Source organism: Streptomyces sp. NPDC030165, assembly GCF_055573595.1.
Genome location: NZ_JBVIBD010000006.1, coordinates 208,693 through 264,661, shown reverse-complemented (window position 1 = coordinate 264,661; position 55,969 = coordinate 208,693). Strand labels below are relative to the sequence as shown.

Genomic DNA, 55,969 nt, shown 5'->3' with positions numbered 1-55,969 from the left:
CAGGCGCGTGCACGGACCCGGCCGGGGGCTGGGGCCAGGGACCGACAGGAAGTTCACACTGAAGTTCACTGTAGGACTACAGTGCGACGCCGCCTAGGGGGAGTTGGGTGACGGGACGGCTCGTCCGGCCGTTTTCGGTCGGGCGTTGCCGGGCGGTGCGGGGCGTAACAGGTTGTCCACAGGCCGGCCTGCGGCTGAGGGGCATGTGCCAGGATGGATCGGACCGGTCTTGTCCCGTGCTCCGAGGGGGGAGTGGATGTACGGCAGTGTTCGGGGATCCGGGGGCGGTCCCCCGGGCGAGCGCCGCGCCGCGCGCCGGCGCGGTGTGTTCGGCACGGCTTCGGCGTTGGGGACGCTGCTGCTGGTGTCGGGGTGCTTCTCGTCGTCCGGCGACGGCGAGGGTGACGGCAAGGCCGGGGCCAAGCCCGGGCAGCAGCCGAAGTCCACGGTGCCGTACTGGGTCAACCCGGAAGGCAAGGCGGCGCAGCAGGCCGCCACGTACGCCAAGAGCGACAAGTCCGACGACGCCCGGCTGATCGACAAGATAGCCACGCGGCCGGTGGCCGAATGGATCGGTGTCGAGGACCCCGAGGGGGAGGCCCGCGGCTTCACGGAGGCGGCGGCCAAGGCCGGCCGCGAGGCGCTGCTCGTCCTGTACAACATCCCGCACCGCGACTGCGGCAGCTATTCCAAGGGCGGCGCCGCGGACGGAAACGCCTACCGCGCCTGGCTGGACGGCGTCATCAAGGGCATCGGCGACCGCGCGACGACGGTCGTGCTGGAGCCCGACGCGCTGCCGCACATCGAGGACAAGTGCACCCCCGAGCAGTTCCACGAGGAGCGTTACGCCCTGCTGACGGAGGCCGTCGGCAAGCTCAAGGCGCTGCCGCACACCAAGGTCTACCTGGACGCCGGCAACCCGCACTGGATCAAGGACCCCGGCCGCATGGTGGAGCCCCTGAAGCGGGCCGGCATCGACCGGGCCGACGGCTTCGCGCTGAACATCTCCAACTTCCAGACCACGGAGGAGAACAAGAAGTACGGCAAGAAGCTCTCCTCGATGGTCGGCGGCAAGCCTTTCGTCATCGACACCAGCCGCAACGGCAACGGCCCAGCGCCCGGTGGCGACGACCCGGAGAACTGGTGCAATCCGCGCGGCCGCGCCCTCGGCGCGGCGCCGACGACCCGGACCGGCGACCCGCTCGTGGACGCCTACCTGTGGATAAAGCGGCCCGGCGAGTCCGACGGGACGTGCAAGGGCGGTCCCAAGGCGGGCGAGTGGTGGCCGGAGTACGCGCTGGAGCTGGCCCGCAACACGAAGTAGCCGCGGCGCACGCACGTGCGGGGCGCCCCGGAAACTCCGGAGCACCCCGCACGCCGTCACCGGCTCAGTTCAGGCCCAGCCCCTTCAGCTCGGCCTTCGACGCCGTCGGCACCTTCACCCAGACCGCCTTCGACGGCGTGCCCTGGTCGTCGACGGCGTTGAGCATGTACCAGCCGGGCGGTACCAGCGTCGGGTCCTTCGGCAGGGTCACCGTGACCCCGTCCTTGGACGCCTTGAAGTCCAGCGCGACGGACCGCTGTTCGATGTTGGTGACGTGCGTGAACGAACCCGGCCGGATCAGCCGCATCTTCTTGACGGCCGAGGCGTGCTTGGTCCCGTACGTGGCCGTGCCGCCCAGCTTCACCGTCTTCGGCCCGGGATCCTTCAACTCGGGCCGCGAGTCCCGGTAGAGATACGGCGGCGTCCAGATGTCGATCTGCTGCTGGAAGACGCCGGGCTTGGTGTTGTCCTTGTCGGCGAAGAGCGAGTCGGAGCCGAACGTCATCACCCGGCCGTCCGGCAGCAGCAGCGCCCCCGAGTGGTAGTTGCGCCCCACCAGCGGATCGGCCACCGCCCGCGAGGTGTTGGCCTTCGGGTCGTACAGCTCGGCGCTGAGGATGTTGCTGTCGCTGCGGCCCCGGTAGTCACCGGAGCCGTTGGTGGTGAGCACCGTGTCGTCGGGCAGGATCACGCTGCTCGGGTAGCGCGCCTTCGCGTACAGCGGCGGACCGTCCTTGAACCGCGGCCGGTCGGCGTGCAGATCCACCAGCCGGGTCTTGTCGGTCGCCTTGGGGTCCTCGCCGACCCCGCCGCCGCCCAGCACCATGTACCGCTGGTCCTGCGCGGGCGGCAGCAGGACGGACATCGAGGTCTCCAGGATGTCCGGGTCGCTCATCCCGGGGATGACCTGGAACTTGTTGGTCTTCAGGTCCCAGATGCCAGGGGTGCGACCGATGTTGTCGGGCCCGTAGCCGGCGTTGGAGCCGGTGTAGAGCAGGCGTCCCTTGTCGGTGAGGAAGAGGGCGGGGTAGGTCGGGAAGAAGCGCTGTTTGGGCAGGTAGGTCCACTTCTTCGTCTTCGGGTCGTAGATCTCCTGCTTGCCCGGGACGACCTGGCCGATCTCGTCCAGCCCCGAGGTGGACAGCACCTTGCCGTCCTCCAGGCTGGTCAGCGTCGGGTACCAGCGGGCCTCGTTCATCGGGTCGACCGGTATGTAGCGTTCGGCCACCGGGTCGAACTCGAACGAGTCCTTGATCCCCTGGAAGTCCTTCTTGTCGAAGGACAGTTTCTGCGCGATGCCGTAGAGGTTGCGGGCGTCGGCGCCGGTCAGGCCGTGGATGCGGTAGTTGTCCTGGGCGCCGGTGGAGTGCTCGCGGCCCTCCTTGAGCGCCTCCACGTAGACCCGGGCCTCGCTGTGGGTGACCGTGACCTTGCCGGTCTTCGGGTCCGCCTTCTTCTTGGCGCGCGGGACCACGACCGGGTCCTTGGAGGTGAAGGTCTTGCCGTTCTGCTTGCCGGTGAACAGCGTCCCGGCCGGGAACGTCTTCGGCGCGTCCGGGTTCTCGTTGTAGACGATCATCAGCCCGCCGGCCTTCTTCACGTCGCCGCCCAGCTTCTCGTAGCGCTGGGTGCCGCCGGCCACCAGCAGCTTGCCGTCCGGCAGCTGGGTGTGGCCCGCGCAGAAGAGGTCCTTCGGGGTGGGGATGTTCTTGAAGGTGTTCTTCACCGGGTCCCACAGGACCGTACGGAAGGACTTGGCCGCGAAGTTCTTGGCGTTGTTCCCGGACCCGGCGACCAGCAGCACCTTGCCGGTGTGCAGCAGCGCGGCGTGAATTGTGTTGATCTTGTACTCGGGCGGTACGTCCACCACGTCCCAGTGGCCGTTCGCCGCCTTGTACTCGGGCTGGTTGATCTTGTACTGGTGGTACTGCTCCGAGACGAATCCGAACAGGGCCGGGCCGTTCATCCCCGCCAGTGCGAGCACCACCGCCGCGCCTATCGCGACTCTGCGGGTGCGCCGGCTCGGACGGTACTTCATGTGTGACGTCCCCCAAGGGCGATCTGCGCGGTCCGGTCGGCGGTGGCGGTACGGTGCCCGGGCTCACCGGGGGCGTCGCGACCGGCGGACGCCGCCCAGCTGGGCCGGCGCTGCGGGTGCGGTGCCTGCTGCGGCCCGCCGCCGGACGACGGCGTGTCCCCCCGCGCCTTCTTGCGCCGGTCCTGCCGGATGCCCCAGCGCCAGGCGAAGACCGGCGCGGCCGTGATCAGCAGCGCCAGCGTGGCCCAGGTGATCATCGCCGGGTGGCTGTGGCCGAAGTAGAACGAGGCGCCCAGCGAGCCCCCGAAGACCAGGATGAAGAACAGGTGCACCCTGAACGTGCCGAACAGGGTGTCCGGGCTGGAGGAGTCGCCCTTCGGCGTCACCACGAACGTGCTCTTGCGGCGCAGCGCCGCGTCGAACAGCGACCGTGCGTAGATCGGCGCGGAGAGCGCGGACATCACCATGCCGGCCACACCGCCGGAGCCCTCAGGCTCGTGCGGCGAAACGTTGTGCCGGCGGTTCCACACGTACAGCCCGATCTGGAGCGCCGAGGCGTTGCCGTACAGCATCATCCACACCGACGGGTCGATCTGCACGCCCGATGCGCCCAGGCCCAGGAACAGAGCGCAACTGAGCGCCGCCAGAATCCAGTTCATGGCGGACATCGGGTAGAAGATCACCATCATCGTGTAGTTGAAGAACGTGCCCGGCGGCAGGGTGAACGGGGCCTTCCAGAACTGCTTGAGGATGGTCTCGTACGTCCCGCGTGACCAGCGCAGCTGCTGGGTGAAGAAGTCCGTCCAGGCGGTGGGGCCTTCGCCGACCGCGAGCACGTCGGGGGTGTAGACCGAGCGCCACTTCCGGCCGGTTTCCGGGTTGCGGTGGCGGTGCATCTCGAAGCCGGTCGCCATGTCCTCGGTGATCGAGTCGTACAGGCCGCCGATCTGTTTCAGGGCCCTGATGCGTACGGCGTTGGAGGTGCCGACGAACATGGGCGCGCCGTAGCGGTTGCCGGCCCGCTGGATCAGCGCGTGGAAGAGGAACTGCTGGGACTCGGCCGCCTTGGTGACGAACGTGTCGTAATTGCCGTACACCTGGGGTCCGATGACGAAGCCGACGTCCGGGTCGCGGAAGAAACCGAGCATCCGCTCCAGGTAGTTGGGCAGCGGCACGTGGTCGGTGTCGACGGAGGCGAAGTAGTCGTAGGCGTCACCGTGCGCCTGGAGCCAGGCGTTGTAGTTGCCGTGCTTGGTCTTGGCGCGGTGCGGTCCCTTTGCCTGGTTCCACTGCGGGATGCCCTTGCGGGTGAAGTGGTGGACGCCCAGGCGCTCGCAGACCGCTTTGACGTCCGGGTCGTCGCCCTCGTCGAGGAGCCAGACGTGCAGCAGGCCGCGGTGGCGGATCCTGACGGCCGCCTCCAGCGTCTTGGTGACCATCTCCAGCGGCTCCTTGCCGGGCACGAAGGAGGTCAGGAAGGCGACGCGGGTGCCGTGTTCGGGGACGACCGGGATGGGGTCGCGGGCCACGAGGGTGGCGTGGGCGTTGGACAGCACGTTCATGCACCGGAAGAACTCGATCAGTCCGATCGAGACCAGCATGACGATGTCCAGCACCGGCAGGAAGTCGTGGGCGGGGTGGTCGCGTTCGGTCCAGTGGGCCGGCTGCATCAGCCAGGCGAGCAGGCCGAGCGAGAGCAGGGGAGCGGCGCCGAGCAGTAACGCCGCGCGTATTCGGTGCGGTTCGTCCGCCAGCAGGCTGCGGTAGCGCACTGTGTAGGGCTTGTCGGGATCCGGCTGGGTGAGCGGCCCGGCGAGGCGGCTGTAGTGCTCGTAGTCGTAGCGCGGCAGCGGTTTGCGCTGCGGCCGGCGCGGCCGGTGGTGGTGCGGCACGCGCAGGCGCGTCGTAGCGGACGGGTCGTACTGGTTCTCCTGCCGGGCGCCGGTAGGCGGCGACGTCATGAGTCCATCCCCCCGGCACGCATGCTGGCTGCGTGCCCGTCTTCTCCTGGCCCGAGCTTCGGCCCCCCTCGACCGACCCGGGCGCAAATGGTGTCGGCCGCCTACGTCGTAGACGTAGGACGGCCGTCTTCCGGTTGCATGATTCCCGCTCCGACTCGCGTCCCGTGCAGCGGGGTCCCCGCTCCCACACTCACCGCAACCGGCATGTCCCCCAACTTGAGCGTGCACAGGCTCACTTGGGCTCCAGTGTCCCGTCAGGGTCTCGAAGCTCATATCTTGATCGCAAGGGTGAAACGAGGAGTTTACCGGACATGCGAGTGCATTGATGGACGGGTCAGGTCGGAGGGGGCATTATTTTGGACCTGAACTGCGCAGCCGTTGGCGGATGTTGTCGAAATGGCTGCGTACGGCCTGCTCGGCCCGCCGCGCGTCACCGTCGCGTACCGCCGCGAGGATCTCCGCGTGCTGGCGGTGGGTGATCCGCGGGTCGGCCCCCAGACCGGCCAGGTCCGTCCGTACGCGGTGGAACGCCTCCCAGAACGCGTCCAGCACCTCGCTCAGCAGAGGGTTGTCCAGTCCCCGGTAGAGCGCGGCATGAAAGGCCCGGTCGGTGTCGGCCCGCACCGCGCCCTCCGCCGCCTCCGCCGCCATCCGCTCCACCAGCTCGGCCGGCTCCGCGAGCGCGGCCTCCGGTACCTGGCCCGCCAGCCGGGCGATCAGCCCGGTCTCCACCGCCTCGCGCAGCTCCAGCAGCTGGAGCAGGCTGTCCTCGCCCCGGTAGTGGCCGGCCACCGTACGGAAGGCCAGCCCCTCGGTGATCGGGGCCATCGACATCGGGCCGACGTACGTGCCGAAGCCGTGCCGGATCTCCACGATGCCCATCGCCTGCAACGCCTTGAGCGCCTCGCGGACGGAGTTCCGGCTGACCCCGAGCAGCTCCATCAGTTCCGTCTCGGTGGGCAGCGGCGCCCCGGGGGCCAGCCGCCGGTCGATGATGAGCTTCTTGATCCGCTCCTGGTTGTCGCGCGCCATTGTGCGACTGTGCACCCCGATCACCGTTTTGACCAGCGATGCACCGGCCCGGCGGCGGATAGCGACGGGCGGCGGCCCGGGAGGTGGCGGGGAGGGGCCGGGCGGGGTGCGGAAAGCACCGAGGCCTCTCGCAGCTGCGAGAGGCCTCGGTGTGACGTGCGCCGCCAGGGACTCGAACCCCGGACCCGCTGATTAAGAGTCAGCTGCTCTAACCAACTGAGCTAGCGGCGCGCGCTGACGTGGAAAACTTTACACGAACTCCAGGGGTGCTCCTGACCACCTGCCCGGCCGTCCGCGCCCGCCGAATGTGTGACCTGCGTCACCCGGTTATGCGTCCGTCCGGGGAGTGTTGGCGCCGTGCCGGATTCCGCGGGCCGGCGGGGCGAAAGTCCCGTGATCTCGGGACCTTCGTCGAGCCGGATGACCGATTTGGTCTGTGAGTATGCTTTCGTAATGGATGATCATCAGTTGCCCCGTCAACATGCGATATCGCCTACCAGTTGAGAAGCTGTCGCACGTGCGAAGCCGAACGGGAACGGACCGAGCCTGGAGGGGAACGGGAATGGCAGTGCCGGGATTCGTGGAATTCGACCCCGCGGACGGCTGCCCCTGCGGCGGCTGCGCCCAGGAGCGGCGCACCCTCCAGCACGCGCTCGCGGTCCGGGACGGCGGCCACCCCGCCGCGCACGGCGCCCGCCGCGCTCTGGTCCTCGTGGCGACCGCCGGAACGGTCCTGAGCAGCGGCGTTTCCGGATCCGGGGCGGCCGCGGCGCTCGGCGCCGGGACCGGTACGGGCACGGCGGCCGGCCGCGAGCGGGCCCTGCTCACCCCCGCCGTGGCCCTCGGCCCCGGCCGCTCGCGGACCACCGGGCCGGACACCCCGGCCCTCTCCCTGACCTCGGGCGCGACCCCACAGGGGCAGGTCAGCGGGCTGTACGGCGGAACGGGCAGCGGGCGTGGCCGCGCCGTGGCCGCCGCCGCGCCCCGGCCCCTCACCCGCAACGAGATCATCGCGCGGGCCCAGCGCTGGGTCAGCGCCCAGGTCCCGTACCACATGAATCGCTACTGGTCGGACGGTTACCGCCAGGACTGCTCCGGATTCATCTCGATGGCCTGGAATCTCGGCCGCAACCAGTGGACCGGGAGCCTGGCCCAGTACGGCACCCGTATAACGAAGAGCGAACTGCGGCCCGGCGACATGCTGCTCTTCCACAATCCCGGAAATCCGGGCGCCGGCTCCCACGCCACCATTTTCGGCGGCTGGGCCGACTCCTCCCGTACGCGTTACATCGCCTACGAGCAGACCCGGCCGCACACGGTGAAACGGTCCACGCCGTACGCCTATTGGAGCAATTCCACGCGGTACCTCGCCTATCGATACCGGGGCCTGGCCGAAGGCGGCGATCCGGGCGGCGATCCGGGCAGCGGTACGTCGGTGTTTCCCGGCGCCGGGAAATTCGGGCCGGGCGCGGACAACGCGTACGTCACCCGGCTGGGCCGGATGCTGGTGGAACGCGGCGGCGGCCGGTTCTACACGACAGGGCCGGGCCCGCGCTGGAGCGAGGCGGACCGCCGGGCCACCGAGGCGTTCCAGCGGGCCCAGGGCTGGACCGGTGCGGAGGCGGACGGCATCCCGGGCCCGGAGACCTGGTCGTACCTGGTCAACGGCGCGGGCCGGGACATCGGCAGCTCCGCCGGAGGTGGCACCACGGCGTTCCCCGGCCGGGGCTGGTTCCGGCCGGGACAGACCAACGGATATGTCACCAGCCTCGGAAAACAGCTGGTGAGCAAGGGTTTCGGCAAGTACTACAGCTCCGGCCCCGGACCCCGGTGGACGGAGGCGGACCGCCGCAACGTCGAGGCGTTCCAGCGGGCCCAGGGCTGGACCGGCCGGGACGCCGACGGCTACCCCGGCCCCGAGACATGGCGGCGACTCTTTTGATGACGGAGCGCACGATGGCGACGAAGACCGAGACAGCGGACACCGGGAAAGCGGACACCGGGACAGCGGACACCGAGAACGGGACGACGCCCGCGGGCGCGACACCGGGGACGGCCGCGGCGGGGGAGGAGGCGGCGGCACGTGAAGCGGTAACTGCTGCTGATGCCCCCTCAGCCGGCCCGCATGAAGTCCATGCTGATGGCGGGTCGGCAACTACTGGCTCCGCGGCCGGCACGCCGAACGGAACCGCCCCTCCCCCCTGGTCCGCACGCCTGCGGCCCGCCGGGCACGGCGAGAGCATCCCCATGGACATGCTCTTCCGCGCCGAGCCGGACGCCGGCACCACGTCCGCCGAGGCGGACACCGCCCGGCAGCCGCGCATCACGGCCCTGGCGCCGGATCAGCAGCCGGCCCCCAGCACCTCCGCCGATACCGCCGTGGCCGGTATCACCGCCGCGACCGACCTGCTGGACACCGCCGAACGCGCCGCGCTCGACGGCGCCCTCGGGGTGGTCGACGCGGGCAGCCGTGCCCGCACGGAGGACGGCCCCGCCCCACGCGGCGGCCGGGAAGCGGGCGGCAGGCCCTCATGGTTCCGCGATGTCCAGGAGGCCGGCGTGCGCTGCGCGCCCGATGAGGACTCCGGCGTGACCGAGCGGCGCGGCTTCTCGCTGTCCGGCTGGCTGGCCCTGTTCGCCGGTCTGCTGGCGATCGCCGGCTCCGTGGCGTTCCTGTGGTGGCGGGGGATGCTGCCCCCCTCAGTGGTCCGGGCCCTCGGCCTGGATATCGGCATCCGGACCTCGCCGCACCTGTGGGAGTGGGCCGTGGCCGGTCTCGGCGGCGTGCTGGCGGTGTACGCCTTCGGCGGGCTGGCCCGCGGGCGGGTCGGCAGCGCCTGGGTGCTCAGCCTCTTCGGGCGCTACCGCGGCAGCGTGCGCCGGACCGGTCTGGTGTGGATCAGCCCGCTGATGCTGCGCCGCCGGGTCGACGTACGGCTGCGGCACTGGCGCAGCGAGGCGATGCCGGCGGTGGACGCGGAGGGCATCCAGCTGCGCGTCGTGGTGCTCGTCGTGTGGCGGGTCAGGGACACCGCGCGGGCCCTGCTCAGCGTCCGCGACCACACCGCCTACCTGCGGGAACAGGTGGAGTCGGCGATGGCGCGGGTGCTGTCACAGCTCCCGGCGGACGCCTTCCACGAGGAGGCGCCGACCCTGCGCGACTCGCAGGCGGTCGGCGAGGCCCTCACCGAGGTGCTGTCCGCCGACTGCCGTCCGGTCGGCATCGAGGTCTTCTCGGTCCAGCCGACCCGGATCGAGTACGCGCCGGAGGTGGCGGCGGCCATGCAGCGCCGGCAGATCGCGGCGATCGACGCCAAGCACCGCGACAGCGTGCTGACCTCGGTCGTGGACGCGGTCGACGACACCGTTCGCCGACTGACCAGCAGAGGGCTGGTGGAGCTGGACGACTACGAACGAAAGGCCCTGGTCAAGGACTTGACCGTGGCCTTCTACACGGCGCGCGGCAGCGCCGCGGGCAAGAGCTGACACAGCGGAGAGGCAGGCAGCGGGATGCGGACACCGGTGTTCTTCGAGGTCGTCGGAGCCGACTGCGGGTGCGCCTTCTGCAGCGGGGCCGCGGTCGATTCCGCGGCGCGCAACGGCGGCAGCCGGGCACGGTGCACGGTGCGGGGCGCGATCGCGGCGGCGGTGGGCGCGGTGACACTGGTCGGTACGGCGGCGGGTTCGGCGGGCGCCGAACCGGCGCCCCGGCACGCGGGCTGGGACGGTGTGAAGTACTGGTACCGGGACGCCACCGGCTGGTGGCGCTGGACCAGCCACCACGGGAAGTACGCGCGGCACGCGGGCGGTACGGGCGGCAGGTCCGGCACGGCCCCGGCCGCGTCCTCCGGGTCGGCTGCGGCCGGTACGGGCGCGCGCGGCCACAACCCCGACCCCACCTTCCGGGGCCGGTCCGGCTGGGACGCCGTCGACCGGGTGTACTGGTACCAGCAGGGCGGCAGCTGGTGGTGGACCAGCCACCGTGACCGCTACGAGGCCCGTACCGGCAGGGCCGGTGATCCGGGCGACGACGCGCCCAGCGGGACCGGTCCGGGCTCCGACGGCGGGAGCGGCAAGGGCACCCCCACCCGGTACGGCACCGAGGCCGCGATCCGGTGGGCGATGGCCCAGATCGGCAAGCCCTACGCGTGGGGCGGCAACGGCCCGTCCGCGTTCGACTGCTCCGGGCTGGTCCAGCAGGCGTACCAGCGCGCGGGCATCTCGCTGCCCAGGGTCGCCGACGCCCAGTACCGCGCCGCCGAACCGGTCACGCGGTCCCAGCTGCGCCGCGGCGACCTGGTCTTCTGGTCGACCAACGGCTCTTCGTCCGGCGTCCATCACGTGGCGATCTACCTCGGCGGCGGCCAGTACCTGGAGGCGCCGCGGTCCGGCCGGTCGGTCCGGATCTCGTCCTTCTCCTCCTACCGCCCCACCTTGTACGGCCGGGTCGGCTGACCGCGCAGCCCGTCCGCAGCCCGCCGCCGCGCGGGCCCGCTCGTCAAGAAAGGCCGACCGCCATGGCGCCGACAGTGCCCACCACTCTTCCGGCCCCGCCCGGCGAACCGTCCGCGGGCCCCACCCCCGCGATATCCGACCCTGCGATATCCGCCTCCGCCGCACCGGGCCCCGCCCCCGCCGTGACCGCCCCCGCTGTACCTGCCTCCGCCGTACCCGCTCCCGCCCCACCCGTATGGACGTCCGACCTGGCTGCCCACGGCTTCCTGCCCGAGCGGCCGCCCGTACGGACCATGGCCGGCACCTGGGCGCTGCTGGGTGAACTGGCCGGCGCGGCCGCCACCGCGCCGGACCTGGACACCGCCCGCGGCCTGGTCGCCAGGGCGGGGCGGGACGGCGACCTGACGGCGCTGCGGCAGCGCGTCTCGCGCCTGTCGCCGCGCAACGCCGACGCCGCGTCCCTGCGGGTGGCGGTGATCGCGGCGGCCTGTGGCTGGAGCGCTCTGGACCCGCTCGCCCCGGCCTCCCGCACCGCTGACGCCGCCTTCCTCGACCTGTGGTCGGCCGTCGCGCACCGCATCGACCACCAGCAGTTCGTCGGACTGCCCACACTCGCCCTGCTGAACTGGGCCCCGGAGCGCAAGCCGCGCCGCCACCTGCCCATCGACCAGCTGGCCCGTACGGAGGCGCTGGTCCCCGTCGTGCGCTGGTCGCCGCCGGGGCAGCCGCTCGGCCGGCTGGACCGGCTGATGCTGGCCACCACCCGCCTGGAGGCGCACGGCATCTGGCTGTTCCGGCTGGCCGGGACGCTCGCCGGGCGCGATCCCGGGGGCGCGTCCACCCGTACGGCGCTGCGCCGCCTGGTGCGTATCCAGCTCGCGCTGCGCGATCAGCTGCGGAGCGAGGCGGCGGGTCTGCGGGCGGCCCCGGCTCCCGCACGGCAGGGCGCGGTGCTCGCCGCCCTCGCGGCGCAGCGGGCGCTGGAGCCGCCGGTGTTCCTGGCGGCCGAAGCGGTGCTCGGTACGGGCGGCCGCCGGGTGGGGGAGAACGGCAGGCACCAGTTGCGCCGTCATCTGCCGGCCGCGCACCGCGCCTGGCTGACCGCACTGGACCGGCACTGCGCACCCGTACGCACCCTCGCGCACCGCGGCGGTCCGCAGGCCGCGCTCTACCGTGAGGCGCAGGAATCGCTGATCGCGCTGCGGCGTACGTACGCGGGGCTGGTGCACTGCGCGGCGCACGCGGACGGGGACCATCGGCGGCTGAACGCCGTGGCGTGATCTCGCGGGTGCTGTCGGGGCGGCCGTACGCGAAGTGGTCACCGCACGTCCGCTTGTTATTGGTCTGGACATGTCCATGCAGCGTCACTACGCTGCCGTTTGGTCTAGACCGCACAGTGCGCACGTCAGCAGCTCATGGAACACCCCCTCGTTCTTCAGGAGCACCACATGCGTAAGAAGCTCAGCGCTGCCGTGGTCGGTCTCGGCATCGCCGGAGTGTCCCTGTTCGCCACGGGCAGCGCTTCCAGCCACGGCTACAGCGACGCACCCCCCAGCCGCCAGGCGCTCTGCGCCAAGGGCACCGTCAAGAACTGCGGCGCGATCCAGTACGAGCCGCAGAGCGTCGAGGGCCCCAAGGGCTTCCCGGCCGCGGGCCCCGCCGACGGAAAGATCTGCTCCGGCGGCAACAGCGGGTTCAAGGAGCTGGACGACCCGCGCGGCGGCCAGTGGCCCGCCACCAGCCTCAAGGGCGGCCAGGGCTACACCTTCCAGTGGCGCCTGACGGCCCGGCACGCCACCACCGACTTCCGGTACTACATCACCAAGGACGGCTACGACCCGAGCAAGCCGCTCACCCGCGCGGACCTCGAACCCGAGCCGTTCGTGACGGTGCCGATGGGCGGGCGGCAGCCGGCCGCCACCGTGCAGCACCAGGGCACGGTGCCCACCCAGAAGCACGGCCACCACATCATCCTCGGCGTCTGGAACATCGCCGACACCGGTAACGCGTTCTACGCCTGCTCCGACGTCAGCCTGTCGTAACACCGCACGGCGCCGGAGCCGCCACGGGCCTCCCTGTCCTTCCTCCGGGGAGGCCCCTCCGCCCCCTTCGCCCGTACCGCCCGCTCCCTCCCGCGGCCCCGCCCGCATCCGCCGGCCCGCCTCCCCTAGGCAGCACCGACCGGCAGGAATATTCTGCTGGTTGGTCTGGACCGCAGTGCACTCGGCTCGCAGGAACCACCCCCTCATGTTCCGGGAGCGACCATGCGCAAAAGGATCAGTACGGCCGTCATCGGCCTGGGCATCATCGGCGCGACCGTCCTGTCGACGAGCGGCGCGGGCAGCCACGGCTACACCGACGCCCCCGTCAGCAGACAGAAACTGTGCGCCGACGGCACCGTCAAGAACTGCGGCGCGATCCAGTGGGAGCCGCAGAGCGTCGAGGGCCCCAAGGGCTTCCCGAACGGCGGCCCTGCCGACGGAAAGATCTGCTCCGGCGGCAACAGCCGCTTCAAGGAGCTGGACGACCCGCGCGCCGGCCAGTGGCCGGCGACCAAGGTGAGCGCGGGCTCGTACACCTTCCGCTGGCGCTTCACCGCCCCGCACCGCACCACGGACTTCCGCTACTACATGACCAGGAACGGCTGGAACCCCAGCCGCCCCCTGACCCGGGCGGACCTGGAGCTCACCCCGTTCCTGACCGTCCCCTACAACGGGCAGCAGCCGCCCTACACGTACACCCACCAGGGCACGCTGCCCGGCGGGAAGACCGGCAGGCATCTGATCGTCGGCGTCTGGACGATCGCCGACACCGGGAACGCGTTCTACGCCTGCTCGGACGTGCAGTACTGAGCACAGCGGCGCGGCCTGCCGCGCGGCGGACCGCGTGAACGGTACGGAAAACACGAGTGGGCCTCTCGAAGCTGTGCTCCGAGAGGCCCACTCCCAGGTGCGCCGCCAGGGACTCGAACCCCGGACCCGCTGATTAAGAGTCAGCTGCTCTAACCAACTGAGCTAGCGGCGCGCGCTGACAAAAGAAATACTACCTGGTCCGAAGGGGTGCTTCCGACCACCGCACCGGCCGCCCCGCCGGAGGCCGGGGAGCCCCGGGATCAGAGCGTCAGCGACAGCAGCACCGGAGCCGCCCGCCGGTTCAGCGTGTCGGCGGCCTGCCGCAGCCGGTGGGCGTGCTCCAGCGGCAGCGACAGGGCCAGGCAGCCGACCGTGGAACCCGCCGTGATCGGCACGGCCGCGCAGACCGTGCCCACCGCGTACTCCTGCAGGTCCAGCATCGGGACCGTCGGCGGCTGGCTGTCCAGCTTGTGGAAGAGCACCTTCTCGTTGGTGATCGTGCGGGAGGTGAGCCGGGCGGTCTTGTGGCGGGAGAGGTGGTCCATCCGGCCGTCGTGGTCCAGCTGCGCCAGCAGGCACTTGCCGACCGCGCTGGCATGTGCCGTACGGCGGAATTCCGCCCACTCGTTGACCTTGGGGGCCCGCGGTCCGTCGGCGTAGTGCAGGATCTTGACCTCGCCGTCGATGTAGCGGCTGATGTAGACCGCCGCGCCCACCGAGTCACGCAGCTCGACGAGGGTGCGCTGCAGCTTGTCGTGCAGCGCCTCCTCGCGGCCGCCGCCGGAACCGAGCAGGACGAGTGACTCGCCGACGACGTACGCACCGTCGGTGACCTGCGCGACATAGCCCTCGCGGCGCAGCATCGCGAGCATGTGGGCGAGGTGCCCGGTCGGCAGGCCGGTCTCGCGGGCTATCTGGACGTCCGACACGCCGTCGGCGTGCCGGGCGACGGTTTCGAGCACGCGGAGGGCGTACTGCACCGAGTGGAACGGCGCGGTCGGCTCGGGCTTCAGCGCCACGGTGTCCCCCTAGCAGGTTGTGACCGTTTGCGTCGCTGCCGTCGCCGGCGGTCACGGTGGTCGAGCAGAACCGGCCGTTCCCGGGCGGCGAGGCACGTACCACGATAGCGGTCAAAGCCTCCCGCCGGAGGGGGTCTTGACCGAAAAGGGGGTCAGGCCACGCAGCTGTACTGGGGCGTGGTCCTGCGGCATATGCCCACGTCATTCCGTGCGCGGCGGAGGCCGGGTCCGGCGCCCGGGGCCACGGCCGCAGCCGCTCCCGGACGCCGCCCGGCGGCGGACCGCACCTTCAGAGGACCGCGCTCAGAAACTCCCGCGTGCGGTCGTTCTCCGGCTCGCTGAAGATCTTCTCCGGCGTCCCGAACTCGATCACCCGCCCCTGGTCGAACATCATCACGCAGTCGGAGATGTCCCGCGCGAAGTTCATCTCATGGGTCACGCAGAGCATGGTGATGTCGGTGGTGTGGGCGATGTCGCGCAGGACGTCCAGGACACCGGCCACCAGCTCCGGGTCGAGCGCGCTGGTCACCTCGTCCAGCAGCAGCACCTGCGGCCGCATGGCCAGGGCGCGCGCGATGGCGACCCGCTGCTGCTGGCCGCCGGAGAGCTGTGACGGGTACTTGTCGATGTGCTGGGTCAGGCCCACCAGGTCCAGCAGCCCCCGGGCCCGTTCCTCGGCGGCGGCCTTGTCCAGGCCCAGCACGTGCACCGGCGCCTCGGTGATGTTGCGCAGCACCTTCATGTTGGGGAAGAGGTTGAACTGCTGGAATACCATCCCGATGTTCTTGCGGACCTCCCGGCAGTGCTTCTCGCTCGCCGGCACGAGCTTGCCGTTCTTCTCCTCATGGGTGAGGTAGGCGTCACCGACCTTTATCTTTCCCTCCTCCGGCTTCAGCAGCGTCATCAGCAGCCGCAGGATCGTGGTCTTGCCCGACCCGGAGGGGCCGATCAGCGTCACGTGCTTGCCGGAGTAGACCGTCATGTCCAGCGAGTCCAGGACGGTGTGCGCGCCGAAGCGCTTGGTGACCCGGTCGAAGCGGACCAACTCGGGCCCGTCCTCCTCGGTGCCGACCGTGGGCTGCGCGGGCCGGGTGGGGTTGCTGTCAGCGGACAAGGCGACGCTCCAGGACTCGCAGGAGAAGGGAGGTGGGGTAGGAGATCACGACGAACAGGACGCCGACGACCGTGATCGGCTCCATGTAGTCGAAGGTGGCCGCGCTGATGCTGTTCGCCTGGAAGAGCAGGTCCGCGACGGTGATGGCGGCCAGCATCGGCGTGTCCTTGAACATCGCGATGACGTAGTTGCCGAGCGCCGGGACCACGCGGCGGAACGCCTGCGGCAGGATCACCGCGGTCCAGGTGCGCCGGCGCGGCAGGCTCAGCGCCGTCGCCGCCTCCCACTGGCCCTCCGGGACGCCGTCGATGCCCGCCCGGTAGACCTCGGCGGTGTACGTCGAATAGTGCAGCCCCAGACCGATGACGCCGGTGGTCAGCGGGTTGAAGGTCAGCCCCCAGGCCGGCAGCACGAAGAAGAGGAAGAAGAGCTGGACCAGCAGCGGTGTGTTCCGTACGAACTCCACGACGATGCTGACCGGCCACGTCACCCAGCGGCTGGGGGAGCGCAGCAGCAGGGCCCACACCAGGCCGAGCACGAACGCCACCAGCGAGCCGAGCAGCGTCGCCTGCACGGTGATCCACAGGCCGCTGAGCAGGTCGGGCAGGATGTCGCCGACGTACTCCCATGACCAGTTGTTCACGGCTTACCTCCGGGAGCGGTGATCACCTGCGGGCCCTGCTTCGTGATCGGCAGCCGCCGCGAGAACCAGCCGGACTTCTCCGGCGCGCGGCCGATCGACGCCTTGGCCCGGCGCTCCAGGAGGCGCATGATCCGGGTCACCACGAACGCGATCACGAAATACAGGACCAGGATGATTCCGTAGACCTGGGCGCTCTGGCCTGTGGAGAGCCGGGCCAGCTTGGCCTGGAAGGTCAGCTCCCCGATCGACAGCAGCGAGGCCAGCGCGGTGCCCTTGAGCAGCTCGATCAGCAGGTTGTTGAACGGCGGCATCATCTCCGGCACGGCCTGCGGCAGGATGACCTTGCGCATCCGCTGCCACGGCGTGAAGCTCAGCGCGATCGCCGCCTCACGCTGGGCGGGCGCCACCGCCTGGATGGAGCCGCGTACGACCTCGGAACCGTACGCCCCGTAGGACAGGCCGAGCGCCAGGGTGCCCGCCCAGAGGCCGGCCAGCTGCCAGCCCAGCAGCGGCAGCGCGAAGAACAGCCAGAACATCAGGACCAGCGCCGAGGTGCCGCGGAAGAACTCCACGTACACACCGGACAGGAAGCGCACGATCCACAGCCGGGAGGAGCGGGCCAGGCCGATGCCGAAGGCGACGACGGCGGCCAGCACGGCGCTGTAGACCATCAGCTGGACGGTGATCCAGACCCCTTTGAAGAACAGTTCCCACAACGCTCCGGTCACCGGGCACAGAGCTCCTTCGCCGTGAGGTCGGTCATGAACTCCTCGGTGAACCCGAAGGGCCGGGCGATGCGCAGAAGTTCGCCGCTCCTCTTCATCTTGTGCAGCTCGCCGTTGAAGGCGTCCCGCAGCTTCGTCTCGCCGATCCGGAAGCCGTATCCGCCGCCGTCCCGCTGGGGTTTGCCGTCCACCTCCGGCGTGAAGGGGCGGGTCATCTCCACCTTGGGGTGCTTGCCGGTCTTCAGCGCCTCCATCATGGTCAGCGCGGTGCCGGCGAAGCAGTCGATGCGGTCCGCCTCCAGCGCCTCCATGCCGGCGATCTGGTCGCCGTACGTCTGGATCTTCCCCTTGGCGACGCCGTTGCCGACCGCGTAGTCGATCTCCGCGTACCCGATGCCGGTGCCCATGCGGAAGCCGCCCCTGGCCACGTCCTCGTACGACTTGATCTTCTTCGGGTTGCCCTTCGGCACGAGGAAGCCGTCCTTCGACTCGTAGTCCGGGTCGGAGAAGAGCACGGCCTGGCAGCGGGCCTTGTTGATGAACATGCCCGCCACGATCACGTCGTACTGGAAGGAGTGCAGGCCGGGCACGAGCGCGCCGAACTCGACCGGCACCGGCTCGAAGGAGCGCACCCCCAGCCGCTGGAAGATGGCCCGGGCGACGGCAGGCGCCTCGCCGGTCAGCTCGCCCTGGCTGTTGATCGACGCGTACGGCGGCTCGCTGGCGATGCCCATCCGTACGACGTTCTTGCCGCGCAGATCGTCAAGTAGGTGTCCCCCGTCCGTAGCTCCGGTGATGTCCACTCGCGAGCAACCGGCGGTCGCTCCCAGCGTCCCCGTCAAACCCAGCGCCGCCGCTCCTGCGAGCAGAGAGCGGCGGCGGAACCCTGATGCGGTGTTTCCTGAGCTGTTCCCCTGTGGTGGAGCCATGGGCGCGTGGCTACCCGGACTCGTTGAAGATATGCCAATCGTTTCCGGCCCTTGATGCAAGCGGTGCGAGGCCGTGGCGCATGCCGGTCATGTGTGCATGAGCCACCCGTTCGAGAGTGCGAAACCCGTTACGCGGGCGGCTTGTTGACGACGGTCGTCAGCCGCCGCGGGCCGCGGGGAAGGAGTCGCATACCGCGTCCGGAGTTGCCGTGTGCATCGCGCCTCCCGCTGGTCCACCATGGAGCCGCAAAGCACCGTTAGGAGGCACCATGGCCGACCGTTTCATCGAAGTCTCCCTCGACAAGCGGGGCGTGAGCTGCACCGCCGAGCTGCTCGACGACCGCGCGCCGGTCACCTGCAAGGCCGTCTGGGACGCCCTGCCGCTCGGCGGCGACGTCTACCACGCCAAGTACGCCCGCAACGAGATCTACGCCCTCGTCCCGCCGTTCGCTCCGGAGGAGCCCCCTCTGGAGAACCCGACCATCACGCCCATCCCCGGTGACCTGTGCTACTTCACCTTCACCGACACCCAGTTGGGCACCGCCTCGTACGGTTACGAGAGCCAGGCCAAGCACCAGGGCCGCGCCACCGTCGTCGACCTCGCGCTGTTCTACGAGCGCAACAACCTGCTGATCAACGGTGACGCGGGCTGGGTGCCGGGCATCGTGTGGGGCTCGGTGGTGGACGGCCTGGACCGGATGGCCGACGCCTGCCAGGACCTGTGGCGCGCCGGCGCGCTGGGGGAGACCCTCAGCTTCCGCCGGGCGTAGGCGGCGCGGGCAGGTCCGCGGCGCCCGACGTGTAAAGGGCGTGCGCGGCGCGCAGCACCAGCGCGTCCGCGTGCCGCGCGCCCACCAGCTGCACCCCGATCGGCAGCCCGTCCCCGTCCACGCCGCACGGCACGGTCGCGGCGGGCTGCTGCGTCATGTTGAAGGGGTACGTGAACGGCGTCCAGCCCGTCCAGCGGGTGTGCCCGGAACCGGCCGGCACCTCGGCCCCCGCCTCGAAGGCGGTGATCGGCTCGGTCGGCGTCACGATCAGGTCGTACGTACTGTGGAAGCGGCCCATCGCCAGGCCCAGCGCCATCCGCACGTCCACCGCCGCCAGGTAGTCCAGCGCGCTGCGCCGCGCGCCCTCCGCACAGATCTCCCGCAGCCCCGGGTCGAGCAGCTCCCGCTGCGCATGGCTCAGGTGCTGCACCACCCGCGCCGCGCCGCTGAACCACAGCGTGTGGAACTCCTCCACCGGGTCCGCGATGCCCGGGTCGGTCTCCTCGACCTCCGCGCCCAGCTCGGCGAGCCGGTCCACCGCGCGCCGTACCGCCGCGGCGACCTCCGGGCGTACCGGCACGTCCCAGCCCAGCGACGGGCTGTAGGCCACCCGCAGCCCGGCCACCGGCCGGTCCAGCCCCGCCCGGAAGGACCCGGCGGGCGGCGGGAGCTGCGACCAGTCCCGCCAGTCCGCTCCGGTGATCACGTCCATCAGCAGCGCCGCGTCGGCCGCGTCCCGGGCCATCGGCCCGACGTGCGCCAGCGTCCCGAACGGACTCGCCGGAAACAGCGGCACCCGCCCGTACGTCGGCTTCAGCGCGAAGATCCCGCAGAAGGACCCGGGGATGCGCACCGACCCGCCGCCGTCCGTGCCCAGGCTCAGCGGCCCCACGCCGAGCGCCACGGCCGCCGCGCCGCCGCCGCTGGAACCGCCCGCCGTACGGGACGGATCGTACGGATTGCCCGTCACCCCGTGCCGCGGACTGTCCGTGACGCCCTTCCACCCGAACTCGGGCGTGGTGGTCTTGCCCACGAACACCGCGCCGTGCTCGCGCAGCCGCGCCACCGCCGGCGCATCCGCGTCCCAGACCGCCCCCTCCTCACGCACCGTGTGCGAGCCGCGCAGCGTCGGCACCCCGCGGGTCAGCAGCAGGTCCTTGACCGTGGCCGGGACCCCGTCCACCAGCCCGGCGGGCCGTCCGGACCGCCACCGTTCCTCGGACTCCTTCGCCGCGGCCATCGCCTCGTCCGCGTCGATGCGGGTGAACGCGTTCACCCGCTCCTGCGCCCACGCGGCGCGCTCCAGCACCGCCTGCACCGCTTCGACCGGCGAGAACTCGCCCGCCGCGTACCCGGCGACCAGCCGCACCGCCGAGCAGTCCGCCAGCTCCGTCACCTCAGCCATCCCGACCTCCATCCACGAACAGTCCGCCTCCACGGTCCCGGAAGATCAGGAGCCCGGTACGTAGCCCAGCCGCTTGTCCACCACATTGGTGAGCGGCTCGCCCGCCGCCCACCGGTCGAAGTTGTCCGCGAACTGCTCGGCCAGCGCGTCCCGCCAGCCCAGCGTGTCGCCGCTCATGTGCGGGGAGACGATCAGGTGCGGCACGTCCCACAGGGTGCTGTCCGCGGTCAGCGGCTCGTGCTCGAAGACGTCCAGGGCCGCCGCCGCGATACGCCACTCCCGTAGGGCCGCCACCAGGTCGTCCTCGACGACGAGCGGCCCGCGGGCCACGTTGATGAAGCGGGCCCGCTGCCGCATCCGGCCGAAGGCGGCCCGGTCGAACATGCCGCGCGTCTCCTCGGTCAGCGGCGCCGCGCACACCACCCAGTCGGCCGTGCCCAGCAGACCGTGCAGCGCGCCGCCGGCGTGCACCCGGCCGAAGTCGGGATCGTCCGTACGTTCCCGCCGCCCGACCAGGTCCACCCTGACACCCAGTGCCAGCAGTGTCCGGCCGATGGCCCGGCCGATCGGCCCCGAGCCCACCACGACGGCGCGGCTGCCCGCCACCCGCAGCGTCTCCCGGTGCCGCCAGCGCCGCTGCCGCTGGAGCTCCCAACTTCCGTAGAAGTCCTTGGCCATGGCGATCACCAGTCCGGCCACGTACTCGGCGATGGGCTGCTCGAAGACGCCGCGCGCGTTGGTCACCAGGGTCTCGTCCGCAGCCAGCTCCGGGCACATCAGCCGGTCCACGCCCGCGCTCGCGGTGTGCACCCAGACGGGGCGCGGGCCGCCGCCGGGCCAGGCGTCCCGGATGGCGTCGGAGGTGAAGTCCCACGCCAGGACCACGTCCGCGTGCGGCAGTTGGTCGGCGAAGGTCTTGTCGTCGGCGTACACCAGCCGGGCCCGGCCGGCTAGCCGGTCCAGTTTCGGGGGCGGGTCGGAGCCGAGGACAAGGACGGTGCTTTCGGACATAGGCCAGAAACCGTTCTGAAACGTGAGCCCCTTTGAATGAAAGGAGGCGCCGACAGATGCCTGAGATGCGAGGATTGACCACGCTAAGAAGTCGTAACTACCGTGTCAACAACGGCTCTGTCCCGACGTCCCCGGCTTGTGCCGGTCGCACCAAACCCCTGGCCAAAGGCCTTGCCCTTACCAGCCCTTCGTTCTTCTGGGGGCATCATGGACGTCTCATTTCTGGGGGGACCGAAGCCTCAGCTCGGTGTGGGTGTCGTCGCTCCGTTCGACTTCGCCCTGGACCGCGAGCTGTGGCGCTGGATCCCCGACGATGTGTCCCTCCACCTCACCCGGACCCCTTTCGTGCCCGTCGAGGTGAGCCTCGACCTGGCCCGCCTCGTCAGTGAACACGAAACCCTGCATGCCGCCGTCCAGGCGCTGTGCGCCGTCTCCCCGCAGGTCGTCTCCTACGCCTGCACCTCGGGCAGCTTCGTCGGCGGCATGGCCGGCGAGCGCGCCATGTGCACCGCCATGACCCAGGCGGGGGACCGGCTCCCGGCGCTCACCACCTCCGGCGCGCTCCTCGAAGCGCTGCGCGAGATCGGCGCGTGGCGGATCGCGGTCGTCACCCCCTACACCAAATCCGTCACCGACTCCCTGGAGGAGTACCTGAAGGAAGCCGGCGTCACCGTCACCGGACGCGCCTACCTGGGCCTGACCCGGCACATCTGGAAGGTGCCGTACCGGGATGTGGTCGACATGGCCCGCCAGGCCGTCGTCGGCGCCGCGGACGCCCTGTTCATCAGCTGTACGAACCTGCCCACGTACGACGTCATCCCGCAGCTGGAGGCCGAGCTGCGGATGCCGGTCCTGTCGGCCAACCAGGTCACGATGTGGGCTTCCCTGCGGGCCATCGGGGCCGAGGCCGTCGGCCCGTACCAGGCGCTGGTGGACCCCGTCGCCAGACGCGGACCGGCCTCCATGACCGCCTCCTGGGCCCCGGAGGAAGGGGCCGGGATACCCAGGCGCGGCGGCCTGTCCGAAGCGGCGTTCGCCGGGTCGGCGGTCCCGTCGTCCGAGGCGGAGCCGGCCGACGGACCGGACGCGCCGCCCTTTCATCCCCCGGAGGAGCCCGGCCCGCCGGCACCGCTGTGACGTGTACGGGCGGCGCCCGGCCGGATGCCGTCCCCACCCCGCCTCCACCCGCGCGCCCCGCGCACGTACGCCCGGGGCGGCGCGCGCACCGCAGTACGCACCCCCACACGCATCCCCCCACCCAGTCAGGAGACGTGCATGGCATCCACGGTCGGCTTCCTCTACCCCGGCCACTCCGCCGAGGACGACTACCCCCGGCTCGAAGCGCTCCTCGGCAACGGCCTGAGCCTGCCGCTGGTCCACACCGACATCGGCGAGGACGCCCACCGCGTCGATGCGCTGCTGGAGATGGGCTCCGCCGCCCGGCTCGCCGCAGGCGTCGCCGAACTGAAGAGCCGCGGCGCCGAGGCCGTCGTCTGGGCCTGCACCAGCGCCAGCTTCGTCTTCGGCTGGGAAGGCGCCCACGAGCAGGTGCGCGAACTGTCGGCCACCGCCGGGCTGCCCGCCTCCAGCACCTCCTTCGCCTTCGCGCACGCCGTACGGGCCCTGGGCGCCGAGCGTGTGGCCATCGCCGCGACCTACCCCGACGACGTCGCCGAATGCTTCCGCGCCTTCCTGAAGTCCGCGGGCACGGAAGTCGTCTCGACGTGCGGCAGCGGGATCATCACCGCCGCCGAGGTCGGCACCTGGGGCCTGGAGGAGGTCCTGCTGCTCGCCCGTACGGGGGACCATCCCGACGCCGAGGTGGTGCTGCTCCCCGACACGGCCCTGCACACCGCCGGTCACGTCCCGGCCGTCGAGGCGGAGCTGCGCAAGCCGGTGCTCACCGCCAACCAGGTGACCGCCTGGGAGGGGCTGCGGCTGCTGGGCCGCACGGTCGCCTGCCCGGCGCTGGGCACGCTGTTCGCGGGGGCGTCGGGGGCGTCGGGGACGTCGGGGGCATCCGGGGCATCGGGGACGTCCGAGGCGTCGGCGCTGGGATAGGAGCGGCCGCCGGAGGGCCCTCCTCGCCCGCCCGGTCGCCCGCCCGGGAATAACCGGAGAAGTGCTCCGGTTATTCTCCCGGCAGACCAGCGACGCGAGGAGGGCCCGCACCGTGAGCGGCGACCACGACGAGATCCGGGACCACGACGGCAACCGGGCCGATGACGGAGTCCGGGACGGCGACGGCATCCGGGGCACGGCCCCCGGCGCGGCGCCCGTACCGCTGTCCGTACTCGACCTGGTGACCGTGGGCGCCGGGCACACCGCTTCGGAAGCCGTACAGACTGCCGTCGGCATCGCCCGCACGGCCGAGCGCCGCGGCTTCCACCGCTACTGGGTCGCCGAGCACCACTCCATGCCCGGTGTGGCCTCCTCGTCCCCCGCGGTCCTGCTGGCGCACCTCGCCGCGCACACCGACCGCATCCGGCTCGGTTCCGGCGGCGTCATGCTGCCCAACCACGCGCCGCTGGTGATCGCCGAACAGTTCGGCACGCTGGAGGCGATGGCTCCCGGCCGGATCGACTTGGGCCTCGGCCGCGCGCCCGGCACCGACGGCGCCACCGCGGCCGCGCTGCGCCGTACCGAGCGGCTCCATGAGGGGGCCGACGAGTTCCCGCAGCAGCTCGCCGAGTTGACCCGCTTCCTGGACGACGACTTCCCCGACGGGCACCCGTACAGCCGTATCCACGCGGTCCCCGGTCCGGTCCAGGCGACGTACCCCGGCGGGGTCCAGTCGGCGCACCGGCCGCCGCTGTGGCTGCTGGGCTCCTCCGGCTTCAGCGCCCAGCTGGCGGGCCGTCTGGGCCTGCCGTTCGCCTTCGCCCACCACTTCTCGGCGGCGAACACCATCCCCGCGCTGGACCTGTACCGCGAGTCCTTCCGCCCCTCCGCGGTCCTCGACGCGCCGTACGCGCTGATCGGCGTCGCCGCGCTGGCCGCCGAGGACGAGAAGGAGGCGCACCGCCAGGTCCTCACCGGCGCGCTGTCCATGGTCCGGCTGCGCACCGGGCGCCCCGGGCTGGTGCCCGGCCCCGAGGAGGCGGCGGCGTACCCGTTCAGCGGTATGGAGCGCGACTTCGTCGACAGCTGGCTGTCCAACATCATCTACGGCACGCCCGACGCGGTACGCACCGGCCTGGACGACCTCGCCAAGCGCACCGGCGCGGACGAGCTGATGATCACGGCCAACGCGCACGGCGGTGACGTCCGGCTGCGTTCGTACGAGCTGATCGCGGACGCGTACGGGCTGCCGACGACGTGACGAGCGGGCTCCCGAGGGCGTGACGGGCGGGCCGTCGGGGAAGCGGACGGACGCATCGGATCGGGCGGGGGCGCGCGCCGGTCCGCCCGCTCCCTCGGCCGCTGCTATGCGCCGGCCTGCCGCCGCCCCGTACCGATCAGGTCGCAGACCCGGTCCGGGGGCACCGGGCGGGAGTAGAGCCACCCCTGCCCGGTGTCGCAGCCGATCCGGCGCAGCCGTTCCGCCTGTTCGGCGCTCTCCACGCACTCCGCCGTGACCGTCAGGCCCAGCCGGTGCGCGAGCGCCACCAGCGCCTCCACGATCGTCTCGTCCGCCGGATTCGGGTGCTCCTGCGAACGGAAGCCCCGCACGAAGGAGCCGTCCAGCTTCAGGACGGACACCGGCAGCCTGCTGAGGTACGCCAGGTTCGAGTAACCGGTCCCGAAGTCGTCGATGGCGATCCGTACGCCCATCTCGCTCAGCGCCTGGAGCGCCTGGAGCGGGCGCCCGGCCGACCCCATCACGGCCGACTCGGTCAGCTCCAGCTGGAGCAGGGCCGGCGGCAGCCCGGTCTCGGCGAGGATGCCCGCCACGTCCGCGACCAGGTCGGAGTCCCACACCTGCCGTACGGCGACGTTCACGCTGACGAACAGCGGCTCGGCGCCGGGGCGCGCCAGCTGCCAGGCGCGGGCCTGGTGGCAGGCGCGGGCCAGCACCCAGCGGCCCAGCTCGACGATCGAGCCGTTCTCCTCCGCCAATCCGATGAACCGATTCGGCGACAGTGTGCCGAACTGCGGATGCCGCCAGCGCACCAGCGCCTCGACGCCCTGCGCCCGCCCGTCACCGAGCCCGACCAGCGGCTGGTACTCCAGCGTGAACTCGCCGCGGTCCACCGCCGGACGCAGCGTGCTGGACAGCGCCTGGCGGGTCATCCGGTGCGCGTTGCGCTCCGGGTCGAAGAGCGTCCAGCGGGCCTTGCCGTCCTCCTTCGCCCAGTACAGCGTGGTGTCCGCGGCCTGCATCAGGCCGGTCGCGGTGGTGCCGGTCGCCGCGCGCTCCACGACGCCGATGCTCGCCGAGACCGACAGCCGCTGCCCGGCCAGGTCGAACGGCCGCTGCAGCGCGTCCAGCACGCGCTGCGCCAGTTCGGCGAGCTGCTCGGTGCCGGCCGAGTCCTCCACCAGCAGCGCGAACTCGTCGCCGCCCAGCCGTGCCACCAGGTGGCCGCTGCCGCCGCGTACCGCGCCGCGCTCGGTCAGGCTCTCGGCGCAGTGCGTCAGGCGCTGTGCCACCGCGCTCAGCAGCCGGTCGCCGACCCGGTGCCCGAGGGTGTCGTTGACGGCCTTGAAGCCGTCCAGGTCGAGGTAGCACAGGCCGACCCGGCCCGTACCGTGCTGCTCGAAGGCGGCCGACTCCAGCGCGCCCGCCAGCCGCTCGAAGAACAGCGCGCGGTTGGGCAGCCGGGTCACCGGGTCGTGCATCTGGAGGTGGCGCAGCCGGGCCAGCAGGTCGTGCCGGTCGCTGATGTCGGACACGGACAGCAGGACGCAGTCCTCGTCCGGCAGCGGCTCGACCGTCACCTCGGCCCACAGGAACTGTCCGTCGGGATGTTTGAGCCGTCGGGTGCACCGCAGCCGTTCGCTGTGGCCGCGCAGCACCTCCCGGTAGGCGGCCCAGATGCGCGGGTCGGTGCCCAGCTCGGTCAGGTCGGCGGCGGTCGCCGCGACCAGGTCGTCCGGCGCCGCGCCGACCAGTTCGCCGAAGGCGGGGTTGGCGGCGAGGACCAGGCCGTCGCGGTTCAGTACGGCCAGCGGGGCGCGTGCGGCCCGGAAGGCGGCGCGGTAGTCGCGCAGTGAGGCCGCCGAGCCGTCGTCGGCGTCGGGTTCGCCGCGGGCGCCGGTCCGTGGCTCGCCGGGCGGGCCGGGCCGGGGGTGTCCGTCGGCCGCGGTGGGGCCGACGGTGGGTGCCGGGCCGGAGGCGTCGTCCGGGCCTCCGGCGGATTCATTGGTCGGTTCATTACGCTCCGTCACCGCGGAGAGCGTCGTTCCGGGCGCGCGGCCCGTGCCGCCGGGGTATCCGCTCACTGCTCGCTCCCGCATGGCGCTTGTCTCGTGATGGAGGGGGGAATCCGCGCTGGAAAGTGTGGCGATCATAGAGGCTGCCGCAAGGGCCTATCCAGCGACGTAACCGTGATCATCGGCACCCGTGGCGGAAGTTTGGCCATTTCCGTCCGGCTGTGTTCGTGCGTATCCGGTCAACGATCGATAGTGACTTTCCGTTACGGGGTGGGGAGTTGGGGCGGTCACTCGTCTGGGGCCCCGGAACAGGACGGAATCCGGCGAATCCCCACAAGGTGGTGAGGGTGCTCCGAATCCGTACCGGGAGGTCGATGTGCCACGCGCCCAGCAACCTCCGGAGGTGGACCGGCACGTGCTGCGCCGGGTGGCCGCGGTGGCCACCTCCCTCAGCGCGGTCATAGCCACCTCCGTCATCTCGGGCCCCGCCACCGCGTCCGAGGGGTCGCTGCCCTGCGCCCTGGCCCGCACCGAGGCCCATCACTCCGAGGGCCTGGACACCTGGAACCGCGCCTACCCCCGCCCCGCCCGCGCTCTCGACGCCGTCATGGTCTTCCTGTCCTTCCCGGACTCCGAGCCGGCCGCCGACCCCCGGGAGCTGGCCGCCGACTATTTCCCGGCCACCTCCCGATTCTTCGAGCGTGCGTCCTACGGCCGCTTCACCCTGCGACCGGACATCCAGCGCCGCTGGGTGCGGATGCCGCAGGCGTCGAGCACGTACGGCATACGCCGGGACTGGGACGCCGGCCGCCGCGCCGCCTACCTCCGTGACGCGGTCGCCGCCGCCGACGGCTCGGTGGACTTCAGCCGCTACGACGTCGTCTACCTCGTCGCCGACCCGGACGCGGCCGGCGTCGACTCCGACGCCACCAAGGTCGTCAACCTCGACCGGCCGCTGCACGCCGACGACGCGGACCTCAGCCGGTTCGTCACCGTCTTCGAGCAGAGCCCGCCGGACCGCAACGTGCTGGCCCACGAGACCGGCCACGTCTTCGACCTGCCGGACCTCTACCACCGCCCCCAGGACGGCAAGGGCGACTGGGACACGTACGTGGGCGACTGGGACCTCATGGGCAGCCAGTTCGGCCTGGCCCCCGACCCCTTCGGCTGGCACAAGTGGAAGGTCGGCTGGCTCGGCGACCGGCAGGTGACGTGCGTCTCCCTCAGCCGGGAGCGGCGCTCCTCCGTGCACACCCTGCGGCCGCTGTCCGCCCCCATGGGGCCGGGTGACGGGCGCCGGGCGCGGCTGCTGGTCGTACGCACCGGCCCGCGCAGCGCGCTGGCCGTCGAGGCGCGCGGCGCGGTGGGCAACGATCACGACGTCTGTGCCGAGGGTGTCCTGGTCTACCGCGTGCACAGCGAGACCGCGTCCGGGAGCGGCCCGGTGGAGGTACTGGACGGTCACCCCGGTACCGAGGCGTGTTGGGGGACTTCCGTATTCCCCCGGCTTGCTGATGCGCCGCTCGGCGTAGGCGAAAGCTTGGACGACGCCGAGGACGGGGTGCGGGTGCAGGTGTACGGAAGGTCGCCCTCGGGGGACTGGACGGTGAAGGTGGCGCGGAGCGGCTGAGCGCCGGTGTCCGGGCCCCGGCCTCTCCGCTGCGGCGCTCCCGGCACTCCGGTTTTCCGGTTTTCCGGTTTTCCGGCGCACGAAGAAGGCCCCCACCGAGGTGGGGGCCTTCTTCTGTCGGTGCGCCGCCAGGGACTCGAACCCCGGACCCGCTGATTAAGAGTCAGCTGCTCTAACCAACTGAGCTAGCGGCGCCTGCTGACGTGGAAAACATTAGCATCCTGATCGGGCGGCGCAAAAATCGATTCCGCGGAGCCCGCCTTTCACCGGGGCGTACGGGGCGTGAAGCCTTGGGCGGCCCCGGTTTCCGGGGGTTCCGGGGTGGTGGTGGCGCTGGTCACAGGGGTGGGGGCGGCGGGGACCGGGGTGGCGGGGGACAGGTCGGACGTGGCGGCGGAGGGTGGCGCCGTTCGGGTGGTGGCGGCGGTGATGGTGGTGGCGCGGCGGGTGGCCCGTATGCAGGCCCAGAGGAGGGCGCCGGGGCCGGGGAGCCAGGGGTGGCGTACGTCCGGAGCGACCAGCCAGCGGGAGTCGGTGAGGTCCTGGGGGGTGTGGGCTGTGTGATCGGCGTGGGCCGTGCGGGGGGCGCGGGGGGTGTGCCGGGGCTCCGGGGGTGGCTGGGGCGGCCGGGGCGGGAAGAGGGGCGGGACGGTCACCGCGTCGCCCGGCCCGTGGCAGAGCAGTGGCGGTACGGAGCCGGACCACTCCTCCCAGCCGAGCAGGGCGGGCAGCCGCCGGGCCGTGCCGGGCTCGGTGAACAGCAGGATGCGGCCGCGGTGGGTGGCGACCGGGCCGGAGCCGGGCCCCGCGGTCCATAAGCGGTCCACCAGGTCGCGGCCGAACAGCGCGGGCGCGTTGATCACGTCGAAGACCGTGCCGCACGGGAGGGTGCTCGGGGCGTCCGGGCGCGCCGCCCACCGGGCGTGCACGCTCTCCGGGCTCGGGTCGGCGGAGGCGAGCCAGTCGGCACCGGCGAGGGTGACGTACGCCGCGGTGTGGAACGTGGCGGGGGCGGGACGGCGGGGGTGCTCGGAGGGCCAGTCACTCATGAACCCTGGTTCTACCGGTACGAGGTGTTCCGTTTCTGCAGAATGGCCGAAATCGGGACAGGCCGGGGCGGTGTGGGGTATGTTCCCGCGCCCGCATATGCCAACGACCCATGATCAGCCTGCGGGATCATGGGCCGGGTGAGGGCTGGGGCGCGGGCATCGGCCGGGCACGGGCCCGGGGCCCGCGCACGGGCCGGGAGGCGAACCGTTCAGTCCGTGGCGTCGAGGCGGCTGCCCCCACCGCTGCGCAGCAGGCCACGGCCAAACTCGACCATCTTCGCCGTGTAGTCCTCGGTCCAGTCGGCGCGCTCCGCGATCACGGAGAGCGGCAGCCGGTCGAAACGCCCCGGGTCGGCGAGGTGGGCCGCCGCCATCGCCTGGAACTCCGTGGCCCGGTCCGCCGCCGCACGGAAGGCGAGCGTCAGCTCGGTGGAGCGGGCGAGCAGCTCCTTGGGGTCCTCGATGGACTCCAGGTCGAAGAAGTGCTCGGGGTCGGACGTGGCCTCCGGAGGCTCGAAGAGCAGCGGAGCCGGTTTCAGGCGCCGGGGCGCGGAGGCGGCCCCACGCGGGTCGGAAGCCGGTTGCGGCTCGGACATGTACGTACCTCCTGGATCGTGTGCCGCGTTCCATTGTCCCGCGCCGCGCAAGTGCGCCTGGGGACGCGCCCTTACGGGGGCTCGTCCGCCCACCGAGGGGCGGCGCACCGCATGCCGCGCGCCCCTGTTCCGCGCCCGCACCGCCACCGTACGACCGTACGCGGCGCACGACGGCGGCAATGCGCCGTTCCGGCTGCCGCGCGCCCCCGCTCACGGCCGCCACGCCACCCGGTGCTCGTTCAAGTGCGCCAGGACCGCGTGGTTGGCTTCCCAGCCGTCCGGGAACTTGACCGTGACGCCCAGTTGGACGGGCTCGGCCGAGGGGTGCTCGTCCAGGAGTTCCGGTACGCCCGCGCGGCAGACCACGATGCAGGCGTGCCGGTGGCGCGAGGCCAGCACGCACAGCCGGCCCGTCTCCAGATGGAAGGCGGTCGCGTCGGGGCGGCCGGACAGCGGGTGGAGGAAGACCGTGACGTCGAACTCCCGTCCCTGAAGGCGGTTGGCGGTGTCCACCGCCACCCCGCTCACGCCCAGGCCGGCCAGCGCGGCCCGTACCGCCGCCGCCTGGTCGCGGTGGGCCGTGCCGACCGCGATCCGGCCGGCCGTCAGCGGCGCGGGGCCGGGGCCGCGCTCGCTGGTCGCCACGCCGCCCCGGTCGAGCAGCCGCCGCACCACCCGCGCGATGGCGTGCACCGCCTCCGGGTCCGTACGCGGGGTGTGGCGGGCGGGCAGTTCGAGCAGGCCCCAGCCGGACTCGGCGGCCTCGTCCAGAACGCGGTCCACCCCCGAGCCGTCGGAGGGCACACCGAAGGCGAGCCGCCGGTCGCCGTGGTCCGTACCGCTGCGGAACGGCGTGTACGGGTAGAACGCGTCGGAGACCAGCCGCGCCGCGGAGGCGGGCAGCCGCCACGACACCGGCAACCGGTGCTGCGGCAGGCCGGGATTGTGCGCGAGCAGGGTGGTCACGGCGCTGGCCGACGGGTCGTACGCGAGTCCGGCCCACTGCTCGGCGCCGACCACGCTGAACGGGTCGAGCTGCCCCGGGTCGCCCACGAACAGCGCCCGCTCGAACAGCCCGCCGACGGCGAGCAGCGCGTCCGAGCGCATCTGGTACGCCTCGTCCACGATGGCGTGCTGCCACGGCTCGTCGACCTTCGTGTACGCCCACTTGGCGGCCGTCGAGACGACGATGTCCAGCCCGGCCAGGTCGGCGACTTTGGAGGACGTACGGACGGCGGGCAGCTCCGCGAGCGCCGGGTCGAACGCGCCCGGCTCGCTGCTGTGCAGCCGGCCCACCGGCAGCTCGGGGTCCTTCTCGGCGATGCGCAGCACCAGATCGTCGACCTGCGCGTTGGTCTGCGCGACGATCATCAACGGGCGTCCGGCCGCGGCCAGTTCCCGGGCCGCCCGCACCACCAGCGTGGACTTGCCCGCGCCGGGCGGCGAGTCGACGACGACACCGCGGTGCGAGCCGTGCAGGGTGCTGTGCACGATCGCGTCGGTGGCCTCGGCCGCCGCCGCGCCGGGGTCGAAGGGCGCCGCGCCGTCCGGCCGCCGGGCGGCGGGCACGTCGGGGTGCGCGGGGCGTGCCTCGGTCACAGGAAGTCCTCCGCGGTGACGGGATCGGGCTGGTCCACGGGCCGTACGGCGGCGTCGGCCGCGGGCGGCCCGCCATGCGTCCACGGCGTGTCCTCGGGCTCGGGCAGCTCCGGGCCGCCGCGCGGCTGGTGCTCGAACAGGGTCCAGCACACCCGGTCACCGAGCCCGGGCACGGTCCCGGGCTCCGGGGTCTTGCCGCGTCCCATGCCGCCGGTCAGCCGGATGATCAGGCCGAGCGGACCGTCCGCCGGGGCGACCGACGCGTCCGTCGGAGCGCCTGGGCCGTCCGCCGGACCGTCCGGTCCACCCGTCGAACCGCCCGCCCCGTCCGCAAGCGCGCCCGCCCCCTCCGTCACGTACGCCACGAACTCGGCGGGCTGCGCCTTCCCGTCCGGCAGCGGGCGGTACAGCTTGCCGCCCTCGGCCAGCTGCGGCCGGTCGTCCGTCCAGAGCGTCACCAGCGGGCGCGGCATCGGCCGCTTGCCCTGCGAATACGCCATCTCCACCCCGGTCACGTGACCGGCCAGGGCTTCCCCGGCGAGCCGCCGGCCCGCCATGACCAGCGGGTCGTCCAGCGCCTCCTGCGCGTCCAGCTGCGCCTGGGCGGTCTCCCGGGAGGACAGCTTCCGGGCGGCAGTGATCGCGTCGTCCCGCTTGGGCTGCGGCGGCTCACCGGCCCGTACCCGGTCGCGGTGGGCGGTGTACGACCAGCGGTCGCGCTTCCACCGGTCGGCGACCCGGGCGCCTTCCGGCAGGGCCCGCAGCAGGTCGATGCCGTGCCACACGGCGTCCCAGGCAGGGCGCAGCTGGCTCTCGACCAGCGCGCGGATCTCGTCCTCGGCACCGGGCAGCCCCGCGTCGTAACGGGCCATGGCCGGGGCGAGGCGCTTGTTGTCGAAGGCCGGGTCGGTGGCCGGGCCGGCCGGCGTGCACAGCAGCTGGCCGTCCGCGTCCCGCGCCGTCTCCGCGCGCCGCGCGGCCGTCGCGCCGTGCTCGCCCTCGGGAGGGTCGATCCAGGCGAGCAGCGCGCCCAGGTGCTGGTCCTCCAAATTGCTCTGGCCGGTCGCCCAGTGGCGGGAGAGCAGTCCGGTCATCGGCAGCAGCAGACTCGCGCCCGGCACCCGGGCCCGCTCGCCGAAGTGCGTGAACCAGCGGCCCAGCAGGGGCACATGAGGAGGCGCCGGGTGCGGAGTGTCCGGTTCCTGTTCGGCGGTCCGCCGGAACCGCATGGACCGGCCCAGCAGCCGGACGTACTCCACGCCCGCCGCACTCGGCACGATCACCTGCGGCGCGTCCGCGCACAGCTCGACCTCGACCGGGACCCTCCTGCCCGTCTCCGGGTCGGTCTCCTTGCGCTCCGCCGGCTCGACGGTGTCCGCGTACCCGTCCACGTACGGCAGGACGGTCTCGGCCAGCTCGGCGAGGAAGGCGAACCGCAGATCACGGTCGCGCGGCTGGGGTACCGCGAGCAGCAGCGGCTTCTCGCGGTCGGTGCCGACCAGCGCACCCAGCGGGGCGCCCGCCTCACCCGCGGTGGTCAGCGGGACGAACACCAGCGGACGAGCGGACAGATGCCGGTGCCGGACCGTCGTCAGCGGCTGCGCGCGGCCCGCCGCCACGGCTTCCATCCTGGCGAGCACTTCGGTCAACGACATGCCGGTCCCTCCCCGAAGCCGTCGCGTGCGACGGCAGTGGCCAGCGCCTCGGCGCGCAGGGCCGCCGCCCGGCGCAGCGCCTCTACGGCGGGGACGTCCGTGTCCGGGGCGGGGCCCGTGTCAGGGGAACGGGCGGCCGCGCCCGCAGGTCCGTCCGCCGGGGCCGCCACGCTCTTCGTACGCGCCGCCGCCAGCACCTCCTCGACCGTACGCAGCCCGCCCAGCTCACCGCGCACCCCGCGGCCCAGCGACTCCACGGCGCCCGCCGCACGCGCCCGCTCCCGGCAGTGGAACGCCAGCTCGCAGGCGGCCAGGCACTCCGGCGCGTACGCCGCGTCCACGGATTCGACGGCCTCGGTCAGCTCGGCGGCGGACCGCGTCACCGTCTTCCCGTCGTCCGCGAGCCGCAGATCGAAGGTGGTCCCGGGCGGGAGCTGCCCGGCGATCTCCTCGACCTTGGTGAGGCGCCGCAACTGGCGCTCGGTGGTGGCCAGTTGCTTGCGGATGTCGACGGCCTCGGCGGTGGGGAGGTTCGCGAAGTCCTTCGGGCAGACCAGCAGCACCCGGTCCCGCACCGTCACCGCGCGGCCCGTACTGGCGAGCACCTGCCCGGCCACCCGCCGCAGCGCCAGCACGTACACCGCCGCCTGCCGGGCCGCCGCGCCCACCTTGGCCGGATCGGCGGAACCGTCGATCATCGGGAAGGACTTGATCTCCACGACCGTCCAGCCGCCGTCCGGATGCACCACGACCGCGTCCGGCTCCAGGTAGGCGGGCGACCCGGCCACGTCCAGCATGATCAGAGGGTGGTCCAGCAGCGTCCAGCCGCCGGCGGCCGTCGCCTCGCGCAGCGCCAGGGCCGTACGGGCGGCCCGCCCCTCGGGACCGGCGGCGGACAGGTCGGGTACGGCGACCCCGCCGGGCTCGGGGGCCGCCGCGCCGCCGCCCATGCGCTCGTACAGCAGCCGCATCAGGTCCGTGCCGTCGTCGGCCTTGACGCGGGCCTCGAAGGAGTTGCCCCGGGCCAGCGCGAACTGCGACTGCCCGAAGGGCGCGGGCGACCCGAGGGCGCCCGCGAGCGCCGCCTTGTCCACGCCCGCGCCGTCCAGCAGCGCGCGGCGGCGGCAGCCGGGGTTGGCGGCCAGCGCGGCGAGCGCACGGGCGTCCAGCGGCCGCGGCCGTACGCCGGGGCCGCGCAGCTCACCGAGCCGCTGTCGCAGCCCCGTCGTCGGCTGCGGCAGCGGAGGCGGCTCCGGCGGCCGGTCGGCCGCGGCGGGTCGGCTGTCGCGGAAAACGTTCACCCGCGGAAGTCTGGCATCCGCCACTGACATTCGCGTGCGCCCCTGGCACCCCAGCGGCCGGAAGGTCGCGCGCGGCACCCGCGCGGGGGCCGCCCATGTCTCCGGCAGGGCTGTCCGCACGTGCGCCGAAGCTGTCCGCGTCTCCGACTGGGCTGCCCGTGTCCGCGGGGCTGTCCGCGCCTCCGGCAGGGCTGTCCAGCCTCGCGCCGGTTCCGTCCGCGCCTCCGGCAGTGCCGTCCGCCCCCGCCTCGGAGCCGCCTTCCCGGAACCGCCCCCGCACGCCGTCCGCCAGCCGCAGTGCCGGGCGCGTCAGCAGCAGGCCCACGCCCATCACGGCCGTACCGGCCAGCGCGTCGAGCAGGTAGTGGTTGGCGGTGCCCATCACCACCAGCACGATCAGCAGCGGGTACGCCACCCCCAGGATCCGCGTCACCCGTGACCGGCCGTGCCGCCACAGCACCACGCCGCACCACAGGGCCCACCCCACATGGAGGCTGGGCATCGCCGCGAACTGGTTGGTCATGCCGCCGAGCCCGCGCGGCGCGCTCGCGTCGTCGCCCCACCACCCGTACGAGGAGAACTGCGCCATGGTGTCCGCGAAGCCGCTGCCCGCCTCCAGCAGGCGCGGCGGCGCGGTCGGCAGCAGCGTGAAGCCGATCAGTCCGATGAGGGTGGCCAGCATGAGCCACGTACGGAGCGCCCGGTAGCGGGCGGGGCGCCGGTTCCACAGCCATATGAGGACCATGGGCGTGACCAGGTAGTGCAGCGAGGCGTAGGCGAAGTCGGCGGGGACGCCGAGAGCGGGCGTAGCGGTGAAGAAACGATTCAGCGCACGTTCCGGGTCCAGCCGCAGCAGCTCTTCCCACCGCAGGATCGTCCGGCCGTGCCCCGCGGCGGTGTGCGCGTCACCGCGGGCCACGAGGCGGCCCGCGGAGTAGGCCACGTACACGAGGGCCAGCAGTGGCAGTTCCGTCCACCACCGGAGCCGGCTGCCGGCTGCCGCGGGGCGGCGCGCTACGGCGTCCATCCTGGTCGTTCTCCAACGTGCGGGGCCCGTGGCGGATCGGTCGCGGGCCTGGTGCCAGGGGTGCGGCGCGGTGCGGCACCCGTCGGCGCGGAAAACGCCGACCCTCCACCGTACGCCTTATGTCGCGAAAGTCCCGGCGCGGAGGGGTCCACCCTGGCGTACCGGGGCGATGCGCGATGATGGAACGGACGGCCACCGCCAAAAGGCGACGGGAGCCGGACCCGGATCAGCGCCGATCGGGCACAGACGAGCAGGAACAGCCCCGAAGCGGGCTCCGAAGACGGAAGAGCCGAGCAATCGGCCAGAGGTATTCCCCATGGCACCGCGCATTCTGCTGGCCCGGCACGGGCAGACGGAGTGGTCCCTGTCCGGCAAGCACACCGGACGTACGGACATTCCGCTCCTGGAGGAGGGCCGCCGCGGCGCCAAGCTCCTGGGGGAACGGCTGCACCGCGCGCCCTGGGACGGCCTGCCGGACGTCGAGGTCCGCACCAGCCCCCTGGTGCGCGCCAAGGAGACCTGCGAGCTGGCCGGCTTCGGCGACCGGGCGCAGGACTGGGGCGCCCTCATGGAGGTCGATTACGGCGCGTACGAGGGCCTGACGCCCGCCGACATCAAGGCCGGGCGCCCGGACTGGCTCATCTGGCGCGACGGTGTCCCCGAGGGCGAGACGCTGGCCGAGGTCGCGGCGCGGGCCGACGAGGTCGTGGAGTGGGCGCGCTCGGCCGACCGGGACGTCCTGATCTTCGCGCACGGCCACATCCTGCGCTCCCTGGGAGCCCGCTGGCTCGGCCTCGACGTCTCCTTCGCCGCCCGCATCCGCCTGGAGCCGACGTCCCTGTCGGTCCTGGGCTGGGCATATGGGGAACCGGCCATCGAGCGCTGGAACGACACCGGCCACCTGGGCTGAGACCGGCCCGGCCCGCCTCCTCGGGAGGGGGCTCGGGCCGGCCGGGGCGATGACACCGGCTCTCAGCCCGTAGGCGCGTCCGACCGCTGCCCCGGCCGCGCACCGTACGCCGTCCGCCGCCGGCCCCGGCCGGCCGTGGTCCGCACGGGCGGCCGGGTGGCGGCGTGCCGGTCCAGGAACGCGCCGACCTCGTCGCCCGTGCGTCCCGCGCCGTCGCGGTACGGCCGCAGCGCCCGCGCCGTCGAGTCCAGCATCGTGCGGATACGGGCCGACCGGACGTCCTCCAGGAGGAGCAGGGCCCGCGTCCCGGCCGACGCGGCCTCCTCGGGCGCCCGGCTGAGCGCGAGATCGCCCGCGAGTTCCGCGGTGAACAGGGCGATGTTCCGCGTGAAGTGCGGGTCCTGGAGCGCCACCGCCCGGCGCGCGTGCGTCGCCGCGCGCCCCTGCTCGCCCAGCGCGGACCAGCACTGCGCCTCCAGCCCCGCCAGCTCGGCCTCCCCGTAGAAGGACATCCACTCCGGGTCACTGTCGGACGGCCCCCGGGCGAAGAGCCGCTGCGCCCGAAGGAGCGCCTGCTCGCAGCTCCTGCGGTCGCCCAGCCCCGCCCAGCCGCCCGCCTCACGCAGCGCCAGGAGGGACAGCAGGCGCGCCGATCCCAGCTTCTTCGCGGCCTGTTGGGCGGCCTGCGCGGCGCGTACGGCCTCCCGGGGGCGGTTCGCGTCGCGCGCCAGGAAGGCGGTGTTGCAGAACGCGTGCGCCTCCAGGGCCGCGTCACCGGCGACACGGGCGGTGGCCAGCGCTTCGGCGTAGTGCGACCGGGCGTCGCCGAACCGGCCCGAGTCGTGGGCCAGCCAGCCGACGGAGATGGCCAGTTCGCCCGCTCCTGTGTGCAGGCGGTCGCGGACGGAGCCGCGGTGCACTCCGGCGTCCAGCAGCTCGTACGCGGTCCGCAGCGGCTTCGCGGCGCGCCGGTAGAGGCCCTCGCCGCCGTGCCGGTCGTCGAGCAGCCGGATACGGCGTACCGCCTCCTCCACGGCCGCCGCCTCGGACGCGCCGGCCCGCCCGGGGCCGCCCCCGGGGGCAGGGCCCGGTACGCGGGGCACCGCGTCCGGTACGCCGGACGCGGCCGCGGCCTCCGGGACGAACGGTGGCAGGGCGGTGAGCCCCAGCGCGGCGGCCGGGCCGCCCGTGATGAACGCGCGACGCAGCACGTCGCTCTCCTTGCCGGTCTGGATGTCCGTATCGCGATGCCCGGGCCCGGCCCCGGGCCCCGCCGGGTGCCCGGCGGCCGGCCCGGCGCCTGTCCGTGGTCCGGGAAGCGCCCCGGCGCCCGCCCATGCGCCGGGAAGGGCCCCGGTGTCCGGCCGGGTGCCGGGCAGCGTCCCGGCGTCGCGCCCCGCCTCCGTACCGCCGCCTCCCCGGGCCGTACGGGCCCGCCGCCCGCGCACCGTCTCCCGGGGCGCGAACCCCATGTCCGCGAGCGTGAGCCCGGGGAACATGTGCCGGAAGACCCGTTCGTAGGCGTAGTTCGGACACCGGATCTCCCCGGCCTCGACGCGGCCCACGTACCGGGCGTCGCACGCGACCTGTTCCCCGATCTCGCGCGCGGCGCGGCGCACCGACGCCGCGAACTCGCCCGGCGACAGCCGGCCGCGCAACTGCCGGAAGGCGCGGTTGGGCTGGGCGGGGACGTGGGGGGACGACGCTGGTCTCGCAGCGGGCGACGCCATGGCAGATCCTCCGTGCCGGCTCGGTGCCGGCTCCGTGGCGGTGCCGCGGCCTGGCGGTGCGGCGGGACGACGGTACTAGGTGTGACCGGATCGACACGCACGGTTTGGCTACAAACCGGATATCTCATGCACGATCCGCCATGAAGTGCCATCCTTTGCGGCGGTCTGCCACCGTAGCCGTTGACGTGTCCGGACGTTGAACAGCAGGTAAAGGGAGCGGCGTGTGCAGAGGAGGGGTTTCCGTGCGGGAGTCCGGCATGGCCAACGTCAGGACCGCCGTCAGCGGCGAGGCGGGCGCCGGTGGGGCGGCGCACGGAGGTGCCGTGCGCGCCGTACGCGCGCCGCACGCCAACGGCCGTCCGGGCGGGCACGCTTCGCCGGCCGTGGACCGGCGCTGGCCCTCCGTGGAACACGGCCCGCTCCCCGAGGCGCCCCGGCCCTGTGACCTGGTGACGGTGCCGGCCCGCCAGGGCCTGGAGGCGGTCGACATCCTGCGGCTGCGGGCCGGCGTCGGCCCGGTCCTGCACGACGACGCGTGCGACACCCTCGGCTTCCTGGTACCGCCGGGCACGGCCGACGCCTGGGACCTGCCGGGCAGCGCCTGTACGCAGACGTACGAGCGCGAGGCGCCCGCAGGAGGCGTGCGGAAGGCCGGCGGCGCCCCCGTCGAGCCGCCCGTCACGGGCACCGACTGGCTGGTGTCCCCGGACGGCGCGTGCGGCACGGCCACCGACCCCGTCGTCCTGCGCGAGGCCCTCGGCGAGGCGGCCCGCACGATCGAGGCCGTCGACCGCTGCCGGTGAGGCGGCCGCCCCTCGCGGGCCCGCCGCCGGGGCCAGCGCCCTCCTCGCCCCGCCGCCCACTCTGACCTGCGGCTACGCGGCATACTGGAGGCATGGCGAAGAGCAGGCGCGGCCGGTCCCGTACGGGGCCCGAGGCCGTGGTGGAAACCGTGGACGGCGGCGTCGCCGAACTGCGTCCCGACCGGGACCGGCCGCGCGGCTGGACCCTGCTCGTCGACGGCGCCCCGCAGTCCCACGTGGACCTCGACGACCCGGCGTACCTGGACTTCGCGTACCAGCGCCGCCTCGGGCACATCGTCGACCTCGCCGCGCCGTCGGGCAAGCCCCTCCAGGTGGTGCACCTGGGAGGCGGAGCACTGACGATGGCGCGCTACGTGGCGGCCACCCGCCCGCGCTCCACCCAGCAGGCCGTGGAGATCGACGCGCCGCTGGTGCAACTGGTCCGCCGGGAGCTGCCCTTGGACAGCGGGTGGCGGATCAGGGTGCGCAACGCGGACGCGCGCGCCGGGCTCGCCAAGATCCCGGACGGCTGGGCGGACCTGGTGATCGCGGACGTGTTCCGCGGTGCCCGCACCCCGGCGCACCTGACCAGCGCCGAGTTCGCGGGCGAGGTGGCGCGGGCGCTGCGGCCCGGCGGCTGGTACGCGGCGAACCTCACGGACGGCCCGCCGCTGGCCTTCGTGCGGGCGCAGGTCGCCACGGTCCGTACGGTCTTCCCCGAGCTGTGCCTGACCGCCGACCCGGCCGTCCTCAGAGGCAAGCGTTTCGGCAACGCCGTCCTGCTCGCCGCCGCCGGGCCGCTCCCGGTCGCCGAGCTGACCCGGCGGGCCGCGACCGACCCGCAGCAGGGGCGCGTCGAACACGGGCGCGCGCTCCTGGACTTCACCGGGGGAGCGCAGCCCGTCACGGACGCGACCGCGGTGGACTCGCCGTCCCCGCCGCCTGCCGTCTTCGCATGAGCAGTGTGCGGCCCGGGGCGCCGCTGGTCGACGCGCGCATCATGTCGCGTGGTTGTCCGTCTCGACCGTCGGCGGGTGGCCGTTCCAGGCGCAGATGACCGATGTGTGCCCCGCGCCGCCCCGGAAGTCGACCCGGAGCCACTGGTCCTGCTGCCACACCTGCATCTGCCAGCCCGTGTCCGGGGTGGCCGACACCAACTCGGCGGAGCGGGCGCCCAGGTCGATGACCACCCGCCCGCCCGCGGTGGCGATACTTTTCACCGAGCTGCCCGTCGCGGGCGGGCCGCCGTCTCCGGGTGGCGGGTGCGGGCCGGTGCTCGTGCCTTTTCCGCCACCACCGGACGCGTTGCCGCCGATCTCCTTGGAAGAATCGCCCGGTTTCGCGGACTGTCCGGGGCGGGGGGAGGCCGGTGCGGACGGCTTGGGCCGGTGCGTGGAGGAGGCACGGGGCGAGACCCCGTCGTCGGTTCCGGCGTGTGCGGACGGCGCGTTGTCGGAGAGCGGGAGCGCGCGCGGCGGGTCGTACGCCGTGCCGGCCAGCACGGTGTGCACGCCGTACCACGACAGCGTGACGGCGGCGCCCGTCGCCAGCGTCCAGGCCGCCGTGTGAACCAGTCCTCTGTGCATCTGGCTCATATTGCCCCACGTACGCGGCCGGGTCAGCGGCCGGAGGGCCCGAACGAGGCGGGACGAAGACGGTGTGGCGGGAGATGCCAGGACGGGTCGGATACAGCACGCAACACCGCCCGACAAGCGGTCTGACGGCATGCCCCGCGGTGTCAACCTCAGGCAAAGAAGACCACTCGAATGGCGTACGGTGCCGCCCATGGCAAGTGTGCTCGTGGTCGAGGACGACCAGTTCGTGCGCTCGGCCCTCATCCGGCATCTGACCGAGGCGTCCCACACGGTACGCAGCGTCGGTACGGCCCTGGAGGCGCTGCGCGAGGTGGCCCACGTCGGCTTCGACGTCGTCATCCTGGATCTCGGCCTGCCCGACCTGGACGGGGCGGAGGCCCTGAAGATGCTGCGCGGGATCACCGACGTACCCGTGATCATCGCCACCGCTCGGGACGACGAGGCCGAGATCGTCCGGCTCCTGAACGGCGGCGCCGACGATTACCTGACCAAGCCGTTCTCGGTGGAGCACCTCTCCGCCCGGATGGCCGCCGTGCTGCGCCGTTCCCGGGGCGCCGTCGCGGGCGGCGAACCGCCGTCCCGGGTGCTCCAGGTGGGCGGCCTCAGCATCGACCCGCTGCGCCGCCAGGCCGAACTGGACGGTACGCCGCTCGACCTGACCCGCCGCGAGTTCGACCTGCTCGCCTTCCTCGCCGGCCGCCCGGGCGTCGTCGTACCCCGGAGGGAACTCCTCGCCGAGGTCTGGCAGCAGTCGTACGGCGACGACCAGACCATCGACGTCCACCTCTCCTGGCTGCGCCGCAAACTGGGCGAAACGGCCGCGCGGCCGCGGTATCTGCACACCCTGCGCGGAGTGGGCGTCAAGCTGGAGCCACCGCTGTGACGCCCGACCCGGCCTCGCGCTGCGGAGCGTACGCACGGACCGGGCACTGCCGGGCGCACGCGCCGGAGCCGCCTGCGCGCAACGAGCGCTCGCAGACGTACGCGCCGGAGCGGGCGCCGTGAGATGGGCCCTGGTCAAGGTGTGCCTGGCCGTCACCGCGATGGTCGTGGTGGCCTTCGCCGTACCGCTCGGGCTCGTCGTCAAGGAGATGGCCAAGGACCGCGCGTTCTCCAACGCCGAGAGGCAGGCGGCCACCATCGGCCCCGTTCTTGCCATCACCACCGACCACGCGCAGCTGGAGCGCGCCGTCGCCAGCGCCGAGAGCGGGCCCGGAGGGCGCATCGGCGTCCACGTGCCGGCGGGTGAGAAGGGCGGCGAGCCCGCCGAGATCGGTTCCCGGCGGGCCAGGCCCGAGGACGTCGAGGCCGCGGTGGATCTCGGCCGCGCCTCCATCGCGCCCGTGCCCGGCGGCTCGGTGCTGCTCCAGCCCACCGCCGTGGCCTCCGGCATCGCGGTGGTCGAGGTGTACGTGCCGGACGCCGCGCTGACCAACGGCGTCACCACCTCGTGGGCCCTGCTGGCAGGCGTCGGCCTGGCGCTGATCGTCGGCTCGGTCGCCGTGGCCGACCGCCTCGGCACCCGTATGGTGCGGCCCGCTGAGCGTCTGGCCGGCGCCGCCCACGACCTGGGCAAGGGCAGGCTGGGCGTACGGGTACGGGAGGACGGCCCCCGGGAACTGCGCGCGGCCGCCGCCGCCTTCAACGCGATGGCGGACCAGGTCGTCCAGCTCCTGGCCAACGAACGCGAGCTGGCCGCCGACCTCTCGCACCGCCTGCGCACCCCGCTGACCGTGCTGCGTCTGAACGCCGCCTCGCTCGGCGAGAGCCCCGCGGCCGACCAGACCCGCGAGGCGGTCGCCCAGCTGGAGCGCGAGGTCGACCAGATCATCCGTACCGCGCGGCAGCAGAAGGCGCACGCCCAGCAGGTGGCCGCGGCGATCGGCTGCGACGCGGCCGAGGTGATCCGGGAGCGGATGGACTTCTGGTCGGCGCTCGCCGAGGACGAGGGGCGTACGGTGCGCGTCGCGGGCGCGGACCGGCCGGTACGCGTCCCTGTCGCGCGCCCCGAGCTGGCCGCCGCGCTGGACGCGATGCTCGGCAACGTCTTCCGGCACACCCCCGAGGGCACCGCCTTCGCGGTGGACGTGCACAACGCCGAGGACGCGGTGATCGTGCTGGTGTCGGACGCCGGCCCCGGCATCGACGACCCGGACGCGGCCCTGCGGCGTGGCCACGGGGACGGCGGGGACGGGTCCACCGGGCTCGGCCTGGACATCGTGCGGCGGCTCGCGGAGACGACCGGTGGGGACGTCCGCATCGGCCGGTCCGTTCTGGGCGGCACCGAGGTACGGGTGTGGCTGGCACTGGACGGCGCGCGGAGGGCGCGCGCAGCACGCCGCCGGCACACCGGGCACCGTCTGCGCCGGCGGTTGGGCCGGCGCCTGGGCCGCTCGCGGGGGCGGCGGGCGGCGGGGCGTCCGCAGGCCGGATCCGGCGGGGAGTGAGCGGTCCGGCCGGGGCGCCATGGCAGAGGGGCATCATGGCCGGACGACATGGCGGAGGCCGGGGCGTCACGGCCGGGCCCGGGGCTTTCGGCCGACCGGTCGGCCGTTGTGCTTAACCGGTCCCTTTCGGTCCCTTAAGAGCGCCATAAGGCTTCCATGTGCCGGACTGAAACCGTCATTTGTCCGTTTCCTGATCGCTAGCGTGCGGGACGCACCACCGCACCACCGTCCCCCCTTGACGAACAGGCAGGCACGACATGAGTTCCTCGGCACACCGCCGCCGCAAGAGCCGCAAGGCCAAGCTGATCGGTACGGCAGCGGCGGCCGCGCTGGCCGCGGGCGGCGCCTTCGCCGTCGCCGGCTCGGCGCTGGCCACCAAGGCGCCCGAAGCCGTTCCGGCACCCAGGGCACCCGGCGCCTTCTCCCCGTACATCGACACGTCGCTGTACCCCCCGTACGACATGGCCGACACCGCGAAGAAGACCGGGGTGAAGACCTTCAACCTCGCCTTCGTCACCTCCGGCGGCGGCTGCGAACCGAAGTGGGGCGGCTCGGGCGGCCTGGGCGACGACGCGGTGGCCAAGCAGATACCGGCGCTGCGCAAGGCCGGCGGCGACGTACGGGTCTCCTTCGGCGGCGCCAACGGCTCCGAGCTGGGCCTGGCCTGCAAGTCGGCGGGCGAGCTGGCCACCGCGTACGGCAAGGTCATCGACAAGTTCGCGCTCAAGAAGGTCGACTTCGACATCGAGGGCGGCGCACTGCCGGACGCCGCCGCCAACACCCGCCGAGCGCAGGCCATCGCGCAGCTCCAGAAGAAGCATCCGGGCCTGGACGCCTCCTTCACGCTGCCGGTCATGCCGGAGGGCCTGACGCAGGACGGCGTGAACCTGGTCGCCGACGCCAGGAAGAACGGCGTGAAGATCTCCGCCGTCAACATCATGGCGATGGATTACGGCGCCTCCTACGACGGCGACATGGGCAAGTACGCCATCCAGGCCGCCACCGCGACCCAGGGGCAGCTCAAGAAGACACTAGGCCTCGGTGACGCGGCCGCCTGGAAGGCCGTCGCCGTGACCCCGATGATCGGCGTCAACGACGTACAGAAAGAAATCTTCACGGTCGAGGACGCCAAGGAACTGGTCACGTTCGCACGGTCCAAGCACCTCGGCTGGCTGTCGATGTGGTCCTCCACACGCGACAAGGCGTGCCCGGGCGGCCCGCAGAACTCCGCACAGCCGACGTGCAGTTCGATCGCGCAGAACCCGCTCGACTTCACCAAGGCGCTCGGCGCCTACTAGAGCCGGCCGGAACGACGGACCGGAACCGAACGGAACCACGGACCGGAACCTACCAGCACCGCGGCCAGGAACTGACCGGCCCCACGAACCGGAGCTGACCGGCACCCCGGAGCCACCACCCCCGGGCGGGACACAGCGGCCACCCCCCACCGCTGTGTCCCGCCGCACTCATGAGGCGGTCACATCGGCGCTCAGGGCGGGCAGTTCGTTGGTGCGCGCCACTCCCGCGTACCAGTGGGCGCTCGACTTGGGCGTGCGGCTCTGGGTCGTGAAGTCCACGTACACCGAGCCGAACCGCTTGCTGTAGCCGTACGCCCACTCGAAGTTGTCCATCAGCGACCAGAGGAAATAGCCGCGCAGGTCGGCGCCGTCGGAGACCGCGCGGTGCGCGGCGGCGAGGTGGGCGTGGACGTAGGCGATGCGCTCCGGGTCGTGCACCGAGCCCTCGGCGCCGGGCAGGTCGTCGTAGGCCGCGCCGTTCTCGGTGATGTACAGCGGCAGACCGGGAGCCTCCCGGTGGAAGCGCATGAGCAGGTCGTACAGGCCGGTCGGATCCACCGACCAGCCCATCGCCGTGCGCTCGCCCGGCGGTTGGTGGAAGGCCACCCGGTCGGCGCCCGGCCAGGGCGAGCGGGCGCCGGCGCCGTGCCCGTCGTGCCGCGGCAGCGGGGCGTTGTCAGTGCCGCCTGATACCACTGTGGGTGTGTAGTAGTTGATGCCCAGCGCGTCGAGGGGGTGCTTGATGACGGCGAGATCGCCATCGCGGACGAAGGTCCAGTCGGTGATACGTGCGGTGTCCGCGAGGAGGTCCGCGGGATATGCGCCGCGCAGCAGGGGCCCGGAGAAGATACGCGTGGCCAGCGCGTCGATCCGCCGCTGAGCCTCCAGGTCCTCGGGCGCGTCGGAGCGGGCCCGTACGGCCGCCGGATTGAGACTGATCATGATCCGGCCGCGGGCGGGCAGCGCGGCGCGCAGTGCCTGGGCGGCGAGCCCGTGCGCGAGGTTGAGGTGGTGCGCGGCGCGCAGGGCGGCCTCCGGATCGGTGCGGCCCGGTGCGTGCACCCCCGACCCGTACCCGAGGAACGCGCTGCACCACGGCTCGTTGAGCGTGGTCCACCACTCGACACGGTCACCGAGGGCGTCCGCGACGATCGCCGCGTAGTCGGCGAAGCGCTGCGCGGTGTCCCGGTGCGGCCAGCCGCCTCCGGAGGCGGAGCCGCCGTGGATGTCGGCCTCCAGTTCCTGCGGCAGGTCCCAGTGGTAGAGCGTGAGCACCGGCCGGATGCCGTGGGCGAGCAGGTCGTCGACGAGCCGGCGGTAGAAGTCGAGGCCGCGCTGTACGGCGGGGCCGCGGCCGGTGGGCTGCACCCGCGGCCAGGAGACGGAGAAGCGGTAGGCGCCGAGCCCGAGGGCGGACATCAGCTCCACGTCGTCGTGGCGCCGGTGGAAGTGGTCGACGGCGATGTCACCGGTGTCGCCTCCGGCGACCTTGCCGGGGGTGTGGCTGAAGGTGTCCCAGATCGACGGGGTACGGCCGCCCTCCCGGGCGGCACCCTCGACCTGATAGGCGGCGGTGGCCGCACCCCAGAGGAAACCGGGCGGAAAACGAAGGGGGCTGGACATGGCGGTACTCCCGTTCACGAGGACGCGGCACACGGCGCGGGCCGTGCGGGGCGCGTGGCGCGAGTGGTGCATGTGGTGCGAGTGGTTCGCGGGGACGTTCCGGGCCGTACGCAGCCGCGTGCGGGCCCGGGGGAGCGGTGCGGCGGCCCACCGGTCAGCCCTTGACCGCGCCCTGCATGATCCCCCCGACGATCTGCCTGCCGAACAGCACGAACGCGACGAGCAACGGCAGCGTGCCGAGCAGCGCCCCCGCCATGATCACGGACTGGTCGGGGATGTAGCCGCGGCCGAGGCCGGTCAGCGCGACCTGCACGGTCGGATTGCCGTTCTGTGTCAGCGCGATGATCGGCCAGAAGAAGTCGTTCCACGCCTGGACGAAGGTGAGCAGACCGAGCACCGCCATCGCGGGCCGGGCGGCCGGGAAGACCACGTGCCACACCACGCGCCAGCTGTTCGCGCCGTCCGTGCGCGCCGCCTCGATCAGCTCGGTGGGCAGCGCCTGGAGCAGGTACTGCCGCATGAAGAAGACCCCGAAGGCGCTGACCAGGGTGGGCAGGATGACGGCCTGCAGCTGGTCGGTCCACTCCAGCTCGGCGACGGTCATGAACAGCGGTACGACACTGAGCTGCGGCGGCACCATCATCGTGCCGATCACCAGCAACAGCAGCAGCTTCTTCGCCCGGAAGCGCAGTTTGGCGAACGCGAACCCGGCGACGGTCGAGAAGACCACCGTGCCCGCCGCGATCGTCGTGGCCACCACCGTGGTGTTCAGCAGCGCCGCGCCCATGTTGGCGTCGGACCAGGCCGTACCGAGGTTCTTCAGCAGATTCCCGCCGAACCAGAACGGCGGCGGCGTCTGCGCGAGCCGGGTGTTGTTCCGGGAGGCGGCGACGGCGGTCCACAGCAGCGGGAAGAGCGACCCCGCGGTGAAGAGGATCAGCACCGCACAGGTCACCTTCCCGCCGTGCAGCTGCCGGCCGGCGCGTCGGGCTGTCATGGCTCCTCCTCACTGGCTCGTACGCAGCCGGCGGGCGATCAGCGCGTTGACCGCGGCGATCACCAGCAGGATCAGGAACATCGTCCAGGCGATGGCCGAGGCCCGGCCGAGGTGGAGGTTCACCCACCCCTGCTCGTACAGATACAGGCCCAGCGTCTGGTACTGGTGGTCGGCGCCTCCCGTGGCACCGGCGCTCCCGCTGAACAGCAGCGGTTCGCCGAACAGCTGTGTGGCGCCGATCGTCGAGACGACGCAGGTGAACAGGATCGTCGGCCGCAGCGACGGGATGGTGACGTACCGGAACTGCTGCCAGCGGGAGGCGCCGTCGAGCGCCGCCGACTCGTACAGGTCGTGCGGTATGGCCTGCATGGCGGCGAGGTAGATCAGCGCGTTGTACCCCGTCCACCGCCAGATCACGATCGTGGAGACGGCCAGCTTGGCGCTCCACGAGCCGTTCTCCCAGTCGACGCCGTCCACCCCGACCGTGCTCAGCAGCCAGTTGACCAGCCCGTAGTCGCGCCCGAAGAGCAGCACGAACACCAGCGTCGCGGCGGCCACCGAGGTGGCGTACGGCGTGAGCACCGCCACCCGGAAGAACATCGATCCGCGCAGCCGGTAGTTGAGCAGGTGCGCGAGGCCCAGCGCCATCAGCAGCTGCGGGACGGTCGACAGGACGCCGATGACGAAGGTGTTCCCGAGGGCGTTCCAGAAGAAGTCGTCGCCGAGCAGCCGGGTGAAGTTGCGCAGCCCGGCCCACTCCATGTCGGTGGGCGCGGTCAGCTCCACGCGGTGCAGTGCGGCCCACCCCGTGTAGAGGAGGGGGAAGAGCCCGAAGGCGGCGAAGAAGAGGAAGAAGGGGGCGATGCAGACGTACGGGCTCCAGCGCAGGTCCCGCCGGTAGCGGCGGCTGCGGCGCTCCCGGGCGCGGACGGCGGCGGCACTGTCGGGGCCGGCCGGGCTGCTGGGGCTGCCGGAGCCACCCGGAAGGCCGGCACCGGACCGCCCGGAGGAGCCGGGCCCGGCCGGGTTCTTCCGGCCCGGGCCCGGGGCCGGTGCCGCGCCCGAGGACGCGGAGCGAGGGGTTCGGCCGTCCACGGCTCACTGGTCCAGCGCGTTGTCGATCGATTCGACCGCGGCCTGCCAGCCCTGCTCGGGCGACTTGCCCTGCTGGTCGACCTGGAGGACACCCACATCGGTGATGTTCTGGTTGACGGTGAGGTCCTTCGGGCCGAGCACCTGGTCGGGGATGCCTTCGGCCGCCGCGGCGAAGATCTTGCCGATCGGCGCGTCCCCGAAGTACGGGTGCTTGGCCCCCGACACCGCGGGCAGCCCGTACGCCGTCCGGGCGCTGGGGAAGCTGGCCTGCTGCGTGAAGAGCTTCGCCTGCTGCTCGGGTGCGGTCAGCCAGGCCGCCAGTTTGACCGCCTCGCTCTTGTGCCGGCCCGCCTCCGGTACGGCAAGGAAGGAGCCTCCCCAGTTCCCCGGCTTGGGCGCGGCGGCCACGTCCCACTTGTCGCGGCCGTTGTCCCCCGACTTCTCCTTGATGTAGCCGAGCATCCACGGCGGGCAGGAGACCGTCGCGAAGCGCGCGTTGGCGTACGCCTGGTCCCAGGACTTCTGGAACTGCTGGAGCCGCGCGGTCAGTTTGCCCGTCGCCGCCCGCATCGCCGCGTCCCACGCCTGCCGTACGGACGGGCTGTCCTTGTAGACCAGCTTGCCGTTCCGGTCGTAATAGCGTTCGGCGCTGCTGGAGATCACCGCGTTGTAGACGCCGGAGGCGGAGTCCACGAAGGCGGTGCCCGCCGGGGCCTTGCCCATGTAGCGCTTGCCGACGTCGAGATACTTTCCCCAGTCGCCCGCCCAGAGCTCGGCCACCGCGTTCCGGTCGGTGGGCAGTCCGGCCTTGGCGAAGAGGTCCTTGCGGTAGCAGATCGCCATCGGCCCGATGTCCGTGCCCAGGCCCACGGTCCTGCCGCTCGCGTTCGTCGCCTGCGCCCACTTCCAGGGAATGAAGTCGTCCTTGCGCACGCCCGGCGCCTTCGAGAGGTCGACGAGCTTGCCCGCCTGGGTGGCGGTGACCTCGGCGATGTTGTTGACCTCGACCGCCTGGATGTCGGCGAGCCCGCTGCCCGTGCTCAGGTGGGTGAGCAGCTGCGGGTAGTAGTTCTCGTTCCGCTCGATCGAGGTTTCTTTGATCTTGATGTCCGGGTGCAGTTTCATGTACGCGTCGTAGAGCCCGGCCTGCTTGTAGCCGAAGACGCCGAAGACACCGACCGTCAGGGTGGTCTTCTTCCCGGCGGCGGCCCCCGACGAGCCCGTCGCGCCGGGGGCGTCGCTGTCCTCGGCGCAGCCGCCGAGCAGCGCGGCCCCGAGCACGGCGGCGGCCGTGAGGGCCACCGACCGCCGACGGGTGCCGCGGATCGTCGTTCGCATTGCGTCTCCTCCTGGTGCCCTGCCGACCGTGCGTGCGGGATGTGGGGTGTCCAGTACTGTGGGAGCGCTCCCAGACGTGATGAGGTGAAGGGTCGCGGTTCCCCGGTCCGCATGTCAAGGGATCGCGCGCCAACGCCCGTACGTCAGCTCGTTGTTGAATGTACGGCCAGGACGGCAAGCGGAGGCGGCGATGACACCAGGCGGACGGCGAGGGGGCGGCAGGCCCACACTCGAAGAGGTCGCCGCGCGCGCGGGCGTCGGCCGCGGCACGGTCTCCCGCGTGATCAACGGCTCACCCCGGGTCAGCGAACGGACCCGCACCCTGGTGCAGCAGGCCGTCGCCGACCTCGGCTACGTACCCAACCGCGCCGCCCGCGCCCTCGCGGGCAACCGCGCCGACACGGTCGCCCTGGTCGTCCCGGAGACCGAGACCCGGCTCTTCGCCGAGCCGTACTTCTCCGGCATCCTGCGCGGCGTCAGCGCCGGACTCGCCGACCACGACATGCAGTTGCTGCTCACCCTGATCCGTACGTCCAAGGAGCGGCGCCGCTTCGCGGACTACCTCGCCGCGCACCGCGTCGACGGCGTACTGCTGGTCTCCGTGCACGGTGACGACCCGCTGCCCGACCTGCTGGAGCGGATGGCGATCCCGACCGTCCTCAACGGGCGCCGCACCGCCGGGGAAACGGTTCCGTACGTGGACTCCGACAACACCGGCGGCGCGCAGAGCGCCCTGGAACACCTCATCGGCCGCGGCCGGAGCCAGGTCGCCACCATCGCCGGGCCACTCGACATGTACGTGGCCCACTGCCGCCTCGACGGCTACCGGCAGGCCGTACGCGCCGCCGGCCACCCCGAGGACACCGCACTCGTCGCCCACGGCGACTTCACCGAGGAGGGCGGCCGGCGCGCCATGCGCGAACTGCTCGCCCGCCGCCCCGCCCTGGACGCCGTCTTCTGCGCCTCGGACGTGATGGCTGCGGGCGCCCGGCAGGAGCTGCGCGCGGCAGGCCGCCGCATCCCGGACGACGTGGCCCTGGTCGGCTTCGACGACTCCGCCATCGCCCGGCACATGGACCCGCCGCTCACCAGCGTCCGCCAGCCGATCGAGGAGATGGGCCGGGCGATGGCGGGGCTGTTGATGGAGCAGATCACCGGGGGGACGGGCGGCAGCGGGCCGGAACCGTGTTCCCCGGCGGGCCCGCGCACCCCGCCAGGCACCCCGGCGGCCCCGTCGGGCCACCACCTCGTCCTCCCGACGGAGCTGGTGCGACGGGCGTCGTCCTGAGAGGTACGGGGCCCGACCCCGGCCCCCGGGGCCAGGCCCGCTGTCTTCCTACAGCGCCGGATGCGCGTTCTTCAGCAGCTCCCGGAACTGCGCCGGGAACCAGTGCCCGGACAGCGGCGCGTCCGGCAGCGCACCCGACCGGTGATAGTTGTTGCGCGGATTGCCCTCGTACGTGGGGTCGCACATGCGGTCGAAGCCCTTGCCCTCGTTGTTCGGGATCGCCGAGCTCGCACCGTCCGACTCACCCGGCGGCTTCATCCACACGTACGCGTCGATGCCCGGCGCCGGCGCCGTCCGCGGACGCTCGCCCAGACCCGCGCCCGCCTGGTTGCACCAGTTGCCGACATGCAGCCGCCGGTCGTACCGGCCCCCGTCCACGTACGCATCCACGCTCGTACGCGGCCCGGGCCCCGCGGGCCGCGCGCTGCCGCCCCAGCCGTTGCGCGAGGTGTCGATCAGCATGCCTACGTCCGGACGGAACCCGGCCCGTACCGCCTCCTGCCGGAACGCCTGGGCGAACGACAGCTCATCGGCGTACCGGTTCCAGTCCACCCACTTCGACTCCCGTACCGACCGGCCCGCCACGCTGTCGCCCAGCGCGAAGTTCTCCTCCTTGAGCGCGCTGTAGTTGGCCGTGTTGGTGATGAAGCCGTGCACCTTGTCGACCGTGCTGCCCTCGGCCGTGGCCGCCTGGTGCAGCAGTCGCGCCGACGCGCCGAAGTTGTCGTCCCAGCCGATCCAGCCGTGGTGCCCGGCGTCCACGTAGTTGTAGACGTTGGGGACCGCGCCCAGCTTGTTGAGCGCGTACCCGACGCCCTTGACGTAGTTGCCGTTGGCCAGCATGGTGTCGCACTGCGGCGTGGCGGTGACGCGGCCGCCGGTGTTGGTGACGAGGTTGGGCAGCGAGTCGATCTCGACGGTGGTCACGATCCGCAGCGACGCGTACTTCGGGTCGGCGAGGACGGCCGCGATGGGGTCGATGTAGCGGGTCTTGTACGCGTCGATCTCCGTCGGGCCCAGTTCGCCGTTGGAGGCGAGCGCTGCGCAGTCCCGCCCCGGCAGGTTGTAGATGACGAGCTGGACGACGAGCGGTCTGCCCGCCGCCTGCCGTGAGGCGGTGTCCAGGTGGCCGCGCAGGCCCATCGTGCCGCCGGTGCCGTTGATCGCCGCGATGCGGTCGAGCCAGACGCCGGTCGGCTGCCCGGCGACCTTGCCGCCACCCGGCTCGGCCGCCGCCTTCGCCGACCACTCCGGGTTCACGTAGACGCCGGCGCCCGCGTACGGGTTGTCGACACGGGCGGCCGCTGCCGCGTGGGCGGTGCCGTGCAGGGTGTCGGCGGTCCCGGCGGCGACCAGCATCGCGCAGGCCGCGAGCGCGGCGGTGCGGGCACGGTGCCGGGCGCCGGAGCGCCAAGTGGTGCTGCCCGGGTCTGGCCGGCGTACGGAAGGCTGTTCAGCGGAACGTCTCATGAGCGGGCCGTCCTTTCTCGGTAGGAATTCCCGTACGTGTCTCGGTGCGGATGCCGGCTACGGGGTCCGCGGTGCCGGGTTCAGGGTGTGCAGATGGTCACGTAGCCCGGCGCCGTACGCGGTGGGTGTCCCGGCGTAGTCGCGGATGAGGGCCGGACCGGCGGCGCAGTCCCAGGTGTTCCAGGTCCAGCCCAGGTACGACGCCCGGCGCCCGTCCAGCCACCGCATGACGCGGTCGGTGAAGGCGTGGGCGCAGGTGTTCTCGCCGATCTCGCCCGCGACGAGCGGTACACGGTCGGCGACCGGCCCCAGCGTGCGGGACCAGCAGCTCTCGTCTGCACAGGCGTTGAAGTTGTACACGTGCCAGGCGGCGGCGAGATTGCCCGCCGGGTCCTTCGGCGCGTACGCGGTCCAGCGGCTGAGGTCGTTGGCGTACGCGAGGCCGCCCACCAGGACCGGGTTGCGGGCGCCGGTGGCCCGTACGGCGTCCACCAGGGTCTGCATCCCGGCGACCTCGTAGCCGATGCCGGGGCAGGTCCCGCCGTCCCGCCAGCAGGTCCACGCCCGCTCGGTGTCCGGTGTCGCGCGGTCCGGGTACGGCTCGTTGAACAGGTCGAACACGACCTCGGGTGTGTTCTTGAAGGTGCCGGCGACCGAGGACCAGAAGGCGGGGGAGTAGCGCCGGTCCGGCATGGGTTTCTGGCAGCCGGCGTGCTCGTCGGCGCAGCCGGCCGAAGGGCCGGTGTAGCGGCCGTGGCTCCAGTGCAGTTCGAGGACCGGGGTCAGGCCGTGGGCCGTCAGGCGCCGTACGTAGTCGCGTACGGCGGAGGTGTAGGCGGTGCCCGCGTACCGGGGGTCGATGTTGGCCGTGCCGAGCCAGCACTCCTCGTTGAGCGGGACGCGGACGGTGTTGGCGCGCCAGCCCGCGATGGCCGCGACGGAGGCGTCGTCCACCGGGCCGTCGAAGATGCCGCGGCCCTGTACGCACGAGTACTCGGCGCCGGAACGGTTCACCCCGAGCAGGCGGTGCGGGGCGCCGGCGCGGTCGACGAAACGATTCCCCTCGACGTGCAGCTGCGGCGGCGCGGCCGGGGGAGCGGGGACTGGGGAAGCGGGAACGGGAGCAGCGGCCGTGGCCGGGGCGGGCGGGGACGCGCCCGGCAGGGCGAGCACCGCGGTCACCGCCAGGGCGTACAGGCGTAACGGTCTGCGCATGGAGCGACTCCTCGGGTCGTACGCGGGCACCGCGGCCCGCGACGGATGGAATCGCTCCCACTGGTTGCACGGAGGCTAGCGCCATCGCGTGGGGATTAACAGCGGAGTTGCGTAAATCCCGACACGGAAACCCGCGTCGGGTGCGCGACCGGCCCCCTTGACGGAGCGCCCGCCCGCCTCAATCCTTGGGAGCGCTCCCACTGGTTGCCCACGAAATACCCGGCGCGCGCCTTCCGCCCGGCGCGCCCGGCCCCGGTCTGTCCCTCAGGACGGGCCGCGTACCTCCGTACGGAAGGAGATCGGCGTACTGCCCGTGCGGTGCTGGAAGAACTTCGCGAAGTTCGCGGCGTCCGCGAAGCCGAGGCGTACGGCGATCCGCGCGGCGGTCTGGTCCCCGTGGGCCAGCAGCCGCTTGGCCTCCAGCACCACGCGGCGGTCGATGAACTCCTTCGCGCCCAAGCCGGTGGCGGCGGCGGTCGCGCGGGAGAGGGTGCGGGGCGAGTAGCCGAGCGCCCGCGCGTAGTCCTCGACGCGGCGGCTGCGGGTGAAGCCGCGTTCCACCGCGTCGCGGAAGCGGAGAAAGGTTTCGCTCGCCTCACAGACACCGTCGTCGCCGCCCTCGACACTGCTCGCCGTACGGCGATCCGCGCGGCCCTCGTCACGGCCCGCCGCACGGCCATCGCCACCACCGCCCGCCGCACGGCCGTCGCCCGCATCCCGATTCCGTACGCCCCCGCCCCGTGCGCCCCCATGTGCACTCCCGCCCCGTACGCCCCCACCCCACCCCTCCGCCCGCCCACCCTGCGCGGACAGGCGGGCAGCTCGCAGGACCAGTACGGCCAGCAGATGGCGCAGCACCTCGATGTGCGTCTCCAGGGGCAGGCCGCGCAGCGCCCTGAACTCCTCGTGGAGGTGGCGCAGCGCACTCTCCACCGCCTGCGCCTCCTCCCCCTCCGGGTGGTGCACCGCGGGGCCGAACCAGTCCTCCAAGCGGGCCGCGGCCGCCGTCACCGGATCGAGGAAGCCGGATTCGAAGAGCACCAGCCGTCCCTCCGCTCCGGTCAAGTCGCCGAAGTGATGAACCTGTCCCGGACGCACCCACATCCAGTCATTCGCGGACAGCTCATACTTTCGGAAGTCCACGGCGTGCTGGAGGCGCCCGCTGTCCACCACGAGCAGATGATGGAAGTCCGGACGGTGCGGTACGGCGAGCGCGCAGGCGTCGGCGCGGTCGCGCAGCTCGGCGAGGGTCAGCACCTCCACCCCGGCCGGCCGCCCGGCCGGTGCCGTGAAGGCGACCTCCGGGATGCTCTCCCCGGCGCCCTGCGCAGCGTGTCGTTTTTTCACCATCGTTGGTCCCGTGCCTACCCCGGTATGCCGTGTTCGCGCCCCTAGCGTGGAAGGCGTCAGCGTGGCTGATGACGGAAAAAGGAAAGCCAGAGTATGCCCCGGCAGGGGCGCAGGGAGTACCGCCATGTCCAAGATCGCCATTTTCGGAGCCAACGGCACCATCGGCAGCCGTGTCCTCGACGAGGCGCTGCGCCGGGGCCACCAGGTCACCGCGGTCGTCCGCGACCCCGCGAAGATCACCAAGACCGACCCGAACCTGACCGTGACCACCGGCGACATCCTCGACCCGGCCTCCGTCGCGGCCGTGGCCCAGGGGCAGGACGTGCTGGTCAGCGCGGTGGGCGGCGGCGACGGCCCGGGTCACATCGCGACGATCAAGCCCGCGGCCGAGGCGCTGGTCGCGGGCCTGCGCAGCCTCGGCGAGGCCGCGCCCCGGCTGATCACCGTCGGCGGCGCCGGCTCGCTGCGTACGCCGGACGGCAAGCAGGTCTGGGACGCGGAGGGCCTGCCGGAGTTCCTGCTGCAGATCATGCACGCGCACGGCGACGCGCTGGACTTCTACCGCACCGTCACGGACGTGCGCTGGACCAACGTGAGCCCGGCCGCCCTGATCGAGCCCGGGGAGCGTACGGGCAGCTACCGCACCGCCCTGGACGACCTGGTCGCCGACGCGGACGGCACCAGCCGGATCACGGCCGAGGACTACGCCGTCGCCCTCCTGGACGAGGCCGAGAAGCCGCAGCACGTCGGGCAGCGCTTCACCGTCGGCTACTGAGCCGGGCGGCTGGGCGGCCGGGCGGTTCGGTGAGTCCGGGGGGCGCCCGTGGCGCCCCGGAGGGTCTTGGAGTCTGGAGGCCCGCCCGCAGCGACGCCCGTAGCGACCCGAAGGCGCGTTGGTCCGGAGATCCGCCCGTAGCGCCCCGAAGGCCCACCGAGCCCGGGGGCCGCTGAGCACGCGGCAGGCCCGCCCGTACCTTCCCGGAGACCCGGCCGAGTCCGACGGGCGCCCGCGCTCCAGCCGTGCCCCCATCGGGCACGGCTGGACTTCCGGGCGTACACCCCGGCCCTGCCGGACTCCTGCGCGTACGTCCCGGCTCTGCCGGACTCCCGCGCGGGCGTCCCGGCCCCGCCGCGTCCGCAGGACCGGGAACACTGCACCCACTGCCGACCGGCCCCCACCCGCCGCCGGGCCGGACCCCTCCACCCGCCACCGGGCCGGGATCGCCCCCACCCCACAACCGCAAACACCCCAACGAGTAGGGGGCGCAGAGGGTGTTCCGGCTAGGGGGCATACTCGTTTGGGTGGGGAACGGGAAGTTGACCCACGAAACCCTAGGAACCAAACAAACGCTCTCCAAG

At 72.6% G+C, this 55,969-nt stretch carries 46 protein-coding genes and 3 tRNA genes; 20 read left to right on the top strand and 29 right to left on the bottom strand.

The window, feature by feature from the left end; genetic code table 11:
- Positions 1–256: 256 nt before the first annotated feature.
- A complete protein-coding gene (locus ACZ4Z1_RS14275; RefSeq protein WP_468486870.1) occupies positions 257–1,324 on the top strand; it encodes a glycoside hydrolase family 6 protein in 1,068 nt (355 codons plus the stop codon).
- Positions 1,325–1,388: 64 nt separating this feature from the next.
- Here the strand turns inward: ACZ4Z1_RS14275 and glxA are convergent, their stop codons facing one another.
- The 4 genes from glxA to ACZ4Z1_RS14255 all read right to left on the bottom strand — a co-directional run bounded on the left by glxA (position 1,389) and on the right by ACZ4Z1_RS14255 (position 6,586).
- Entirely contained in the window at positions 1,389–3,362 is a 1,974-nt protein-coding gene (glxA, locus tag ACZ4Z1_RS14270) for a radical copper oxidase GlxA (RefSeq protein ID WP_468486869.1), read from the bottom strand.
- Positions 3,359–5,323: a glycosyltransferase family 2 protein gene (locus ACZ4Z1_RS14265; RefSeq protein WP_468486868.1), complete on the bottom strand. Its 1,965-nt coding sequence runs from the start codon at positions 5,321–5,323 to the stop codon at positions 3,359–3,361. Before ACZ4Z1_RS14265 ends, glxA begins: the two co-directional genes overlap by 4 nt.
- Before the next feature lie 351 nt (positions 5,324–5,674).
- Positions 5,675–6,355, bottom strand: a complete 681-nt coding sequence (locus tag ACZ4Z1_RS14260) for a FadR/GntR family transcriptional regulator (RefSeq protein ID WP_468486867.1) — start codon at positions 6,353–6,355, stop codon at positions 5,675–5,677.
- A gap of 157 nt (positions 6,356–6,512) precedes the next feature.
- A tRNA-Lys gene (locus tag ACZ4Z1_RS14255) sits at positions 6,513–6,586 on the bottom strand.
- A gap of 331 nt (positions 6,587–6,917) precedes the next feature.
- Here ACZ4Z1_RS14255 and ACZ4Z1_RS14250 point away from each other — a divergent pair.
- The 6 genes from ACZ4Z1_RS14250 (at position 6,918) to ACZ4Z1_RS14225 (ending at position 13,662) form a co-directional block, all read left to right on the top strand.
- Positions 6,918–8,297 (top strand): peptidoglycan-binding protein, encoded by a 1,380-nt coding sequence (locus ACZ4Z1_RS14250; protein WP_468486866.1) that lies wholly within the window; start codon positions 6,918–6,920, stop codon positions 8,295–8,297.
- A 305-nt stretch (positions 8,298–8,602) separates the two neighbouring features.
- Complete coding sequence (locus ACZ4Z1_RS14245; protein WP_468486865.1) at positions 8,603–9,841, top strand: SPFH domain-containing protein; 1,239 nt, start codon at positions 8,603–8,605, stop codon at positions 9,839–9,841.
- Positions 9,842–9,865: 24 nt separating this feature from the next.
- Positions 9,866–10,810: a C40 family peptidase gene (locus ACZ4Z1_RS14240; protein WP_468486864.1), complete on the top strand. Its 945-nt coding sequence runs from the start codon at positions 9,866–9,868 to the stop codon at positions 10,808–10,810.
- A 62-nt stretch (positions 10,811–10,872) separates the two neighbouring features.
- Positions 10,873–12,090, top strand: a complete 1,218-nt coding sequence (locus tag ACZ4Z1_RS14235; protein ID WP_468486863.1) for a hypothetical protein — start codon at positions 10,873–10,875, stop codon at positions 12,088–12,090.
- A gap of 168 nt (positions 12,091–12,258) precedes the next feature.
- A complete protein-coding gene (locus ACZ4Z1_RS14230) occupies positions 12,259–12,852 on the top strand; it encodes a lytic polysaccharide monooxygenase auxiliary activity family 9 protein (RefSeq protein ID WP_468486862.1) in 594 nt (197 codons plus the stop codon).
- A gap of 222 nt (positions 12,853–13,074) precedes the next feature.
- Entirely contained in the window at positions 13,075–13,662 is a 588-nt protein-coding gene (locus tag ACZ4Z1_RS14225; RefSeq protein WP_468486861.1) for a lytic polysaccharide monooxygenase auxiliary activity family 9 protein, read from the top strand.
- Between the two features lie 98 nt (positions 13,663–13,760).
- On the opposite strand, the gene ACZ4Z1_RS14220 is transcribed toward ACZ4Z1_RS14225, so the two are convergent.
- The 6 genes from ACZ4Z1_RS14220 to ehuB form a co-directional block, all read right to left on the bottom strand.
- Positions 13,761–13,834, bottom strand: a tRNA-Lys gene (locus tag ACZ4Z1_RS14220).
- 88 nt (positions 13,835–13,922) lie between these two features.
- A complete protein-coding gene (locus ACZ4Z1_RS14215) occupies positions 13,923–14,681 on the bottom strand; it encodes an IclR family transcriptional regulator (RefSeq protein ID WP_468486860.1) in 759 nt (252 codons plus the stop codon).
- Between the two features lie 289 nt (positions 14,682–14,970).
- A complete protein-coding gene (ehuA, locus tag ACZ4Z1_RS14210; RefSeq protein WP_468486859.1) occupies positions 14,971–15,795 on the bottom strand; it encodes an ectoine/hydroxyectoine ABC transporter ATP-binding protein EhuA in 825 nt (274 codons plus the stop codon).
- Positions 15,785–16,438 carry an ectoine/hydroxyectoine ABC transporter permease subunit EhuD gene (gene ehuD, locus ACZ4Z1_RS14205; protein ID WP_468486858.1) on the bottom strand — a complete coding sequence of 218 codons (654 nt, stop codon included), beginning with the start codon at positions 16,436–16,438 and terminating at the stop codon, positions 15,785–15,787. The genes ehuA and ehuD overlap by 11 nt, the downstream gene beginning before the upstream one ends.
- A complete protein-coding gene (gene ehuC, locus ACZ4Z1_RS14200; RefSeq protein ID WP_468486857.1) occupies positions 16,435–17,166 on the bottom strand; it encodes an ectoine/hydroxyectoine ABC transporter permease subunit EhuC in 732 nt (243 codons plus the stop codon). Before ehuC ends, ehuD begins: the two co-directional genes overlap by 4 nt.
- A complete protein-coding gene (gene ehuB / locus ACZ4Z1_RS14195) occupies positions 17,163–18,092 on the bottom strand; it encodes an ectoine/hydroxyectoine ABC transporter substrate-binding protein EhuB (protein ID WP_468486856.1) in 930 nt (309 codons plus the stop codon). The genes ehuC and ehuB overlap by 4 nt, the downstream gene beginning before the upstream one ends.
- 269 nt (positions 18,093–18,361) lie before the next feature.
- Here ehuB and ACZ4Z1_RS14190 point away from each other — a divergent pair, with 269 nt between their 5' ends.
- Positions 18,362–18,862, top strand: a complete 501-nt coding sequence (locus ACZ4Z1_RS14190; RefSeq protein WP_468486855.1) for a DUF3830 family protein — start codon at positions 18,362–18,364, stop codon at positions 18,860–18,862.
- Here the strand turns inward: ACZ4Z1_RS14190 and ACZ4Z1_RS14185 are convergent.
- Both ACZ4Z1_RS14185 and ACZ4Z1_RS14180 read right to left on the bottom strand, forming a co-directional pair.
- Positions 18,843–20,267, bottom strand: a complete 1,425-nt coding sequence (locus ACZ4Z1_RS14185) for an amidase (protein WP_468486854.1) — start codon at positions 20,265–20,267, stop codon at positions 18,843–18,845. The two genes, ACZ4Z1_RS14190 and ACZ4Z1_RS14185, sit on opposite strands and share 20 nt — an antisense overlap.
- Positions 20,268–20,312: 45 nt before the next feature.
- On the bottom strand, positions 20,313–21,278 hold the full coding sequence (locus tag ACZ4Z1_RS14180) for a D-2-hydroxyacid dehydrogenase (protein WP_468486853.1): 966 nt from the start codon (positions 21,276–21,278) through the stop codon (positions 20,313–20,315).
- Positions 21,279–21,485: 207 nt separating this feature from the next.
- Here ACZ4Z1_RS14180 and ACZ4Z1_RS14175 point away from each other — a divergent pair, with 207 nt between their 5' ends.
- From ACZ4Z1_RS14175 to ACZ4Z1_RS14165, 3 genes are all read left to right on the top strand, one after another.
- The gene (locus ACZ4Z1_RS14175; protein WP_468486852.1) at positions 21,486–22,415 is read left to right on the top strand and encodes a maleate cis-trans isomerase family protein; all 930 of its coding nucleotides are present in this window, start codon (positions 21,486–21,488) and stop codon (positions 22,413–22,415) included.
- A 138-nt stretch (positions 22,416–22,553) separates the two neighbouring features.
- The gene (locus tag ACZ4Z1_RS14170; RefSeq protein WP_468486851.1) at positions 22,554–23,339 is read left to right on the top strand and encodes a maleate cis-trans isomerase family protein; all 786 of its coding nucleotides are present in this window, start codon (positions 22,554–22,556) and stop codon (positions 23,337–23,339) included.
- A gap of 112 nt (positions 23,340–23,451) precedes the next feature.
- Positions 23,452–24,600 (top strand): LLM class flavin-dependent oxidoreductase, encoded by a 1,149-nt coding sequence (locus ACZ4Z1_RS14165; RefSeq protein ID WP_468486850.1) that lies wholly within the window; start codon positions 23,452–23,454, stop codon positions 24,598–24,600.
- Positions 24,601–24,704: 104 nt separating this feature from the next.
- Here ACZ4Z1_RS14165 and ACZ4Z1_RS14160 read toward each other — a convergent pair whose 3' ends face one another.
- On the bottom strand, positions 24,705–26,609 hold the full coding sequence (locus tag ACZ4Z1_RS14160; protein ID WP_468486849.1) for a putative bifunctional diguanylate cyclase/phosphodiesterase: 1,905 nt from the start codon (positions 26,607–26,609) through the stop codon (positions 24,705–24,707).
- Positions 26,610–26,970: 361 nt separating this feature from the next.
- On the opposite strand from ACZ4Z1_RS14160, the gene ACZ4Z1_RS14155 reads away from it, so the two are divergent.
- Complete coding sequence (locus tag ACZ4Z1_RS14155) at positions 26,971–28,224, top strand: M6 family metalloprotease domain-containing protein (RefSeq protein WP_468486848.1); 1,254 nt, start codon at positions 26,971–26,973, stop codon at positions 28,222–28,224.
- Between the two features lie 121 nt (positions 28,225–28,345).
- On the opposite strand, the gene ACZ4Z1_RS14150 is transcribed toward ACZ4Z1_RS14155, so the two are convergent.
- The 7 genes from ACZ4Z1_RS14150 to ACZ4Z1_RS14120 all read right to left on the bottom strand — a co-directional run bounded on the left by ACZ4Z1_RS14150 (position 28,346) and on the right by ACZ4Z1_RS14120 (position 35,451).
- Positions 28,346–28,419, bottom strand: a tRNA-Lys gene (locus ACZ4Z1_RS14150).
- Between the two features lie 68 nt (positions 28,420–28,487).
- Positions 28,488–29,273: a hypothetical protein gene (locus ACZ4Z1_RS14145; RefSeq protein WP_468486847.1), complete on the bottom strand. Its 786-nt coding sequence runs from the start codon at positions 29,271–29,273 to the stop codon at positions 28,488–28,490.
- Positions 29,274–29,482: 209 nt separating this feature from the next.
- Positions 29,483–29,869 (bottom strand): hypothetical protein, encoded by a 387-nt coding sequence (locus ACZ4Z1_RS14140; protein ID WP_468486846.1) that lies wholly within the window; start codon positions 29,867–29,869, stop codon positions 29,483–29,485.
- 210 nt (positions 29,870–30,079) lie between these two features.
- Positions 30,080–31,438 (bottom strand): AAA domain-containing protein, encoded by a 1,359-nt coding sequence (locus ACZ4Z1_RS14135; protein ID WP_468487023.1) that lies wholly within the window; start codon positions 31,436–31,438, stop codon positions 30,080–30,082.
- A gap of 26 nt (positions 31,439–31,464) precedes the next feature.
- Positions 31,465–33,123 carry a hypothetical protein gene (locus ACZ4Z1_RS14130; RefSeq protein WP_468486845.1) on the bottom strand — a complete coding sequence of 553 codons (1,659 nt, stop codon included), beginning with the start codon at positions 33,121–33,123 and terminating at the stop codon, positions 31,465–31,467.
- The gene (locus tag ACZ4Z1_RS14125) at positions 33,114–34,424 is read right to left on the bottom strand and encodes a hypothetical protein (RefSeq protein ID WP_468486844.1); all 1,311 of its coding nucleotides are present in this window, start codon (positions 34,422–34,424) and stop codon (positions 33,114–33,116) included. Before ACZ4Z1_RS14125 ends, ACZ4Z1_RS14130 begins: the two co-directional genes overlap by 10 nt.
- Positions 34,324–35,451 (bottom strand): phosphatase PAP2 family protein, encoded by a 1,128-nt coding sequence (locus ACZ4Z1_RS14120; protein ID WP_468486843.1) that lies wholly within the window; start codon positions 35,449–35,451, stop codon positions 34,324–34,326. The genes ACZ4Z1_RS14125 and ACZ4Z1_RS14120 overlap by 101 nt, the downstream gene beginning before the upstream one ends.
- 316 nt (positions 35,452–35,767) lie before the next feature.
- Between ACZ4Z1_RS14120 and ACZ4Z1_RS14115 the strand changes: the two genes are divergently transcribed.
- Positions 35,768–36,361: a histidine phosphatase family protein gene (locus tag ACZ4Z1_RS14115; RefSeq protein ID WP_468486842.1), complete on the top strand. Its 594-nt coding sequence runs from the start codon at positions 35,768–35,770 to the stop codon at positions 36,359–36,361.
- 62 nt (positions 36,362–36,423) lie between these two features.
- Here the strand turns inward: ACZ4Z1_RS14115 and ACZ4Z1_RS14110 are convergent, their stop codons facing one another.
- Positions 36,424–38,091, bottom strand: a complete 1,668-nt coding sequence (locus ACZ4Z1_RS14110; RefSeq protein WP_468486841.1) for a tetratricopeptide repeat protein — start codon at positions 38,089–38,091, stop codon at positions 36,424–36,426.
- 257 nt (positions 38,092–38,348) lie between these two features.
- Between ACZ4Z1_RS14110 and ACZ4Z1_RS14105 the strand changes: the two genes are divergently transcribed.
- Positions 38,349–38,894: a hypothetical protein gene (locus ACZ4Z1_RS14105; protein WP_468486840.1), complete on the top strand. Its 546-nt coding sequence runs from the start codon at positions 38,349–38,351 to the stop codon at positions 38,892–38,894.
- Between the two features lie 92 nt (positions 38,895–38,986).
- Positions 38,987–39,853, top strand: a complete 867-nt coding sequence (locus tag ACZ4Z1_RS14100; protein ID WP_468486839.1) for a spermidine synthase — start codon at positions 38,987–38,989, stop codon at positions 39,851–39,853.
- A gap of 39 nt (positions 39,854–39,892) precedes the next feature.
- Here ACZ4Z1_RS14100 and ACZ4Z1_RS14095 read toward each other — a convergent pair whose 3' ends face one another.
- A complete protein-coding gene (locus ACZ4Z1_RS14095) occupies positions 39,893–40,480 on the bottom strand; it encodes a hypothetical protein (protein WP_468486838.1) in 588 nt (195 codons plus the stop codon).
- A 199-nt stretch (positions 40,481–40,679) separates the two neighbouring features.
- Between ACZ4Z1_RS14095 and ACZ4Z1_RS14090 the strand changes: the two genes are divergently transcribed.
- The 3 genes from ACZ4Z1_RS14090 (at position 40,680) to ACZ4Z1_RS14080 (ending at position 44,234) form a co-directional block, all read left to right on the top strand.
- Entirely contained in the window at positions 40,680–41,372 is a 693-nt protein-coding gene (locus ACZ4Z1_RS14090; RefSeq protein WP_468486837.1) for a response regulator transcription factor, read from the top strand.
- Positions 41,373–41,490: 118 nt separating this feature from the next.
- Positions 41,491–42,936: a sensor histidine kinase gene (locus ACZ4Z1_RS14085; protein ID WP_468486836.1), complete on the top strand. Its 1,446-nt coding sequence runs from the start codon at positions 41,491–41,493 to the stop codon at positions 42,934–42,936.
- 257 nt (positions 42,937–43,193) lie between these two features.
- The gene (locus tag ACZ4Z1_RS14080; RefSeq protein WP_468486835.1) at positions 43,194–44,234 is read left to right on the top strand and encodes a chitinase; all 1,041 of its coding nucleotides are present in this window, start codon (positions 43,194–43,196) and stop codon (positions 44,232–44,234) included.
- A 168-nt stretch (positions 44,235–44,402) separates the two neighbouring features.
- On the opposite strand, the gene ACZ4Z1_RS14075 is transcribed toward ACZ4Z1_RS14080, so the two are convergent.
- From ACZ4Z1_RS14075 to ACZ4Z1_RS14060, 4 genes are all read right to left on the bottom strand, one after another.
- Positions 44,403–45,857: a GH1 family beta-glucosidase gene (locus ACZ4Z1_RS14075; protein ID WP_468486834.1), complete on the bottom strand. Its 1,455-nt coding sequence runs from the start codon at positions 45,855–45,857 to the stop codon at positions 44,403–44,405.
- 154 nt (positions 45,858–46,011) lie between these two features.
- Complete coding sequence (locus ACZ4Z1_RS14070; protein WP_468486833.1) at positions 46,012–46,854, bottom strand: carbohydrate ABC transporter permease; 843 nt, start codon at positions 46,852–46,854, stop codon at positions 46,012–46,014.
- 9 nt (positions 46,855–46,863) lie between these two features.
- A complete protein-coding gene (locus tag ACZ4Z1_RS14065; RefSeq protein WP_468486832.1) occupies positions 46,864–47,949 on the bottom strand; it encodes a carbohydrate ABC transporter permease in 1,086 nt (361 codons plus the stop codon).
- A gap of 3 nt (positions 47,950–47,952) precedes the next feature.
- A complete protein-coding gene (locus ACZ4Z1_RS14060; protein ID WP_468486831.1) occupies positions 47,953–49,287 on the bottom strand; it encodes an ABC transporter substrate-binding protein in 1,335 nt (444 codons plus the stop codon).
- Positions 49,288–49,477: 190 nt separating this feature from the next.
- On the opposite strand from ACZ4Z1_RS14060, the gene ACZ4Z1_RS14055 reads away from it, so the two are divergent.
- The gene (locus tag ACZ4Z1_RS14055; protein WP_468486830.1) at positions 49,478–50,575 is read left to right on the top strand and encodes a LacI family DNA-binding transcriptional regulator; all 1,098 of its coding nucleotides are present in this window, start codon (positions 49,478–49,480) and stop codon (positions 50,573–50,575) included.
- 48 nt (positions 50,576–50,623) lie between these two features.
- Here the strand turns inward: ACZ4Z1_RS14055 and ACZ4Z1_RS14050 are convergent, their stop codons facing one another.
- The 3 genes from ACZ4Z1_RS14050 to ACZ4Z1_RS14040 all read right to left on the bottom strand — a co-directional run bounded on the left by ACZ4Z1_RS14050 (position 50,624) and on the right by ACZ4Z1_RS14040 (position 54,610).
- Positions 50,624–52,045: a glycoside hydrolase family 6 protein gene (locus ACZ4Z1_RS14050; RefSeq protein WP_468486829.1), complete on the bottom strand. Its 1,422-nt coding sequence runs from the start codon at positions 52,043–52,045 to the stop codon at positions 50,624–50,626.
- 57 nt (positions 52,046–52,102) lie between these two features.
- Positions 52,103–53,260, bottom strand: a complete 1,158-nt coding sequence (locus tag ACZ4Z1_RS14045; RefSeq protein WP_468486828.1) for a glycoside hydrolase family 5 protein — start codon at positions 53,258–53,260, stop codon at positions 52,103–52,105.
- A gap of 264 nt (positions 53,261–53,524) precedes the next feature.
- On the bottom strand, positions 53,525–54,610 hold the full coding sequence (locus tag ACZ4Z1_RS14040) for an AraC family transcriptional regulator (protein ID WP_468486827.1): 1,086 nt from the start codon (positions 54,608–54,610) through the stop codon (positions 53,525–53,527).
- Positions 54,611–54,734: 124 nt separating this feature from the next.
- Between ACZ4Z1_RS14040 and ACZ4Z1_RS14035 the strand changes: the two genes are divergently transcribed.
- Positions 54,735–55,385, top strand: coding sequence for an NAD(P)-dependent oxidoreductase (locus ACZ4Z1_RS14035; RefSeq protein ID WP_468486826.1), 651 nt, complete (start codon positions 54,735–54,737; stop codon positions 55,383–55,385).
- The last annotated feature ends 584 nt before the right edge of the window (positions 55,386–55,969 follow it).

What these genes read in the sequence shown, in the direction of transcription:
- ACZ4Z1_RS14275 (WP_468486870.1), top strand. Translation starts at nt 257, where the DNA reads ATGTACGGCAGTGTTCGGGGATCCGGGGGCGGTCCCCCGGGCGAGCGC.
- glxA (WP_468486869.1), bottom strand. Translation starts at nt 3,362, where the DNA reads ATGAAGTACCGTCCGAGCCGGCGCACCCGCAGAGTCGCGATAGGCGCG.
- ACZ4Z1_RS14265 (WP_468486868.1), bottom strand. Translation starts at nt 5,323, where the DNA reads ATGACGTCGCCGCCTACCGGCGCCCGGCAGGAGAACCAGTACGACCCG.
- ACZ4Z1_RS14260 (WP_468486867.1), bottom strand. Translation starts at nt 6,355, where the DNA reads ATGGCGCGCGACAACCAGGAGCGGATCAAGAAGCTCATCATCGACCGG.
- ACZ4Z1_RS14250 (WP_468486866.1), top strand. Translation starts at nt 6,918, where the DNA reads ATGGCAGTGCCGGGATTCGTGGAATTCGACCCCGCGGACGGCTGCCCC.
- ACZ4Z1_RS14245 (WP_468486865.1), top strand. Translation starts at nt 8,603, where the DNA reads ATGGACATGCTCTTCCGCGCCGAGCCGGACGCCGGCACCACGTCCGCC.
- ACZ4Z1_RS14240 (WP_468486864.1), top strand. Translation starts at nt 9,866, where the DNA reads ATGCGGACACCGGTGTTCTTCGAGGTCGTCGGAGCCGACTGCGGGTGC.
- ACZ4Z1_RS14235 (WP_468486863.1), top strand. Translation starts at nt 10,873, where the DNA reads ATGGCGCCGACAGTGCCCACCACTCTTCCGGCCCCGCCCGGCGAACCG.
- ACZ4Z1_RS14230 (WP_468486862.1), top strand. Translation starts at nt 12,259, where the DNA reads ATGCGTAAGAAGCTCAGCGCTGCCGTGGTCGGTCTCGGCATCGCCGGA.
- ACZ4Z1_RS14225 (WP_468486861.1), top strand. Translation starts at nt 13,075, where the DNA reads ATGCGCAAAAGGATCAGTACGGCCGTCATCGGCCTGGGCATCATCGGC.
- ehuB (WP_468486856.1), bottom strand. Translation starts at nt 18,092, where the DNA reads ATGGCTCCACCACAGGGGAACAGCTCAGGAAACACCGCATCAGGGTTC.
- ACZ4Z1_RS14190 (WP_468486855.1), top strand. Translation starts at nt 18,362, where the DNA reads ATGGCCGACCGTTTCATCGAAGTCTCCCTCGACAAGCGGGGCGTGAGC.
- ACZ4Z1_RS14185 (WP_468486854.1), bottom strand. Translation starts at nt 20,267, where the DNA reads ATGGCTGAGGTGACGGAGCTGGCGGACTGCTCGGCGGTGCGGCTGGTC.
- ACZ4Z1_RS14180 (WP_468486853.1), bottom strand. Translation starts at nt 21,278, where the DNA reads ATGTCCGAAAGCACCGTCCTTGTCCTCGGCTCCGACCCGCCCCCGAAA.
- ACZ4Z1_RS14175 (WP_468486852.1), top strand. Translation starts at nt 21,486, where the DNA reads ATGGACGTCTCATTTCTGGGGGGACCGAAGCCTCAGCTCGGTGTGGGT.
- ACZ4Z1_RS14170 (WP_468486851.1), top strand. Translation starts at nt 22,554, where the DNA reads ATGGCATCCACGGTCGGCTTCCTCTACCCCGGCCACTCCGCCGAGGAC.
- ACZ4Z1_RS14145 (WP_468486847.1), bottom strand. Translation starts at nt 29,273, where the DNA reads ATGAGTGACTGGCCCTCCGAGCACCCCCGCCGTCCCGCCCCCGCCACG.
- ACZ4Z1_RS14140 (WP_468486846.1), bottom strand. Translation starts at nt 29,869, where the DNA reads ATGTCCGAGCCGCAACCGGCTTCCGACCCGCGTGGGGCCGCCTCCGCG.
- ACZ4Z1_RS14130 (WP_468486845.1), bottom strand. Translation starts at nt 33,123, where the DNA reads ATGTCGTTGACCGAAGTGCTCGCCAGGATGGAAGCCGTGGCGGCGGGC.
- ACZ4Z1_RS14120 (WP_468486843.1), bottom strand. Translation starts at nt 35,451, where the DNA reads ATGGACGCCGTAGCGCGCCGCCCCGCGGCAGCCGGCAGCCGGCTCCGG.
- ACZ4Z1_RS14115 (WP_468486842.1), top strand. Translation starts at nt 35,768, where the DNA reads ATGGCACCGCGCATTCTGCTGGCCCGGCACGGGCAGACGGAGTGGTCC.
- ACZ4Z1_RS14110 (WP_468486841.1), bottom strand. Translation starts at nt 38,091, where the DNA reads ATGGCGTCGCCCGCTGCGAGACCAGCGTCGTCCCCCCACGTCCCCGCC.
- ACZ4Z1_RS14105 (WP_468486840.1), top strand. Translation starts at nt 38,349, where the DNA reads ATGGCCAACGTCAGGACCGCCGTCAGCGGCGAGGCGGGCGCCGGTGGG.
- ACZ4Z1_RS14100 (WP_468486839.1), top strand. Translation starts at nt 38,987, where the DNA reads ATGGCGAAGAGCAGGCGCGGCCGGTCCCGTACGGGGCCCGAGGCCGTG.
- ACZ4Z1_RS14095 (WP_468486838.1), bottom strand. Translation starts at nt 40,480, where the DNA reads ATGCACAGAGGACTGGTTCACACGGCGGCCTGGACGCTGGCGACGGGC.
- ACZ4Z1_RS14090 (WP_468486837.1), top strand. Translation starts at nt 40,680, where the DNA reads ATGGCAAGTGTGCTCGTGGTCGAGGACGACCAGTTCGTGCGCTCGGCC.
- ACZ4Z1_RS14080 (WP_468486835.1), top strand. Translation starts at nt 43,194, where the DNA reads ATGAGTTCCTCGGCACACCGCCGCCGCAAGAGCCGCAAGGCCAAGCTG.
- ACZ4Z1_RS14075 (WP_468486834.1), bottom strand. Translation starts at nt 45,857, where the DNA reads ATGTCCAGCCCCCTTCGTTTTCCGCCCGGTTTCCTCTGGGGTGCGGCC.
- ACZ4Z1_RS14070 (WP_468486833.1), bottom strand. Translation starts at nt 46,854, where the DNA reads ATGACAGCCCGACGCGCCGGCCGGCAGCTGCACGGCGGGAAGGTGACC.
- ACZ4Z1_RS14060 (WP_468486831.1), bottom strand. Translation starts at nt 49,287, where the DNA reads ATGCGAACGACGATCCGCGGCACCCGTCGGCGGTCGGTGGCCCTCACG.
- ACZ4Z1_RS14055 (WP_468486830.1), top strand. Translation starts at nt 49,478, where the DNA reads ATGACACCAGGCGGACGGCGAGGGGGCGGCAGGCCCACACTCGAAGAG.
- ACZ4Z1_RS14050 (WP_468486829.1), bottom strand. Translation starts at nt 52,045, where the DNA reads ATGAGACGTTCCGCTGAACAGCCTTCCGTACGCCGGCCAGACCCGGGC.
- ACZ4Z1_RS14045 (WP_468486828.1), bottom strand. Translation starts at nt 53,260, where the DNA reads ATGCGCAGACCGTTACGCCTGTACGCCCTGGCGGTGACCGCGGTGCTC.
- ACZ4Z1_RS14040 (WP_468486827.1), bottom strand. Translation starts at nt 54,610, where the DNA reads ATGGTGAAAAAACGACACGCTGCGCAGGGCGCCGGGGAGAGCATCCCG.
- ACZ4Z1_RS14035 (WP_468486826.1), top strand. Translation starts at nt 54,735, where the DNA reads ATGTCCAAGATCGCCATTTTCGGAGCCAACGGCACCATCGGCAGCCGT.